Source organism: Pseudonocardia sp. 73-21 (genome assembly GCF_001899645.1).
Taxonomy (GTDB): Bacteria; Actinomycetota; Actinomycetes; order Mycobacteriales; family Pseudonocardiaceae; genus Pseudonocardia.
Window position 1 is genome coordinate 32,115 of the sequence record NZ_MKVV01000016.1, and the last position, 56,237, is coordinate 88,351.

The window sequence follows — 56,237 nt, forward strand, 5'->3', positions numbered from 1 at the left end:
GCGGGTGATCATGGTGGGCACGGTAGTCGGCGCGAACCCACCCCGGTACTGCAGGTTTTCTCGACCTCGCAGCGCGCGGTGTCACCTCGCAGCGCGCCGGCGGGCTGCGAGGAGCACGACGGGCTGCGAGGCCGTCGCCCGAGTGGTGTCGACGGCCTCCGGCCTGGTCCCCTCTGTTCGCCGTCGGTTACAGCGCGGACACGCGTTGTTCGCAGAGGGTGAGATGTCGGTCACTCTTCGGGTACGATTCATCTGGGTGCCACGTCGGTGGTTCACGATGGACACCCCACGGGTGGCGTCTCAGCGCTGAGGGTGCACCGGACCGCTCCACACTGCGGAGGTGAGTCGACATGACCCCAGTACCCATGGATCACCACGAGAAGATGCGGCTGCGAGCAGCCGCCTTCCGGGTGACCCGCCTCTATCCCGGCCCCGTCGGGGAGCTGCTCTCGCGCGAGCTCCTCACCTGGGAGGAGTTCGGGTACCGGCTCGGTGGTGGCCAGCTCGTGATGAGGCTGGTGGACCACGTGCTCAAGACCCCGTTGGCCCAGGCCGAGGCGGCCTGAGCCCTGCTCTCAGTGGCCGGCGCTGTCGAACGTGACGGTGACGGTCTCGTGCCCGGTGGGAGCGCCGTCGACGAGTCCGCCGACGGCCCCGGCCAGGACCAGCAGCGCCGAGAGCGTGACGAGGCTGCCCAGCGTGGCCACGGCGTTCACCGTGCGGGAGAGGCCGCTGTTCACCGTGCGTGCACGGCTGCGGTGGGCGGAGGACATGACGGCGTGCGCAGACATGGGGGCACCGGGCTTCGTGAGGGGAACGGGGCTTGTCCGGTTCCGGTGCGCATGCCGGGTGGCCGTACGACCGGGATATCGGTGCCCGGCCGCACGGCGTTAGCCGGCGCTCAGTGGATCACCCGTCCGTGGCCGGCTGCTTGTCGACCAGCCGCTCGCGCAGCTCCCGCTTGAGCACCTTGCCCGCCGCCGACACCGGGATCTCGTCCACCAGGTAGAGCTCGCGGAGCCGCTTGTACGGCGTGACCAGCTCGTTGACGGCGGCGAGCAGCGCCTGCCCGTCGTCCTCGGACAGACCCGGCGCCACCACGAACGCCACCGGCAGCTCGCCGACCATGACGTCGGGCCGCCCCACCACGGCCGCCCCGCGCACCCCGGCCTGGCCGTGGAGCAGCTCCTCCAGCTCGCGGGGGTACACGTTGTAGCCCTTGTAGATCAGCATGTCCTTCTTGCGGTCGACGATGGAGAGGTAGCCGTCGGCGTCGAGCGTGCCGATGTCGCCGGTGTGCAGCCAGCCGTCGACGAGCGCCTCCGCGGTCTCCTCCGGCCGGTCCTTGTAGCCGACCATGACCTGCGGGCCCCGGATGCAGACCTCGCCCGCCTCGCCGGTGGCCGCCTCCTCGTCACCGTCCATGATCCGGACCTCGGTGTCGTAGACCGGGATGCCGACGGTACCGACCTTGCGCACCGCAGAGCGGCCGCCCGGGCCGATGGTGGCGCCCATCGTCACCTCGGTGAGGCCGTAGCCCTCGGCGATGACGACGTCCTCGCCGAACCGCCGCTGCATCGCCTTGATCATCTCGACGGGGAGCGGGGCCGCTCCGGAGGAGATGCTGCGGACGCCGGACAGGTCGCGCGTGGCGAACTCCGGGTGCTGCAGCAGCGCACCGAACAGCGGCGGGGCCCCGCCCATGCTCGTGACGTGGAACCTCTCGGCGTCGGCCAGGTAGGCACCCGGATCGAAGCGCTCGTGCAGGACGGTGGTGGACCCGGTCAACAGGGGCACGTTGAGCGCGCCGATCGTGCCCATCGCGTGGAACCAGGGGGTGAGGTTGATGGCCACGCCGGTGCCCAGGCGCGTCGGGAACTCGTCCTCCGGGCCGGTCTGGTCCAGCACGACGCCGCCCTCGGCGTCGAGCACGGGCACGGAACCGCTGCCCCAGCAGGCGTACTGCAGCGCGTTGACCACCACGTGGCGGTGCGGGAGCTGCACGCCCTTGCTCCGGCCGGTGGTGCCGCCGGTGTAGGCGAGGTGGGCGAGGTCGGTGTGGATGTCGATCGGGACGGCCGGGTCGACGGTGGACGCGTCGGCGTGGAAGGCCTCGAAGTCCACCGCGCCGTCGAGCGCCACCCGGTGGGCCGGATCGGTGGCCTGCTCGCGGTCGGTGGCGATCACCAGCCGGATCGCCGTCTGTGCCTGCACGGCGAGCAACACCTGCGTCGCCGGCACCCAGCTCACCGCGGCCACGGCACCGCAGTCGGCGAGCTGGAACGCGAGGTCGGCGGGCGGCAGCAGCGGGTTGGTGGGGGAGAACGTGGCCCCCGCCAGCAGGATGCCGTAGTAGGCGATGGCGTACTGCGGGCAGTTGGGCAGGTGGATGGCCACCACGTCGCCGCGTCCGATGCCGTGGCTGATCAACGCGTTGGCGAACGCACACGCCCGCTCGTACAGGGCGACCGTGCTGATCTCGCGGCCGTAGTAGTGCAGCGCGGTGTGGTCGCCGAAGCGCCGTGCCGACCCGGCCAGGATCGCGCCGACGGGCACCTCGGGGTAGTTCAGCGTGCCCGTCACCGCTTGCCACCCGGGGTGAACGCCACCGGCAGTTCCTTGATCCCGTTGATGAACATCGACTGCAGGCGGCGCGGCTCGGCCGTGGTGTGGATATCGGGCACGCGCGTGAGCAGCTCCCGGAACATCACCGACATCTCGCGCCGCGCCAGGTGGGCGCCCAGGCAGAAGTGCGGGCCCGGGCCGCCGAAGCCGACGTGCGGGTTGGGCGAGCGCCGGACGTCGAACACGTCGGGCTCGGTGAAGTGCTTCGGGTCGCGGTTGGCGGCCCAGTAGAACAGCAGCACCTTCTCGCCCGCGGTCATCGGCCGGTCGCCGAGCACGGCGTCGACGGCCAGGGTGCGCCGCATGAAGATCACCGGTGACGCCCAGCGGACGATCTCCTCCACCGCGGTGGGGGTGACGCCGTCCAGGTCGGAGAGCCAGATGTCGCGCTGATCGGGGTTCTCGGTGAGCAGGTGCAGGCCCCAGCTGATGGCGTTGCGGGTGGTCTCGTTGCCCGCCACGACCAGCAGGATGAAGAAGCTCGCCAGCTCGTCGGGGGTGAGCCTGCCGCCGTCGATCTCCGCGTTGACCAGCGCGGACGTGAGGTCGTCGGTGGGGTTCTTCTCCCGAATCCGGCCGAGGTCGCGCATGAGCTCGGCCAGCTCGTTGCCGGCCTGCAGCAGCGCCACGATGATGTTCTCGGCGTCCGGGACGTACTCCGGGTCGCTCGCCCCGAGCACGATGTTCGACTTGTCGTAGACGAAGTCGTACTGGCTGTCGGGTACGCCCATCATGTCGCAGACGATCTTCAGGGGCAGCCGGGCGGAGATGGCGCGCACGGCGTCGCACTCACCGGCGTCGATCACGTCGTCGACGATCGCGCGTGCGGTGCTCGCCACCTCGTCGGTGAGGGCGGACAGCCGGCGCGGCGTGAACCCGCGCGAGACGATCTTGCGGAGCCGGACGTGCTTCGGGTCGTCCATGTTGATCATCGAGCCGTAGAACTCGAGGAACTCCGGCGGCATGTCCGCGACGTTCGTGGAGCCCGCGCCCGAGGTGAAGATCGCCGGGTTGCGGCTCGCCTCGACCACGTCGTCGAGCCGGGTGAGGGCGTAGTAACCGGGCCCCTTGGGCAGGATCGAGAACTGGGGTTCCTCGTAGAAGGGCACCGGCTCGCGCTCGCGGAGCGCGGCGAACGCCGCGGCCCGCTCGGCGATCGGGGCGGTCCAGAAGTTCTCGATGTCGGACAGGTCCGGACGGCCCGTCCAGGTTGTAGCGGTCATCGGCGACCTCTCGATGTGCGGCGGATCACCCCACCCTAGTTACCACGGGGTAGCACTCAAGGGGCCGATCGCGCCAACCCGTGGCCCGGAGGGGCCTCAGTTCGCCGGCGGCCGTTCCGCCGCGCAGGACGGATCCTGAGCGGGGGCGACGGCGTCCACCAGGTAGCGGGTGGCGATGGCGTCGGCGCACTTGTTGAGGCCCTGCAGGACCACCGTGTGCTGGTTGTTGTCCACCGTGAGCAGGCGGGACTTCAACTGGGAGGCCAGCGCCTTGCCGTTCTCGTAGGGCGTGGCCGGGTCGCCGAGCGAGGAGACGACCAGCGTTGTCGGCAGCCCCGTGGCGTCGATGGGGGTGGTGCGCCCGGTGGGCGGCACCGGCCAGAACGCGCACGCGTCCAACGCGTCGGACGGGCCGTAGCCGTTGTCGAAGAGCGGCGCCAGCTTCAGCGTCTGGGTGCTGATCTCCAGGGCCACCTTGCGGTCGGTGACCGGCGGCGAGTCGACGCAGCTCACTGCCTGCAGGTCCTCCTGCTCGTTGCTGTAGGACCCGTCGCTGTTGCGGCCCTGCAGGATGTCGGCGATCTGCAGCAGCACCGACCCGTCGCCCGTGGAGAGCTTCTGGAGGCCGTACGCGAGGGGGTCCCACAGCTGCGTCGAGTACATCGACTGGAGCACCGCGGCGGACGCGTCGTTGTAGCCGAGCGTCCGCCCCGCCCCGGCCCCGGCGGCAGGGACGGGGGTGGCGATCAGGGGCCGCAGCGCCTTCTGCAGCACGCCGGTGGCGGCCTGCGGGTCGGCGCCCACCGGGCACTGGCTCTTCAGCGCCGCGGCACACGCCGTGGCGAAGTTGGTGAACGCGAGCTGGAAGCCCTTCGGCTGCTCCAGTGCCGCCCCGACGGGGTCGGTGACGCGGCGGGCCAGGTCGTCGGCGCCGTCGAGTGCCATGACCCGCACGTCGGTGGGGAACTGCGCGGCGTACTCGGCGCCGATCGCCGTGCCGTAGGAGTAGCCCATGTAGTTGAGCCTGTCGTCGCCGAGCACCTTGTGGATGATCCGCAGGTCGCGCACCACGTCACGGGTGCCGATGTTCTCCAGCACCTCCGTCCCGGTGCGCTCCACGCAGCGCTTCGCGAACGCCTTCTCCTCGGCCTCGTCCGCCGCGACGCCCTGCGGGGTGCTGTCGAACGGCTTCTCGACGCGCTGCGCGTCGATCTCGGCGGTGTTCGAGCAGTCGATGGTGGGCGTGCTGCCCCCGACCCCGCGCGGGTCGAACCCGACGAGATCGAACTTCTGGGCCACCTCGCCGGTCTTGACGCCGTCGGACATCTGCGGGGTGAACCCGACGCCGGAGCCGCCGGGACCACCGGGGTTGACCAGCAGCGACCCGATCCGCGCCTTCGGGTCGAGGGCCTTCTGCCGGGACAGGGCGATCTTCGCCGTGGCGCCGGCGGGCTTCGTGTAGTCCAACGGCACGGTGATCGTGGTGCAGTCGAACTTCGGGTCGGCGAGAGCCTTGCGCTCGTCGGCGGACCCGGTGGGATCGGTGCACGGGCCCCACGTCGGCTTCTGGCCGAGGAAGGTCTTCAGCGCCGCGTCGTCAGCGCCCGGGTTCGTCGCCCCCGAGGTGGCCGCGTCCGGGGCGGCGGACGGCGTGCCGGCCACGGTGCTGCACGCCGACAGCGCCACGAGCGCCGCGACGCCGGCGCCGAGCACGGCTCCTCGACGGCGGGGAGATGATCGCTGGATCGCCATGCGCACACCATGCCGCGAGCCGGTGTGCTCCGCCTCACGGGGTGAGCAGCCCCCGGGCGTAGGCGATGCTGACGGCTTCCGTGCGGCTGCTCGCGCCGAGCTTCGCCATCACCCGTGACAGGTGCACGCTGACGGTCTTCTCGCTGATGAACAGCTCCGCCCCGACCTGGCGGTTGGTGCGCCCGCCCGCGACCAGCCCGAGCACCGAGCGCTCGCGCGGGGTGAGGACATCCGGTGCGGCGGCCCGCGGCGGGACGGCCTCGTCGAGCCGGACCCCGGCCCGTCGGGCCATAGCCCGCACGGCCGCCTCCAGGGGAGCGGCGCCGAGGTGCTGCGCGGTGGCGAGCGCGGGGCGCAGGTCCTCGGTGACCGCGGCTGTGAGCTCGGCGTGCGAGGCGGTGGTGTGCGGTGCCGGCGCCGTGGCCAGCCGGGCCTCCGCCCGCCGCACCCGGCCGTAGGCCTGGCGGTACCCGTTGGGGCAACAGCCCTCGCCCGTCTCGTACGCGAACGCGTCGACCACCTCGGTCCACGCGCCGGGATCGGGGCCGGTGAGCCGGGTGAGCTCCGCGCGCGCCCGTACCAGCCACGACCGGCCCTCGGGCCCGAGGGTGCCGGCCCGCGGCATGCCCTTCGCGGCCGTCTCCTCGGCCACGGCCAGCAGGGCCCGGGCCGCGTCGACGGAGCCCTCGGCGGCCTGCTGCGCGTGCGCCGCGATGCCCAGCGCGGCCAGCATGATGCCGCCGAGCTGGTGGGCGTAGATGGCGTCCAGCCCGTCGAGCGCCTCCTGCACCCACAGGCCGGCCTCGGCCGCGTCGCCCCGCCACAGCGCCGCCTCCGCGCCCGCCACCCCGAGCAGCAGCACGACCTGCTCGTCGGCCGGTTGGGAGTCGTAGAGCTCGGCCGCGCGCCGGGCCGCGTACTCGAGCCGGCCGCGGGCGACCGCGGTGAGCAGGCCCGCCGCGGTGAGCCGGCTGGCCACCGAGACCGACACCGCCTCGCCGGCGAGCTCCGCGGCGGCCTCGGCCTCGTCCCAGTCGCCGTGCAGGAACAGCGCGACGACGTGGGCGACGCGGATGTCGAGCCCGTACCCGCTCCACGTGATGCCGGTCTCGGCCGCGCGCGCCTCACCGGTGGCGAACTCGGCGCTCGCCGCGGCGAGCTTCCCGTCGTCGAGCAGCGACATGCCGATGTTGAAGTGGGCGCGCAGCTCCACGCCGAGGTTGCCCGAGCGGCGGGCCAGCGGCTGTGCCTCGGCCCAGCGCTGCCGGGCCAGCTCGGGACGCTGCTCCCACTCGTCGATGCGGGCGACGGTGACGAGCGCGTCGGCCGTGGCCCCGACGGCGGCCAGGTCCTCGTCGGGCAGCGCCTTCGTGACGAGCAGGGCGGCCTCGGCGGCCTCGCGGGCGTCGTCCCAGCGGTCGACCCGGATCAGCGCACGCGCGATGACGGCGTGGCACCAGGCGACGTCGCTGGTGGGCGGCCCGTCGACCACCAACGACAGGGCGTGGCGGGCCACGTCGACGGTCTCCTGCTCGTGGCCGCTGAGCTCCATCAGCCGCATCGCGTAGCGCCGGCCGATGGCCGAGGCCAGCACCGGGTCGCGATGCTCGTCGGTGAGCTCGAGCGCGCGCCGGCCCAGGGCCATGCCGCGGTCGGGATCGCCGGTGGCGCTGGCGCCCCACGCCGCCCAGCGGGTGAGCGTGGCCTGGTCGACCCCCGCCACCGCCTCGGCGTCGGGCACGACGTTCCACAGATCCAGCGCCCGCTCGGCCTGCAGCAGCATCTCGGCCGGGGCCTCCCGGTCGTTGGCCTCCTGCGCGGCCCGCACCGACGCCGCCAGGGCCCGCGGCAGGTCGTGGCCCGCCATCGCGTGGTGGGCGAGCTTGGCCGCCGCCCCGGGCTCGTCGGCGTGCGCGGCCAGGTGCTCGGCGTAGCCCGCGTGCAGCCGGCTGCGCTCGCCGGGCAGCAGCTCGTGGTAGACGGCCTCCCGCAGCAGCGCGTGGCGGAAGGAGTAGACGTCGCCGTCGCCGGCCTCGGGCACGAGGACGTGGTGGGTGACGGCATCGCGCAGGGCCTGCTCCAGCTCGGCGTCGGGCAGGCCGGACACCGCGGCGAGCCGGTCGTGGCGCACCCGCCTGCCCGAGACCGACGCGATGCGCAGCACCTGCTGGGTGGCCGGCTCCAGCGCCTCGACCCGGGCCATCAGCACCTCGGCCAGCCCGTGCGGCAGCCCGTCGGACGAGGCGGAGACCAGCTCCTCGGCGAAGAACGCGTTGCCCTCGCTCCGCTGCGCCACCCGGCGCAACAGCGGCTCCGGGAGCGTGCCGTCGGCGAGCCTGCGCACCAGGTCGAGCGCATCGTCGGGGCCCAGCGCCGCGAGATCGACGCGTTCGACGGCCGGCAGCCGCACCAGCTCCGACAGCACCGGCCGCAGCGGGTGGCGGCGGTGCAGGTCGTCGGTGCGGTAGGTGGCGAGCACGACGAGCCGCTGCGTGGTGAGCCGGGAGAGCAGGAAGACGAGCAGGTCACGGCTGGAGCGATCGGCCCAGTGCAGGTCCTCGATCACCAGCAGCGCCGGCGACGACGCGGTGAGCTCGTCGAGGACGGACAGCACGGCGTCGAAGACGCGGAGCTGGCCCAGCTCGCGATCCTCGGGGACGGGATCAGGGGCGGCGCGGTGGCTCGGGAGCAGCCGGCGCAGCTCCGGATGGGCGGCCACCAGCTCCGGCCGGGTGGCCGCCAGCCGTCCGACGATCTCGGTGAACGGCAGGTAGGGCAACGTGGCCGCGGAGTCGAGGCAGCGCCCGACGAGAACGGTGAAACCCGACCCGGAGGCACGCGCGCTGGTCTCGGTGACGAGCCGGGACTTGCCGACCCCGGCGTCCCCCGAGAGCAGCACGCCGGTGGGGCGGCCGGCCCGGGCACGGTCGAGCGCCGAGCCGAGCGCCGACACCTCGTGTCGGCGTCCGACCAGCCCGATCCCGATGCCCAGCCGCGCCACGCCGGTCATCGTGACACGGCGTACCGACGGTTTTCGTCGTGATTGTGCGGAAGCTGCTCCGGGAGGACCGTCGGCGGGGGTGGCGGCGTCGTCACCCTCGTCCCGGCGCGGGCGGCCCGCCGGGCGAGCTTCACGAGCCGGTGGTGCGCGGCCTGGTCGAGCAGGGCCTGTCGGTGGGCGTCGGCTTCGATGCCGGAGAACGTGCTGTTGAGGAACATGGGACGAGATTCGCCCTGAGGCCCGCCCCCTCACATCGGTCGATCACGTCGTCCGGTCCGGATCACCCCCTTACCCCGTCGCCCCCGGTGTGCCCGACCGGCTGGTCGGCGCGGGGATCGGTGGGCCACCGGCCGAACGGGTCCGGCAGCGCCCGCCACGCCGCCTCGCCCGCCACTGCGCCGACGCCCGCCCCCACCGTTATCGAGGCCGCCGTGACCCGCATCCGGGCACGAGGGGGGAAGGTCTGCCGGCCGGGCCTGCGCAGGTCCGGGGTGTCCCGGCTGCGGTGGTCACGACGTCGAGCTGGTGACGGGTACCCGTTTCCTGGCGGCCCCGGGTGTTGTGTAGAGTTGCCCAGGCCGCCAGGGATGGCGGCCGGCCGCCCCTTTAGCTCAGTCGGCAGAGCGTCTCCATGGTAAGGAGAAGGTCTACGGTTCGATTCCGTAAAGGGGCTCTGCGAGGAGGCATGTACGGCCTCGCGCTCTGCTAATTCAACAAAGCGGTGTAGCTCAGCTGGTAGAGCAAGCGGCTCATAATCGCTGTGTCGCCGGTTCAAGTCCGGCCACCGCTACCAGACTGACCAGCTCAGACAAGCAAGCAGGAGGCACCCATCATGGGTAAGGCCACGGACGTCCGGCCGAAGATCACGTTGGCGTGCGAGCAGTGCAAGCACCGCAACTACATCACCAAGAAGAACCGCCGCAACGATCCTGACCGCCTCGCGGTCAAGAAGTTCTGCTCGAACTGCGGCACGCACCGCGAGCACCGCGAGACCCGCTGAGGGTGGTCGACACCTCCTTCGTCGGACGTGCGCTCGACCCGGTCACGTACCGGGTGGGACGCGAGAAGATCCGTGAGTTCGCCCTCGCCATCGGCGAGGGCGCACTTGTGTGTACGGACATCGACGCCGCCCGCGCCGCCGGCCACGCCGATCTCGTCGCGCCGCCCACCTTCACGGTGACGTTCACGCTCCCGCTGATCACGGAGTTCCTCAAGGACCCCGCGTTCGGCTGGGACTACGCGCGCATGGTGCACGCCGACCAGTCGATCACCCTGCACCGTCCGGTGGTCGGCGGCGACGAGCTCACCACGGTCATCCACGTCGAGGACCTCAAGGCCCGCGCCGGCAGCCTCATGCTGACGTTGCGGTGCGAGGTCACCGACGCCGACGGCGCCGCGGTGGCCACCACCACCGCCATGCTGGTCACCCAGGGGGAGCTGTGAGCGCGATCGAGAAGGGCACGGAGCTCCCCCCGCTGTCCCTGCGCGTCACCCGCGCCGACCTCGTCCGCTACGCGGGCGCGTCGGGCGACTTCAACCCGATCCACTGGAGCGACCGTGTCGCCGGCTCCGTCGGGCTGCCCGGCGTCATCGCCCACGGGATGCTGACGATGGCGCTCGCCGGCAGGCTCGTCACGCAGTGGGTGGGCGATCCCGCGCTCGTGCGCAGCTACGGCGTGCGCTTCACCCGGCCCGTCGTCGTCCCGGACGACGACGACGGCGCGCTCGTCGAGTTCTCCGGCAAGGTCACCGACGTCACCGACGTCACCGACGTGGCCGACGCCGAGGACGGCGCCCGCGTCGCCCGCGTGGCCATCACCGCCGTGTTCGACGGGAAGACGGTGCTGGGCCGGGCCACCGCCGAGGTCGTCCTACCGGGTTGACCCGCGCGTCGCGGTTGCCGCGGTCCGGTGATGGGTCGATGCTGCGCGCGTCCGGCAATCGATCTGTGGAGGAACGCATGAAGTTCGCGAAGCTGGTGGACAAGGCGTGGGAGGACAAGACGGCCGCCGAGATCCTGGCCGCCCCGCCGTCGGCGCTCGAAGGACTCACCGAGAAGCACGACGAGGTCCTCAAGGGTCTGGGCATCAAGACCGTCGCCGACCTCGGGAAGTGGAAGTACGCCACCCGGGCCGCCGCGCTCGTCGCGCTGGGCGATCTCGACAAGTAGCTCCGGTGCGGATCGGGTGTGCGGTTTCCGGGGTGATCCCGGGGTGCCGTACACTCGATTCGCTGGACGCACCCGATGGTGCGTTGCTGGTCTAGGGGTGTAGCTCAACTGGCAGAGCAGCGGTCTCCAAAACCGCAGGTTGCAGGTTCAAGTCCTGTCACCCCTGCCACTGTGTGGGAGAAGTGCACGGCAATCGGCTGGAGGATCAGGGCGTGACTGAGGAACGCGAGGCGGACGGTACCGGGCAGGAGCGCCCGCGCACCGCTGCCGACCGTCGGGGTCGACGCTCCGGTCCTGCCCCGAGCGAGGGCGGGAAGGGGCGGGCCACTGCGGTCCGCGACACCCGACCGCCCAAGGTCTCGCTGCCGGACAGGCTCGTCCGCTTCCTCCGCGAGGTGGTCGCCGAGCTGCGGAAGGTCATCTGGCCGTCCCGCAAGCAGCAGGTCACCTACACGATCGTCGTGCTGGTCTTCGTATCGTTCATGATCGCGCTGGTGGCACTGCTGGACTTCGTGTTCGCGCAGGGTGTGCTGTTCCTGTTCGGTACCTGAGTCACGCACAACCCGGCACGACACGGACGAAGAGGAATCGAGTACATCGTGAGTTCCCAGTACGGCGACCCGTCGATCGACGCCAACGAGGCCGCGATCAGGGCGGTCGACGAGGCATCCCCTGACGCCGACCTGCCCGAGCAGGCGGTGCAGGAGGCCGACGTCGAGGCCGTGCACGGGGCCGAGGTGGCGTCGAGCGACTACACCGACGAGGACGACACCGACACCGCCGGTGCGGCCGCCGAGACGGTCGAGGCCGAGGAGGCCGGGGACGCCGAGGCCCCCGAGGTCGCCACCGCCGACGAGTCGGGCGACGACCCCGACGCCGATCCGGTCGAGGAGATGCGCGCGGCCCTGCGTCGCGCCCCCGGCGACTGGTACGTCGTGCACTCCTACGCCGGCTACGAGAACAAGGTCAAGACCAACCTCGAGACCCGCGTGCAGACGCTCGACGTGGAGGACTTCATCTTCCAGGTCGAGGTGCCCACCGAGGAGGTCACCGAGATCAAGAACGGCCAGCGCAAGCAGGTGCAGCGCAAGGTGCTGCCCGGCTACATCCTGGTCCGGATGGATCTCAACGACCAGTCGTGGGGCGCCGTGCGCAACACGCCGGGCGTCACCGGTTTCGTGGGGGCCACGTCCAAGCCGTCGCCGCTCACCCACGACGAGGTCATCAAGTTCCTCCTCCCGAAGGTCGAGCCCAAGAAGGACGAGGCCACCGGCGGCAAGTCGTCCGGCGGATCGTCGCAGGGCAAGTCCTCGGTCGAGGTCGACTTCGAGGTCGGCGAGTCGGTCACCGTCATGGACGGCCCCTTCGCCACGCTCCCGGCCACCATCAACGAGGTCAACGTGGACGCCCAGAAGCTCAAGGTGCTGGTGTCCATCTTCGGCCGCGAAACCCCCGTCGAGCTGGCCTTCAGCCAGGTCTCGAAGATCTGAACCTCGCTGCGTCGGCAGGTCGCAGCGCGCTCAACCGGAAACAGGGAACCAAAGACATGCCTCCCAAGAAGCGGAAGCTCTCCGCGATCATCAAGCTCCAGATCAAGGCCGGTGCGGCCACGCCCGCGCCGCCCGTCGGCCCCGCGCTCGGTCAGCACGGCGTCAACATCATGGAGTTCTGCAAGGCCTACAACGCGGCCACCGAGTCCCAGCGGGGCGACGTGGTGCCGGTCGAGATCTCCGTGTTCGAGGACCGTTCGTTCTCGTTCGAGCTCAAGACCCCGCCCGCCGCGCGCCTGCTGCTCAAGGCGGCCGGTGTCGAGAAGGGCAGCGGCGAGCCGCACATCAAGAAGGTCGCCACGGTCACCATGGACCAGGTGAAGTCGATCGCGCAGACCAAGATGCGTGACCTCAACGCCAAGGACATCGACCAGGCCGCCAAGATCATCGCCGGCACCGCCCGGTCGATGGGCATCACGATCAAGGGCTGACCAGCCCCACACGCACGCGTGGGAGAGCCGGGCGCGGCTCGCGACCACGAACTGACCAGCTAGCAGAGGACAGAAGATGGCACAGCGCAGCAAGGTCTACCGCCAGGCGGCGGAGAAGATCGAGGCCGACCGCCTCTACACCCCGCTCGAGGCCGCCGCACTGGCGAAGGAGACGGGCAGCACCAAGATGGACGCCACCGTCGAGGTCGCCATGCGACTCGGCGTGGACCCCCGCAAGGCCGACCAGATGGTCCGCGGAACCGTGAACCTGCCGCACGGAACCGGTAAGACCGCCACGGTCATCGTGTTCGCCACCGGCGACAAGGCCGCCGAGGCCGAGGCCGCCGGCGCCGACGTCGTGGGCGCCGAGGACCTGATCGAGCGCATCCAGGGCGGATGGCTGGACTTCGACGCCGCCATCGCCACCCCGGACCAGATGGCCAAGGTCGGGCGCATCGCCCGCATCCTCGGTCCGCGCGGCCTGATGCCCAACCCCAAGACGGGCACCGTCACCCCGGACGTCACCAAGGCCGTCCAGGACATCAAGGGCGGAAAGATCAACTTCCGCGTCGACAAGCAGGCCAACCTGCACCTGGTCATCGGCAAGGCCTCGTTCGACACCGAGAAGCTGGTGGAGAACTACGGCGCCGCGCTGGACGAGATCCTGCGGGCCAAGCCGTCGGCCGCCAAGGGCCGCTACATCAAGAAGATCACGGTGAGCACCACCACGGGCCCCGGCATCCCGGTCGACCCGCTGCGCACCCGCAACCTCCTGGTGGACGAGACCCCGTCCGCCTGAGGGCACCTGCACAGCCAGCACCCCCTGTCGCCGCGGCGACAGGGGGTGCTGTGCTGTCAGAGCCCACCGATCGCCCCAACCGGCACGTGGTGGCGGGTGGGTGGGCGGCGGGGCTACTTCCAGTCCGACAGGACCTCGTCCACCGACTCCGGCGTCTTCGCGCGGCCGGGGACCTCCGTCCCTGTGCGGGAGAAGCGGGGGGCCGGGGCGGCCTGGGGCACGCCGTCGTTCTCGACGATGGTGGCGCGGGCGGCCAGGTGCGGGTGGGCCGACGCCTCGCCGAACGCCAGCACCGGTGTCACGCACGCGTCGGTGTCGGCGAACACCGCCGCCCACTCGTCGCGGCTCCTCGACGCGAAGGCCTCCACGAGGCGGGCGCGCAGCTCGGGCCAGCGCTCGCGGTCCATCTGGGCCGGCAGGTCGGCGCCGGTGAGGCCGAGGCCCTCCAGCATCGCCGCGTAGAACTGGGGCTCGATCGCCCCGACGGCGACGTGCCGCCCGTCCGAGCAGGTGTAGGTGTCGTAGAACGGCGCGTGACCGTCGAGCAGGTTGGAGTCGGGCTCGTCGATCCAGAACTTCTGGCCGAGGAAGCCCCAGAACATCTGGTTGAGCACGGACACGCCGTCGACCATCGCGGCGTCGACCACCTGCCCCTGCCCGGAGCGCTGGGCCTCCCAGAGCGCCGACATCACGCCGATGACCAGCAGCATCGAGCCGCCGCCGAAGTCGCCGACGAGGTTCAGCGGGGGCACCGGCCGCTCGCCCCTGCGGCCGATCGCGTGCAGGGAACCCGTCAGCGAGATGTAGTTGATGTCGTGGCCGGCGCGCTGGGCCATCGGGCCGTCCTGGCCCCAGCCCGTCATCCGGGCGTAGACGAGCTTCGGGTTCCGGGCGTGGCAGTCCTCCGGACCCACCCCGAGACGTTCGGTGACGCCGGGCCGGAAACCCTCCAGCAGCACGTCGGCGTGTTCGACGAGACGCAGCACCGTCTCCCGGCCCTCGGCGTCCTTCAGGTTGGCGGCCACGCGGCGCCGACCGCGCAGGGTCGGGTCCGGGAAGGCGGCGTCGCCGAGCTGCAGCGCGCCCGTCGGGCGGTCGACCCGCACCACGTCGGCCCCGAGATCGGCCAGGATCATCGCCGCGTGGGGCCCCGGTCCGATACCGGCGAGCTCCACGACCTTGAGTCCGGCGAGCGGTCCGCTCCGGGCCACGTGACACCTCCGTTTGGTTCGAGTGTCCTGCACTATACGGTCAGCCCTGACCGTTCTCAGGCCACCGCGATCGGCTCGGTGTCGGCGGCCGCGGCGGCGCCGTCGATCTCCCGCCACGCGAGGGTCAGCCGGGCCAGCGCCTCGTCGATCTGGTCGCGGCGCAGCGTGAAGGGCAGGCGCAGGAACCGCTCGAACGCGCCGTCGAGCCCGAACCGCGGACCGGCGGCCAGCAGCACGTCGTGCCGCCGGGCGGCACCGACCAGCCGGCTCGAGACGGGCTCACCGAGATCCACCCACAGGCTCAGTCCGCCCGACGGTCGCGACGGGCGCCACTGCGGGAAGGTGTCGGCCAGCCGGGCGACCAGGTGGTCGCGGGCCAGGGCGAGCTCCGCACGCCGGGTGACGGCCACCGGCTCGATGCCGGCGACCAGCCGCGCCGCGACGAGCTGCTCGAGCACCGGGCCGCCGAGGTCGGTGGCGGACCGGGTGGCCGCGAGCCTGCGCACCATCGGCGCGGACGTGCGGACCCAGCCGATGCGCAGGCCGCCCCAGAAGATCTTGCTGGCCGACCCGACGGTGATCACGAGCGGCGAGTCGGCCCCGCCGTGCGCGGCCACGGGGGGCGGCGCCGGCCGTTCCAGCGGCAGCTCGGCGAGCGTCTCGTCGACGACGAGCGTGGTGCCGGTGCGGCGGGCCAGCTCCACGATCCGCCTCCGCCCGTCCTCGTCGAGGACCGAGCCGGTGGGGTTCTGGAAGTCCGGGATCAGGTAAGCGAGCCGGGGTGCGGCGTCCCGGACGGCGGCGGTGAGCAGGTCGAGGTCCCAGCTCCCGGTGCCGTGGGGGCCGGGCCCCATCGGCACGGGTACCGGCCGCCCACCGCGGACCCGGATCGCGTCGAGCGCGTTGGGGTAGGTCGGGTGCTCCACGAGCACCCGGTCGCCCGGGCCGGCGAGCGCCTGCAGGACCAGCCCGATCGCGTTCTGCGCGCCCGCCGTCACGAGCACCTGGTCGGCCGTGGTGGGCAGGCCCCGGGCGGTGAAGCGGTCGGCGATCGCGGCGCGCAGGGCCGTCAGCCCGAGCAGGTCGTAGCCGTGGCCGCCGAGGTGGGCGTCCAGGTCCTGGACGGCCGCGGCCGACGCGGCGCGGATCGCCTCGGCCGGAGCGGGCGGGGAGGCGTGGGCGAGGTCGAACAGGGCCCGGTCGCCGTGCGGGGAGAACGGGGCCGTGGCCCCGGGCCGGCCGTCGGGCAGGGTGGTCCAGCTGCCGGAGCCGCGCCTGCTGCGCAGCACCCCGGCGTCGCGCAGCGCGTCGTAGGTGCTGGCGACGGTGGTGCGGCTGACCTCCAGCGCGCCGGCCAGCTCGCGCTCGGCGGGCACCCGCGTCTGGAGCGGCAGCCGCCCGTCGAGGACGAGGAGCCGGATGCGGTCGGTCAGCGCCCCGGCGAGGCCGCGGCCGTCGGGCGGCCGCCAGTCGCCCAGCAGGCGGGCGAAGCTGCGGGCGCCGATGCGCCGTTCCAGGTCTGAGGAGTCCACTCGTCCACCTTCCCGGAACCGGCCCTGCTGTACAGGGCCAATTCAGGTCACGGTGGACCGCTCCAGTCCCACACCCCGTGGGCGAAGACCTCCACCGCGCGCCCACCGTCGTCGCGTCGCTCGGCGGTGTAGCTGTAGCGGCCGGACTGCCACTGCTCGTGCGCCGCCACCGACCCGAGGTTCAGCGTGGCCCAGCGCTGCCAGTCGCCCTCGACCTGCGGCACCGGCTCCGGCGGGTCGCAGGCCACGTCGAGGAAGGGGTGGAAGTGGCCCCGCAGACCGGTCCACATCTGCACGTCGAGCCAGACGACATCCATTGACGGAGTATCGGCTACCGCTGTTCGGTCGGCAGTACCGACGACCGAACGGGGGATCAGGCCGTGAGCAGGTCCTGGCGGCCGGCGGCCTCGAGGCTCGCGCGGTAGGGCCCGAAGAGGCCCTTGGCCAGCGGTAGGACCTTCAGCAGCTTCGCCACGGGACCCTTCGCGCGGACCTGTCCCTTCGCGAGCGCGACCGGGAGCACCACCTTGCCGAGCCAGAACTTGTTGCCGGTGTCGGCGCTCATGTGCAGCTCGACGTTGGGCTGGGGGCCCTGGCCCGCACCCTCGAAGATCTCCGCGTTCGGCATGTCGACCGTGATGACGGCCGCCGGGTCCGAGTAGGTGATCCGCAGCACCACGCCGGAGGGCTTCAGCTTCGCCACGAGCTCGGCATCCTCCATGCCCGTCCGGAACACCCCGCCCAGGAACTCGTAGACCTCGGCCTCGTCGGTGAACGCCGCCACGGCGCAGCCCCTCTCGCTGTCGGATGATCGATCGACAGAGTCTGGCGGGTCGCACAGGCCCGCGCGAGCCCACGAAAGGGCCACGTCCGGCCCGCGCGGGCCAGCGGCCGGCCGCCGTCGTTCAGCCGATGTCGTTCAGTCGGTGCCGGAGTCCAGCAGGCCGTAGCGCCCGGCCAGTGCGGCGGCCTCGATCCGGTTGGCCGCGCCCACCTTGTGCAGCAGGGAGGCGATCATCCGTTTCGCCGTGCGCTCGCTCACCAGCATGGGCTTGGCGATCTCGCTGGTCTCCAGGCCGCGGGCCAGCAGGGCCCAGAGCTGCAGCTCCCGGCTGCCGAGGCGGTCCACGATCCCGTTCCCGGTGCGGTCGCCCGCCGAGAGCAGCGCATCGAGCAGGTCGCCTCGCACCACGCGCACCCCGGCGGCGATGGTGAGCAGGGGCGCGACGAGCACCTCGGGATCGGCCGACTTGCCCAGGAACCCCGACGCGCCGGCGCGCAGCGCGGCCGCGGCGAGGTCGAGGTCCTCGGTGCCCGACAGGGCCAGGATCGCGGTGTCCGGGTAGGCCGCGCTCACCCGGCGGATCGTCTCGACCCCCCCGAGCGGGGGCAGGGCGAGGTCGATGATGGCGATGTCGGCTCCCTCACGCCCGACGAGCGCCACGGCCTCCTCGCCCGCGGTGACGGACCCGGCCACGACGAACCGGTCGCCGGCCCGCGACTCCAGCAGCAGGGTCAGGCCCTGCGCGAAGAGCGCGTGATCGTCGACGATGACCACCACGTACCGGCCGTCGCGCACGATCAGCGACTCTAGTGGGGTGGCGGAGGAGCAGCGATGACCGCGTTCACCGAGGTCGACAGCGCAGCACGGACGCTGGAGCAGCGGACGGCGTCGGCGATCCGGCTGCTGGTGGTGCTCTCGATCGGTCTGGCCGTTCTCATCGGACCCCAGCTGGCCCGGGGTCGCCTGGGGACGGTGGTCGTGCTGATCGTCCTGACGCTCGGCTACGCCGTGGCGATCGCCGTGGCGGAGCGGGTCGGCCGGCAGATCCTGCCGCCCCGCCTGGCCACGACGTTCGACGGCGTCCTGGTCCTGGTGATCTGCGGCCTCACCGGCGGCGCCGACAGCATCATGGTCGCGCTGCTCCCGCTCGTCGTCATCGCGGCATCGGTCCGCGGTGGGGCGGTGATCGGCCGGCTCGCGGCCCTGCTGGCCGGCCTCGGCTTCACGGTCGCCGCGGTGCTCGGCACCGACGCCGACCAGCCGACGTCGCACGCCTGGCTCGCGGGGGCCTGGTGGACGGGCTACCTGGTGGCCACCGCGGTGCTGGTCGGGGTGCTCGTGCGGATGCTGGAACGGCAGCTCGTCGCCGCGGCCGAGTCCCGGGCGCGGGCGGCGGCCGAGCACGAGGCGTTCCTGGAGGAGCGCGATCTGCGGGCCCGCCTGCTCGCCGCCCAGGAGGCCCGGATGGACGGCGTCCGGGTGGTCCTGCACGAGTTCCGCACGCCCGTCGCGTCGTTGACGGCGCTGACGCGTGACCTCGACCGGCTCTCCGACGCGTCGCGGACGGTCGCCATCGGGCTGCTCGCCGAGCACGCCGTGCACCTGCGCGACATGCTCGACGGCCTCGCCGACGTCGCGGTCCAGGACGGCAGCCCGCTCGGCCGGGTGCGGGACCGGCCGGTGCGGCTGGCCGAGCTCGCCGACGCGGTCCTCGACGCCGCCGGGGTGGCTCCGCTCCGGCGGGTGCCGCGCGTCGAGCCGTCCGACGCGGTGGTGCGCTGCGACCCGCAACGGCTGCGCCGCGTGCTCACCAACCTCGTGGAGAACGCCGCCCGCCACAGCGGCGACGCCGCCGTCGAGCTGGATCTCACCTACGCCGACGGGCGTCTCGTCGCCGAGGTGCGCGACCGCGGGCCCGGGCTGCCCCCCGGTCAGGAGGGGCTGGTGACGGCCAAGGGCGTGGCACTGGGGGAGCGGCGCGGCACAGCCGGGCTGGGCCTGTGGATCGTCGAGACGATCGTGGCCGCCATGGACGGCGAGCTGTCCCTGCAGCCCCGCGACGGCGGCGGCCTGGTGGCGCACCTGGAACTGCCCCTGCCGGCGTCACCCTGACGGGTGGTCTGGCACCTGCGGGCCAGCGGGGGAACGGCCGGGCCGGTGCGCGTTACCGGCGGTCCACGTCATCATGCCCCCATGAAGACGACGGCAGCGGTGCTGTGGGAGCAGGGTGGCAAGTGGGAGATCGAGGAGGTCGAGCTCGACCCGCCGAACGCCGGTGAGGTGATGGTCGAGCTCGCGGCCAGCGGGCTGTGCCACTCGGACGAGCACATGATCACCGGTGACCTGCCCGTCTCGTACCCGATGGTCGGCGGCCACGAGGGCGCCGGGCGCGTGATCGAGATCGGCCCGGGCGTCACCGACGTCGAGGTCGGCGACCCCGTCGTCATGACGTTCCTGCCGTCCTGCGGCCGCTGCAGCTACTGCGTGCGCGGCTACACCAGCCTCTGCGACGACGGCGCCGGCGCCACCCTGGGCCCGCAGCTCGACGGCACGTACCGCTTCCACGCGCGCGGCGAGGACATCGGCCAGATGTGCCTGCTCGGCACGTTCGCGAAGCACACCGTCGTCCCGGTCAAGTCCGTCGTGAAGATCGACGAGGGCTTTCCGCTGCACCTGGCGGCGCTCGTCGGCTGCGGCGTCACCACCGGGTTCGGCTCGTCGGTGCGCACCGCCGAGCTGCGCGCGGGCGACACCGCCGTCGTCATCGGCATCGGCGGCATCGGCGCCAACGCCGTGCAGGGCGCGAAGATCGCGGGCTGCCGCTACGTCGTGGCCGTCGACCCGGTGGCGTTCAAGCGCGAGAAGGCCCTCGAGCTCGGGGCCACCCACGTGGCCGCCAGCATCGACGAGGCCTGGAACACCGTCTCCGAGATCACCCGCGGCCAGCTCGCCGAGGCCGCGATCATCACCACCGGCGTGGCCGAGGGCTCCGATCTCCAGTCGGCGCTCCAGCTCGTCGGGAAGAAGGGGCGCGTGGTCGTCACGGCGCTGGGGCACGCCACCGAGGAGACGGCGTCGCTGTCGCTGCTGGAGCTCACGCTCTACGAGAAGCAGGTCCGCGGAGCCCTGTTCGGCTCGTCCAACGGGCAGCACGACGTGCCGCGCCTGCTGGAGATGTACAACCTCGGGCAGCTCAAGCTGGACGAGCTGATCACCCGCGAGTACTCCCTCGACGAGGTCAACCAGGGCTACGAGGACATGCGTCAGGGCCGCAACATCCGAGGACTCATCCGTTACTGACGAAGGGCTGATCGCAATGGAGCGACGCGTCATCGAGCACGGCAAGCGCACGGGGTTCGCCAGCCTGAGCCGTGGCGGGCTGAACTTCGACTCCTTCCCGATGCGCCTGTTCACCAAGGGCAACGGGCGGCAGTGGAACCCGGCCGACATCGATTTCGGCCAGGACGCGCGGGACTTCGCGGCCATGACCGACGACGAGCGGTGGTGGACCCTCTCGCTCGCTGCCCAGTTCATGGCGGGCGAGGAGTCGGTGACGCAGGATCTGCAGCCTTTCGTCGCCGCGATGGCCGCCGAGGGGCGGCTGGCCGACGAGATGTACCTGACGCAGTTCGTGTTCGAGGAGGCCAAGCACACCGAGGGCTTCCGCCGCTGGTTCGACGCGATCGGGATGACGGACGACCTGCACTCCTACATCGAGCAGAACGACGCCTACATGGAGATCTTCACCAAGCAGTTGCCCGACAGCCTGTACGCGCTGGCGGGCGACCCGTCGCCGCGCAACCAGATCCGGGCGTCGATCACCTACAACCACATCGTGGAGGGCACGCTCGCGCTCACGGGCTACTTCGCGTGGGCCAAGGTCTGCACGAGCCGCGGGATCCTGCCCGGCATGCAGCAGCTGATCAAGCACATCGGCGACGACGAGCGCCGGCACATGGCGTGGGGCACGTTCACCTGCCGTCGGCACGTGGCCGCCGATGACGCGATGTGGGAGGTCGTCGACGAGCGCATGCAGGAGCTGCTCGTGCCGGCGATGGGCGTGGTCACCGGCACGTTCGAGCAGTACGACGGCGACAACCCGCCGTTCGACGTCGACATGAACGAGATGGCCGAGTACGCGATGGACAAGGTCGGGCGCAGGCTCGGTGCCATCGAGTCGGCCCGGGGCGCCGACCTCCGCACCATCGACGCCGACGCCTCCCCGGAGACGCTGGAGGAGCGGTTCCACGCCGAGGACCAGGCCGAGCTCGCTATGGCCGGCTGACGACCCGGTCGATCAGCCCGTACTCCGCCGCCTCGGTGGGGGAGAACCAGCGGTCGCGGTCGAAGTCGGCCTCGATCTGCTCGACGCTCTGGCCCGAGTGGCCGGCGGTGATCTCCGCGATCTGCCGCTTGAGCCGGTGCAGCATGTCGGCGCGGATCACGATGTCGGACTCCGTGCCCCCGATCCCCGACGACGGCTGGTGCATCAGGATCTCGGCGTGCGGCAGGGCCAGCCGCTTGCCGGGCGCGCCTCCGGTGAGCAGGAACTGGCCCATCGACGCGGCCAGGCCGGTGGCGACGGTGGAGACGCATGGGCGCACCTTCCTGCTCGGGAGGATCCGGTCCGCGACGCCGTCCTCGACGGCCTGCTGCGCGGTGAGGAACAGGTCGCGCTCGATGTCGGCGCGCACCGTCTCCTCGGACCGTCCGGTGTGGACGGCCAGGGTGGACTCGAGGAACCGCCGCATCCGGCTCACCTCGGCGGCCTGGATCTCCAGATCCGAGGCCTGGCCCTGGATCCCCCCGACCGGGCCATGACGTCGTTGGCGCACGCGTCGTCGATCGGGGTGCCGAGGAAGATGATGCGGCCCTCGAACAGCTTGTTGTAGGGGCTGGGCTCCTGCACTCCGTAGCTCGTGCGCTCCACGAACGACGACAGGACGTGGCGGGTCCGCGGGGGCGATCCGGTGACCGGCATGTCGCTGACGGTAGGACCGCCGGTGCGCTGCGTGGAGCCCGTTTCGCCGACGGTGAGAAGTTCGCCCGCAGCGAAAGGCGTACCGGCGGTAACCCGATCGGAGCAACTTCGGTCACACACGCAACTGGTGAGTAACCAGCCCCCGACGGCGTCGTTCTCCGGTTGTGGGCACTCGGCCGCCTGCTCCCCGCTACCGCGCCGACGAGTCCCGGTCCAATGAGGGAGTGGCTCTATGATCTCGACGGCCAACATCACGGCTGCGGTCTCCGCCGCGGCCCCGGCTCGTGAGCACTCGGCATGACCGGCGTCGAGGTGACCGTCGAGGGACTGTCGAAGTCCTTCGGACGGGCGAACATCTGGTCCGACGTGACGTTGACCCTGCCGCCCGGTGAGGTCAGCGTCCTGCTGGGCCCGTCGGGCACGGGCAAGTCGGTGTTCCTGAAGACCCTGATCGGGCTGCTGAAGCCGGAGAAGGGCTCCATCGTCATCCACGACACCGACCTGGTGAAGTGCAGCGAGTCGCGCCTCTACGAGCTCCGGAAGCTGTTCGGGGTGCTGTTCCAGGACGGCGCGCTGTTCGGGTCGATGAACCTGTTCGACAACATCGCGTTCCCGTTGCGGGAGCACACGAAGAAGTCCGAGCAGCAGATCAAGGACATCGTCGCCGAGAAGATGGAGATGGTCGGCCTCACCGGCGACGAGCGGAAGCTCCCCGGTGAGATCTCCGGCGGTATGCGCAAGCGCGCCGGCCTGGCCCGCGCGCTGGTGCTGGACCCCGAGATCATCCTGTTCGACGAGCCGGACTCCGGTCTGGACCCGGTGCGCACGGCGTACCTGAACCAACTGATCATCGACCTGAACGCGCTGACGGACTCGACGTTCCTCATCGTCACCCACGACATCAACACCGCGCAGACGGTGCCCGACAACATCGGGATGCTCTACCGCAAGCACCTGGCGATGTTCGGCCCCCGCGAGGTGTTGCTCACCAGCGACGACCCGGTGGTCAGCCAGTTCCTCAACGGACGGCGCCAGGGCCCGATCGGCATGTCGGAGGAGAAGGACACCGCCCAGGCCGCCCGTGAGATGGCCGAGGTGGAGGAGCTCTCGGGCCTCCCGCCGCTCAAGCCGCAGCTCGAGGCGACCAAGGGCCTCCCGGAGCGCGCGGCCGTGCGCCGCCGCCAGGAGCGCGTGGAGCGCCTGATGCCCACGCTGCCCTACGCCGCCCAGCAGGCCATCCGCGAGAGCCAGGCCGGCCAGCCCGCCATGGCCGGCGCGGGCGCCCGCCCCCAGGCCGTCGGCGCCTCGCCCTACGGCCGCCCGGCCCCGTCGCAGGCGCAGACGCAGACGCAGCAGTTCACGCGGCCGGTCGCGCCGCCCGCCCCGCCCGCACCTCCCGTCGCCCCGCCGCAGCCGGGCGTCTTCGACGAGTACGACCAGGGCTACGGCGGCGGGGGCCCGAGCTCGGGCCCCGGCAACCAGCCGCCGCCGTCGGGCCCCGGCCGTCACCGGCCGTCGCGGTAGGCGGGCGAGATGACCGCACCCACTCCCATCAGCCGGGCGCTCACCCCGGTCGGACGGCTCTTCGGCCTCGCCGCCGACGTCATCCGCAACACGTTCAAGCCGCCGTTCCAGCTCGCCGAGTACATCGAGCAGACCTGGTTCGTCACGAAGGTCTCGGCCCTGCCGACGGCGCTGTTCACCATCCCGTTCGGGGCCACCATCGCGCTCCTGCTCGCCGACCTCACCCGCCAGTTCGGCGCGCAGAGCCAGACCGGTGCGGGCAGCGTGCTCGCGATCGTGCAGCAGGCCGCGCCGATCGTCACGGCGCTGCTGATCTCCGGTGCGGGCGGCAGCGCCGTCTGCGCCGACCTCGGCGCGCGGACGATCCGCGAGGAGATCGCCGCCATGGAGGTGCTCGGCATCTCCCCGATCCAGCGCCTGGTGGTGCCCCGGGTGCTGGCCATGGCCACCACCGCGGTCGTCCTGAACGGGCTGGCCACCGTGGTCGGCGTCGGCGGCGGCTACTTCTTCAACGTCATCGTCCAGGGCGGTACCCCCGGCGCCTACATCGCGAGCTTCTCGGCGATCGCGCAGGTGTCCGACATCGTCGTCAGCGAGATCAAGGCGGCGCTGTTCGGCTTCACCGCCGGCATCATCGCCGCCTACCGCGGCCTGAACCCGCCCCCCGGTGCCAAGGGCGTCGGCGACGCCGTGAACCAGGCCGTCGTCATCTCGTTCGTGGTGGTCTTCATGATCAACCTGGTCCTCACGGCGCTCTACCTCGAGCTCGTTCCCCCGAAGGGGTCCTGACATGGCCACACTCGGAAGCCGCGCCCGCCGCGCGGCCGCGCTCCCGCTCGAGACGCTCGAGGACCTCGGCGACCAGCTCTCGCTCTACGGCCGGGCGATCGCCTGGATCCCCCGCACGCTGCGGCGCTACCGCGGCGAGATCGCCCGCCTGCTCGCCGAGGTCAGCTTCGGCTCCGGTGCCCTCGTGGTCATCCTGGGCACCGCGGGCGTGATGCTGTCGCTGTCGCTGTTCGTCGGCTCGCTGGTGGGTCTGCAGGGCTTCCGCGCGCTCGACTCGCTCGGCGTCGAGGCCCTCACCGGCTTCATCACCGCCTACTTCAACACCCGTGACATCGCACCGCTGGTGGCCTCGGCCGCCCTGACCGCCACGCTCGGGGCCGGCTTCACCGCCCAGCTCGGCGCCATGCGGATCTCCGAGGAGATCGACGCGCTCGAGGTGATGGCGGTGCCCAGCGTGCCGTTCCTCATCACCACGCGCGTGCTCGCCGGCGTCATCGCGATCATCCCGATGTACACGATCGGCCTGCTGGCGAGCTTCGCCTCCGCCCGGCTGAACGTCACGCTGCTCAACGGGCTGCCCGGCGGCACCTACGACCACTACTTCGACCTGTTCCTGCCGCCCAGCGACATCCTCTACTCCTACCTCAAGGTGATCACGTTCTCCGTCGTGGTCATCCTGATCCACTGCCACTACGGCTACCGGGCCAAGGGCGGTCCCGCGGGCGTGGGGATCGCGGTCGGCCGCGCGGTGCGGCTGTCGATCGTCAGCACCGCGATCCTCGACTTCTTCCTCACGCTGGTCATCTACGGGACCTCGACGTCGGTGCGGGTGGCGGGATGACGTCGAAAGCGATCGCGACTGCACCGGTGATCGACATGATCTCGGCTACGGGGCAGGTGGCCCGATGACGTCCACGAGAAAGACGGTGCAGGGCCTCGTGTTCGTCGCGGTGCTCCTGCTGCTGGTGGGTCTCGCCATCGGCAAGTACGTCGGCGTGTTCCAGAGCGGCATCCCGGTCACGCTGAAGGTCGACCGGATCGGCAACCAGCTCGCCGACGGCGGCGACGTCAAGGTGCGCGGGCTGATCGTCGGCAGCATCAAGCAGGTCAGCACGACCGGCGACGGCGCCACGGTGCAGCTGAGCATCGACCCGAAGATGGCCGACCAGATCCCGGCCGACGTCACGGCGCGGCTGCTGCCCAAGACGCTGTTCGGCGAGAAGTACGTGTCGCTCGTGCCGCCGGCCGATGCCGGCCGCGCGCGGATCGCCGCCGGCGACGTGATCGGCGAGGACCGCAGCCAGTCCGCCCGCGAGGTGGACCAGGTGCTCAACGACCTGCTGCCCCTGCTCCAGGCGGTCAAGCCGGACAAGCTCGCCACCACGCTCGGCTCGCTCTCGCAGGCGCTGCAGGGCCGGGGTACCGAGCTGGGGCAGACGCTCGTGGGCCTCAACACCCTGCTCAACGGCGTCAATCCGTCGATCCCGGACCTGCAGGCCGACGTCACGCAGCTGGCCGACTTCGCCGACAACCTGTCGCAGGCGAGCCCCGACCTGCTCAACGCGCTCAACGACTTCACGGTCACCAGCAAGACGATCGTGGAGAAGAAGGACGGCATCAGCGACCTGCTCTCCACGCTGACCGGCGCGTCCGACGACCTGAACGCCTTCCTCGACGCCAACGGCGAGAACCTCATCGGCCTGACGGCCACCAGCCGCCCGACCCTGGCCACCCTGGCGCGCTACGCCCCCGAGTTCCCGTGCCTGTTCGGGCAGCTCTCGGACATCATCCCGCGCGTCGACGCCGTGTTCGGCAAGGGAACCAACGAGCCGGGGGTCCACATCACGGCCGAGATCGTGAACAACCGGGGCAAGTACGTGCCGGGCGAGGAGCCCAGGTACCTCGACGACCGCGGCCCCCGCTGCTACCCGATCGTCGTGCCGGGCCCGCAGTTCCCGCCGGACGGCCCGTTCCGGGACGGCTCGAAGACACCGACCCCGCCGGTCGGCACACCCGGGCCCGGGTACACCGGCATCGGTCGGATCCCGCCCGACTACAGCGCACTGCCGAACGGAACGGGGGCGAACGGGTCCGGGGCCAAGCCCGCCCGCTACGACATGGGCGTGCCCAACTCGCCCGGCGAGCGCCAGGTCGTCAACGAACTGGTGGCGGCCCAGCAGGGCACGTCACCGCAGGCCGTCCCGAACTGGAGCACGATGCTCGTCGGTCCGCTCTACCGCGGCTCGGAGGTGACGCTGACATGAGCAGGGTCCCTCTCGCACCACTGATCAAGTTCCTGGTGTTCGCCGTGGTCACGGCCCTGGCCACCACGGTGCTCGCCCTCACGATCGCCAACGCCCAGGGCACGACGCGCGCCAACTACAGCGCGATGTTCACCGACGCCTCGGGCCTGCTGACCGGCGACGACGTCCGCATCGCGGGGGTCGTGGTCGGCAGCGTCGACAAGGTCGAGATCGCGGACCGCACGATGGCGAAGGTCGACTTCAGCGTCGACTCGACGCAGGCGCTGCCCTCCACGGTCACCGCGTCGATCCTGTACAAGAACCTCATCGGCCAGCGGTTCCTCTCGCTGGCGCAGGGCACCACGCGCGTCCGGAACGCGGCGATGCAGACCGGGCCGAACGCGCCCGCGCCCGCCGCGCCCTCCGGCCGGCTGGCCGAGGGCGCCACGATCCCGGTCGACCGCACCACCCCGCCGCTGAACCTGACGACGCTGTTCAACGGTTTCCAGCCGTTGTTCACCGCGCTGGACCCCCAGCAGGTGAACACGCTGTCGATGGAGATCGTCCAGGTCCTGCAGGGCCAGGGCGGCACGGTGGAGAACCTGCTGGCCAGCACGTCCTCGCTGACCAACACGATCGCCGACCGCGACCAGGTCGTCGGGCAGGTGATCGACAACCTCAACTCGGTCCTCGGCACCATCAACTCCCGCGACGACCAGCTGTCGGACCTGATCACCTCGCTGCAGCGGCTCGTGTCCGGGTTGGCGCAGGACCGGAAGCCGATCGGCCAGGCCATCGCCTCGGTCGGGGACCTGACCCAGGTCACCGCGGGCTTCCTCGACGACGCCCGCGCACCGCTCAAGCAGGACATCGCGGCGCTCGGCAGGCTGTCCACCCAGCTCGACATCGCCAAGCCCACGCTGCAGACGTTCCTCACCACCGCGCCGGGCAAGCTCAACACCATCTCCCGCGCCGCCAGCTACGGCAGCTGGTTCCAGTTCTACGTCTGCGGGCTGTCGGGGTCGGTCGGGATCGGTGGTCTCGTCCCGGCGCAGAACATCCCGCTGTTCAAGTCCGACGCGCCGCGTTGCGGGGCGGACCCCAGCGGGTCCGGCGGGCAGTCGCCGCCCCTGCTGCCGGGCCTGCCCTCCCTGCCGGCGCCGCCCACCTCACTTCCCCAGCCCTCGGTGGCTCCCGTCCTGCCCCTGCTGGGAGGTGGATGACATGGCTCTCCCCGGAGCCGGGCGACCGGTCCCCCTGGCGGTCGCCGGTATCGCCCTGATCCTCGTGATCACGTTCGTCGCCTTCAACATCACGACCCTGTTCGGCGGCGGCACCACCTACAAGGCGGAGTTCTCGGAGGCCGCCGGCCTGCAGGCCGGCGACAAGGTGACCATCGCCGGCGTCGAGGCGGGTCGGGTCGACTCCGTGAAGCTCGACGGCAACAAGGTGCTGGTCGCGTTCGACGTGCAGAACGCCTGGATCGGTGACGCCACCACCGCGTCGATCGAGATCCGCACGCTGCTCGGGGCCAAGTACCTGTCCCTGGACCCGCGAGGTCGCGACGATCAAGCCCCGGACCAGCCGATCCCGCTGGCCCGCACCGCCTCGCCGCTCGACGTCGTCGCCGCGTTCAACGGGCTGTCCGGGACGATCGACCAGATCGACACGAAGCAGCTCGCCACGAGTCTGAGCACGCTGGCCGACACGTTCCGGGACACCCCCGATGACGTCCGCGGCGCCCTGGACGGCCTCTCGCGGCTGTCCACGACGATCGCGAGCCGCGACGACCAGATCAAGCAGCTGCTCGCCGGCACCCGCAACCTCTCCACCGTGCTCGCGGACCGCAGCGGCGACGTCCAGAAGCTCCTCTCGGACGGCAACCTGCTGCTCGGTGAGCTCCAGCAGCGCGAGGACGCGATCGCGAACCTGCTCGACGGCACCCGGAAGCTCTCCGAGCAGCTGTCCGGGCTCGTCGCCGACAACCAGGAGCAGCTGCGGCCGACCCTGGAGACGCTCTCGCGGGTGGTCGACGTCCTGCAGCGCAACCAGGACAACCTGGCCAACACGATCAAGAACGAGGCCACCTTCGTGCGTCTGTTCTCCAACGCGGTCGGCAACGGTCGCTGGTTCGACAGCTACCTCTGCGGTCTGCTGCCGACGCCCAGCATCGGTCCGCTGAACCCGGGTGGGTGCTGACCATGGGACTCTCCGTCACCGACCGCCGCCAGATGCAGTTCGTCGGGCTCGCCGCCGTGCTCGCCGTGCTGATCGCCGCCGGCGTCTGGGTGGTCGCCGCCGGCACCGGCGGCAGGCACGTCACCGCCTACTTCAGCAACGCCTCCGCACTGTTCGAGGACAACCAGGTCGAGATCCTCGGCGTGCCCGTCGGCAAGATCGACAAGATCACCCCCGAGGGTAAGCAGGTGCGCGTCGACATGACGATCACCGACAAGAACGTCAAGCTCCCGGCGAACGTGAACGCCGTGGTGATCTCGCCCAGCCTGGTCACCGGCCGCTACGTGCAGTTCACGCCGGCCTACGACGGCGGACCGGAGCTCGCCGACGGGGCGACGATCCCGATCGCGCGCACCGCCGTCCCGCTCGGCGTCGACGACCTGGCCCGCACGGCCACCCAGCTCTCGCAGGCCCTCGGCCCGAACGGGGCCAACAAGACCGGGGCCCTCAACGACCTGCTCGACGTCGGGGCGAAGAACCTCGACGGCAACGGGCAGGCCCTCAACACCACGATCACGAAGCTGGGCGACCTGTCGGGCACCCTCGCCGGATCCAGCGACGACCTGTTCGGCACGGTCACCCAGTTGGAGAAGTTCACCTCCGTCCTGGCCCAGAACGACGGTCAGGTCCGTGAGTTCAACGGCCGGCTCGCCGACGTCTCGGGCTTCCTCGCCGGACAGCGCACCGAGCTCGGGTCGGCCCTGAGCCAGCTCGGCCCGGCGCTCGCCGACGTGTCCCGCTTCGTGAAGGACAACCGGTCGGCGCTGAAGAGCAACGTCGACGGGCTGAGCGACGTGACGGCCACCCTGGTGGACCAGCAGAAGGCGCTCACCGAGGTGCTCGACGTGGCCCCCGCCGCCGTCAACAACCTGGTCAACACCTACAACGGCAGCTCGGGCACGCTCGACACCCGGCCCGACATCAACGAGCTGACCCAGCCACCGCTGATCGCGGTCTGCCAGCTGCTCACGAAGGCCACGTCGCCGGGGGACATCCCGTCCACCGTCAAGACGCTCTGCGACGCGGCCGGGCCGATCATCTCGGGCGCGGTGCCGCTGCCCAGCGCCGCGCAGGTGCTCACCGCGCTCTACGCGGGCCAGGCTCCGCCGGTGCCCGGGCTGGCACTGCCGACCGTCCCCGCGCCGGCCGCGGGTTCGGCCCCGGCCTCCAGCGGGGTCGCGCAGGCCCCGGCGGCCAAGACCCCGGCCGCGGGCACCACGGCCCCGTCGTCCGGCCTGCCGTTGCTCGGCTCGCTCCTGGGAGGGGGCAACTGATGAGTCGCCTCACGAACGTCCGTACGGCGCGCGCCGTCGCCGCCCTCACCGTCGTCACGCTCGCGACGAGCGGCTGCTCGGTGCTGGGCGGGGGACTGCGCGGGGTCGACCTGCCCGGTGGCGCCGCCCTCGGCGACAACCCGTACACGGTGTCGATCGAGTTCCCGGACGTGGTCGACCTCGTCCCCGAGTCGCTGGTGAAGGTCGCCGACGTCTCGGTCGGATCGGTCTCCGACATCTCCGTGGATCCCGCGACCTGGAACGCGATCGTCACGGTGAAGGTCAACCGGGACGTGAAGCTGCCGGCCAACGCCGACGCCGAGGTCCGCACCACCAGCCTGCTGGGCGAGAAGTTCGTCGAGCTCTCGCCGCCCACGCAGGGGGCCACCGGCTCGCTCGCCGACGGCGCGCGGATCCCGGTGCAGCGCGCCGGGCGCTCGGCCGAGGTCGAGGAGGTCCTCGGGGCCCTGTCGATGCTCCTCAACGGCGGCGGCGTCGCCCAGATCAAGACGATCTCCACCGAGCTGAACAAGGCGCTGGTCGGCAACGAGCCGCAGATCCGGTCGCTGCTCGCGAACCTGGACACGCTCGTCGGCGCGCTCGACGACAAGAAGTCCGAGATCACCCGGGCGCTGGACAGCCTCAACCGGCTCTCGGCCACGCTCGACGCCCGCCGCGACCAGATCACCAACGCGCTGAACAACCTCTCGCCCGGGCTCAAGGAGCTCGAGAACCAGCGCACCCAGCTCGTGGACCTGCTGCAGTCGCTCGACCGCCTGTCCGGTGTCGCGACCGACGTGGTGAACCGCAGCCGGGACGACACGCTCGCCGATCTGCGGTCGCTCCAGCCCACCCTGTCCAAGCTGGCGGAGTCGGGTCAGGACCTGCCGAACTCCCTGCAGATCCTCGGGAGCTTCCCGTTCACCGATGCCGCGCAGCAGGCCATCGCCGGTGACTACGCGAACCTCTACGTCAAGGCGGACCTCGACCTCAAGGACCTCCTCGACAACCTGGCCCGTTCCAACCAGCCGTTCCCGGGGCCGGACACACCGCTGTTCGGGCAGCTGCCGCCCACCGCGCAGGTGCTCGGGCCGCTGCTGGGCAGCAGCAGCGGCACCCCGAACTTCCCCCTGCTCGGGCCGGCCCCGACGCCGCTGACGGGTGCGGACGCCAACAACCCGCCGCCCACCCGGCTGCCGGCGACCCCGACCCCCACTCCGACCAGGGCCCCCAGCTCGGGCGGCCTGCTCGGCGGACTCCTCGGAGGTGGCTCGTGATGTCCCGTCGGGTTCGGCTGCAGCTGCTGGGACTGGCCCTCATCGCGGTGGTCGGCGTCGGCTACGTCGGGGTGCGGTACGCCAACCTCGGCTCGCTGCTGGGCGCCACCACCTACCCGGTCACGATGAAGCTCGCCGACTCCGGCGGCATCTTCACCGGAGCCGACGTCACCTACCGGGGCGTCAGCGTCGGCCGGGTCGGCCCCCTGACCCTCACCGCCGACGGGGTGGACGTCCAGCTCGACATCAACAAGAGCGCACCCGAGATCCCGGCCGACGCGAGCGCCGCGGTGCGCAACCTGTCCGCCATCGGTGAGCAGTACGTCGACCTGCAGCCCGCCAGCGACGGCGGGAAGATGCTGGCCGACGGTTCGGTCATCCCGGTGGCCCGCACGACGGTGCCGGTCTCGGTCGAGGACCTCGTCGTGAGCCTCGACGACTTCGTGAAGACGGTGCCGCTGGACTCCCTGCGCACCGTGGTCGACCAGCTGGGCACGGCGTTCGCCAACACGGCACAGCCGCTGCAGCGGCTGCTCGACACGTCCAACGAGTTCACGAAGGCGGCGCAGGACGCACTGCCGCAGACCACGGCCCTGCTCCGCGACGGCCGCACGGTGCTCACCACGCAGAACGACACGTCCGGCCAGTTCAAGGACTTCAGCCGGAGCCTGGCGCAGCTGGCCGCACAGCTGAAGACCTCGGACCCGGACCTGCGCACGGTCATCGACAACGGTCCGGAGGCGGGCCGCCAGATCACCGGCCTGCTCGACGAGAGCGGGTCCGGCCTCGGCGACGTGATCTCCAACCTGCTCGTCGTGTCCACGATCGCGCAACCGCGTCAGGCCAACCTCAGCCAGATCCTCACCGCCTACCCCGGGATCGCGGCCGACGCCGCGACGGTCGTGCCCGGTGACGGCACCGCCCACCTGGGCCTGGCGCTCAACATCTTCGACCCCTATCCGTGCGCGCAGGGGTACGAGGGCACCACACGGCGCTCGGGCGCGGACGTCGCGGACACCCCCGTGAACGCCGGCGCCTACTGCGCCGAGCCCCCCGGAAGCCCGAGCGACGTCCGCGGGGCGCAGAATGTTCCCGACGCCGCCACCCCCAAGCCGGCGCCGGGTACCCGGAGCCGTGGCGCGGCCCCTGTTCCGTTCGGTAGTGAGAGCGCGACCGTGGACTCGGCTCCCCCGTTGAGTTCACTCGCGCAGATCCTGTTGCCCTGACCTTCCCCAGAGGTCGGGCGGCTGTTTGGAGCCCCCCATGACGGTTCTCGACGACGACCTTCGTCCCAATGGTCTCGACGCCCCGGAGGCCGCTGAGAAGCGGCCGCCCCGGATCACGCCGCGACGGGCCCTCACGGTGCTCGTGGCCCTCGCGGCCGTGGCCGCGGTCGTGCTCGGGCTTCTCTGGGTGCTGGCGCTGAACAGCAGCTCCCTGGCCCTAGCGCGGGACCGGGACGCGGCGCTGGTCGCAGCCCAGCAGGCCGCGGTGGCGCTGAACACGCTCAACTACAAGGACGTCGACAACGGGCTCAACCAGTGGGAGCAGGTCTCCACGGGATCGGTCCTCGACGAGTTCAAGCAGAACCGCGCCGAGTACGCCAAGGCCGTCGGTGACTCCAAGCGGGCCACCGTGGCCACGGTGCCGTCCGCCGCGGTCAGCGAGCTCGACGAGCGGGCCGGTATCGCCCGGGTTCTGGTCGGGGTGGACGTGACCGTCACCCCCGAGGGCCAGCAGCCCACCCTCACCCGGCAGCGCCTCCAGATGGAGATGACGCGCACCGACGCCGGTTGGAAGGTCAGCAAGCTCAGCCCCGTCCGGTCGCCCACCACCGGCAGCTGATCCACGTCATCAGTTCTGCCAGGTCGCCGAGACCAGGAGGTCCCGCAATGCCGTCCACCCCCAGCACGCCCGCCACGCCCCACCGCCGTCGCGCCGCGGGGATCCGCAGGCCCCGCGTCGCCGGCCGCGCCCCCGTCGCCGCCCGCCCCGTCTCGGACGAGGAGGACGTCCGGCTCGACGACGCGGGCGGGGACCCCGGTCACGACGCGGGGGGGCACGCCACCGCCTCCGGCCGGGTCGGGCTGCTGAAGCGCACGGTCGTGGATCCGGAGACCACCGAGGACGGGACCGCCGAGCACGCGGTCGACGCCGACGCCGACGCCGACGCCTCCCGGCCCACCGGGAAGCGGGGGCTGGGCAACCGGCTGCGGCGTCCCCGCACCGGGGAGCGCCGCCGCCGCACCGTTCCCACCCTCGTCCTGGCCGGGCTGCTGGTGGTGCTGACCGCGGCCGCCGTCTTCTTCGGCATCGCGGGCGCCGCGCTGCGGAGCACTCCGGCCGCGCAGAACACCGCGCTCGTGGACGTCGGCGCCACCGCGCAGGTCACGCAGCAGCTCGGGGACGCGGTGAAGACCGTGTACTCCTACGACTTCGCGCGCCTGGACCAGAACGAGGCGGCCGCCCGCGCGGTGATCCTCCCGAGCTTCGAGGCCCAGTACAACCAGCTGTTCGGGCAGGTCCGCAAGCTCGCTCCCCAGCAGCAGGCCGTGGTCACGGCCACGATCGCCACCTCGGCGGTGCGGGAGATCGACGGGGACAAGGCCGTCGTCGTGATCTTCCTGGACCAGCAGGTCACCCGCGCGCAGGCGGGCAACCAGCCCCAGCAGCTGGCCGCCGCCGGCCGGCTCACCGTCACGGGCCAGCTCGTCGACGGCACCTGGAAGATCTCCGACGTCCAGGCCGACTAGGGGAGCGGGGGCCGCGCGCCGGCCCCCTCCCCGGGTCCCGTAGCATCGGGACCGGTTCCACCGAAGACCGCAGGTCTGTGCCCGGCTCGCCGGGCGCACGAAGGCTCCGCAACAGCGGACGACCCGCGCAGGAGGACGAGGTCATCGACGCGTCTGCGCGTCGCCACGCCCCGTGCGCTCCTGCGCCGGGGCGTTTCTGCTTCCCGGGTTCGTCGCGGTGGATCAGCTGTCACGACAACTGTCTGGCACGACAACCGAGAGGAGGCACAGGATGGCCCGATCCGACAAGGTCACGGCGGTCGCGGAGATCGCCGACAAGTTCCGGGGCGCGTCCGCCTCGGTGGTCACCGAGTACCGCGGCCTCACGATGACCCAGCTGACCGCCCTGCGCGGTTCGCTGGGTGACGACGCCACCTACCGCGTCGCCAAGAACACGCTGATCAAGCGTGCGGCGGAGGACGCCGGCGTCGAGGGTCTCGAGCAGCTGCTCGTCGGCCCCACGGCGATCGCGTTCGTCACCGGCGAGCCCGTCAACGCCGCCAAGGCGCTGCGGGACTTCGCGAAGGCCAACCAGGGCCTGGTGATCAAGGGTGGCTTCATGGACGGTCGCGCGCTGACCGTCGCCGAGGTCAACTCGCTCGCCGACCTCGAGTCGCGCGAGGTGCTGCTGGCCAAGCTGGCCGGCGCGATGAAGGCGAACCTGTCCAAGGCCGCCGGTCTCTTCGCCGCTCCGGCGTCGCAGGTCGCCCGCCTCGCCCAGGCTCTGGCCGACAAGCGTGCGGAGGAGGGTGGTCCGGCTGCTGTCGACACGGCCGCCCCCGAGGCTGCTGACACCACCGAGGCTCCGGCCGACGCCGAGAGCTGACCTTCACCCCCACCGCCGTTAGAACACTGAGAGAAGAGGACGCCACCATGGCGAAGCTGTCCACCGACGACCTGCTCGAGGCCTTCAAGGACCTCACCCTGATCGAGCTGTCGGAGTTCGTGAAGAAGTTCGAGGAGACCTTCGACGTCACCGCGGCCGCCCCGGTCGCCGTCGCCGCCGGTCCCGCCGCGGGCGGCGCCGCCGCTCCCGCCGAGGAGGAGAAGGACGAGTTCAACGTCGTCCTCGACGCCGCGGGTGACAAGAAGATCCAGGTCATCAAGGTCGTCCGCGAGCTCGTCTCGGGCCTGGGCCTCAAGGAGGCCAAGGACCTCGTCGAGGCGGCCCCCAAGCCGATCCTCGAGGGCGTCGACAAGGCGGCCGCCGACGCGGCCAAGGCCAAGCTCGAGGAGGCCGGCGCGAAGGTCAGCCTGAGCTGACGTCTCGCCCGCTCCACCCCGAACGGCACGTTCGTCGCGCACCCTGCGGCGGGCGTGCCGTTCGTCGTTGCCGGATCGTTGCCGAGCCCACCCGGCCGGGTGCGGTCCGGCCGGCCGCGAACCCGGTTGCTCACCGTGACATGCCACCGGTGGCACCACCGGCCGGCGACGAGGGGACCACGGCCCGGCGGTGATCCCGTGACCGGAGCGGCCCGGCAGGCGGTCGACCTGCGGAGTCGAGGTCGGGGCCGGCCACGGGGATCCACCTGCCGTTCACCGAAAAGTGCCGGTCGTCCTGCCCGGAGGACCACTTACCGACGCGTAGAGGCTTGACTCGGTGCGCCTGTCACGTCACTCTTAGGTCTCGATGGTTGCCTTGGTGACCCGTCTCGACAGCCGCTGCGTTTGCAGCTAGACTGCCTCTTTGCGCTGCCTCCGTCCAGCTTTGCGCGCGCACAGATGGCTCCCCGGGATTCCGGACCGCTCTCTGGCTCGCGCCGGGCTGGTCGGAGGCCGCGTCCTGACAACAGACGGTGTGCACCGGAACGATCCGCATCCGCCTCGCAGTCGGCCCGGACCTCCCGCCCGGGTCGATCACGGGAACGGTAGCGCGCTGGGCCCGGTGCCCGCCAGACGAGAGCGCAGTTCCGGAAGGACGCATCTTGGCATCGCCGCACGCCACCAAGACCCTCGCGACCACCTCGGACCACCTGAACCTCCCCGGTGCACCCACCCGCGTTTCGTTCGCGAAGATCCGCGAGCCGCTCCGGGTGCCCGATCTGCTCGACCTGCAGACGCAGTCGTTCGAGTGGCTCGTGGGCGACGAGGCGTGGTTCCAGCGGAGGATCGACGCAGGCGACGAGAACCCGATGGGCGGTCTCGAGGACATCCTCACCGAGATCTCGCCCATCGAGGACTTCTCGGGCTCCATGTCCCTCTCCTTCTCCGATCCTCGTTTCGACGAGGTCAAGGCGTCGGAGGAGGAGTGCAAGGACAAGGACATGACCTACGCGGCTCCGCTGTTCGTCACCGCGGAGTTCACCAACAACACCACCGGTGAGATCAAGAGCCAGACCGTCTTCATGGGTGACTTCCCCGTGATGACGAGCAAGGGCACCTTCATCATCAACGGCACCGAGCGTGTCGTCGTGTCGCAGCTCGTCCGGTCCCCGGGCGTCTACTTCGACCACGCCATCGACAAGACCACCGAGAAGGACGTCTACTCGGTCAAGGTCATCCCGAGCCGCGGTGCCTGGCTCGAGTTCGACGTCGACAAGCGCGACACCGTCGGTGTCCGCATCGACCGCAAGCGTCGCCAGCCGGTCACGGTGCTGCTGAAGGCACTGGGGTGGACCACCGAGCAGATCGCCGCGCGTTTCGGGTTCTCCGAGACGATGCTCGCCACGCTCGAGAAGGACCACACCGCCGGGCAGGACGAGGCCCTGCTCGACATCTACCGCAAGCTGCGCCCGGGCGAGCCGCCCACCCGCGAGAGCGCGCAGACGCTCCTGGAGAACCTGTTCTTCAAGGACAAGCGCTACGACCTCGCGAAGGTGGGCCGCTACAAGGTCAACAAGAAGCTGGGTCTCACCACGCCCAACCCGGTCGGCACGCTGACCGAGGACGACATCGCCACCACCATCGAGTACCTCGTCCGGCTGCACGCCGGCGAGACCGAGATGACGGTCGGCGCGGTCGAGGGCGAGGAGGGGTCGGGCATCACGATCCCCGTCGAGACCGACGACATCGACCACTTCGGCAACCGTCGCCTGCGCACCGTGGGCGAGCTGATCCAGAACCAGATCCGGGTCGGCCTCTCGCGCATGGAGCGTGTCGTCCGCGAGCGGATGACCACGCAGGACGTCGAGGCGATCACGCCGCAGACCCTGATCAACATCCGGCCCGTCGTGGCGGCGATCAAGGAGTTCTTCGGCACGTCGCAGCTGTCGCAGTTCATGGACCAGACCAACCCCCTCGCGGGCCTGACGCACAAGCGTCGCCTGTCCGCGCTGGGCCCGGGTGGCCTGTCCCGTGAGCGCGCCGGCTTCGAGGTCCGCGACGTGCACCCCAGCCACTACGGCCGGATGTGCCCGATCGAGACCCCTGAGGGCCCGAACATCGGCCTGATCGGTTCGCTCGCGAGCTTCGCGCAGGTCAACCCGTTCGGTTTCATCCAGTCGCCGTACCGCAAGGTCGTCGACGGCCGGGCCACCGACCAGATCGACTACCTCACGGCCGACGAGGAGGACCGCTTCATCATCGCGCAGGCCAACGAGCCCCTCGATGACGACGGCAACTTCATCGGCGAGCGCGTGCTGGTGCGCCGCAAGGGCGGGGACGTCGACTACATCCCGCCGACGCAGGTCGACTACATCGACGTCTCGCCGCGCCAGATGGTGTCGGTCGCCACGGCGATGATCCCGTTCCTCGAGCACGACGACGCGAACCGCGCCCTCATGGGCGCCAACATGCAGCGTCAGTCCGTCCCGCTGCTGCGCAGCGAGTCGCCGCTGGTCGGCACGGGCATGGAGCTGCGTGCGGCCGTCGACGCGGGCGACGTGGTCGTCAACGAGAAGGCCGGCATCGTCGAGGAGCTGTGCGCCGACTTCATCACGGTCATGGCCGACGACGGCGCGCGCCGCACCTACCGGCTGCACAAGTTCCGCCGCAGCAACCAGGGCACGTGCACCAACCAGAAGCCCATCGTGGAGGAGGGTGCGCGCGTCGAGGTCGGCCAGGTGCTGGCCGACGGCCCGTGCACCGAGCTCGGCGAGATGGCCCTGGGCAAGAACCTGCTCGTGGCGATCATGCCGTGGGAGGGCCACAACTACGAGGACGCGATCATCCTCTCCCAGCGCCTGGTGCAGGACGACGTGCTCACGTCGATCCACATCGAGGAGCACGAGATCGACGCCCGCGACACCAAGCTGGGCGCCGAGGAGATCACCCGGGACATCCCGAACGTCTCCGAGGAGGTGCTCGCCGACCTCGACGAGCGCGGCATCATCCGGATCGGTGCCGAGGTCCAGCCCGGCGACATCCTGGTCGGCAAGGTCACGCCCAAGGGCGAGACGGAGCTGACCCCGGAGGAGCGCCTGCTCCGCGCGATCTTCGGTGAGAAGGCGCGCGAGGTGCGCGACACCTCGCTCAAGGTGCCCCACGGCGAGACCGGCAAGGTCATCGGCATCCGGGTCTTCTCCCGCGACGACGAGGACGAGCTGGCGCCCGGCGTCAACGAGCTGGTCCGCGTCTACGTGGCCCAGAAGCGCAAGATCCAGGACGGTGACAAGCTCGCCGGCCGCCACGGCAACAAGGGCGTCATCGGCAAGATCCTCCCCGCCGAGGACATGCCGTTCCTCCCGGACGGCACCCCGGTCGACATCATCCTGAACACGCACGGTGTGCCGCGACGGATGAACATCGGCCAGGTCCTGGAGACCCACCTCGGGTGGATCGCCAAGACGGGCTGGGAGATCGACGGCAAGCCCGAGTGGGCGTCCAAGCTGCCCGAGGAGCTCTACTCCGTGCCCGCCGGTACGAAGACCGCCACCCCGGTCTTCGATGGCGCCAAGGAGCACGAGATCACGGGTCTGCTCGGGTCCACTCTGCCCAACCGCGACGGCGAGCGGATGGTCAAGGGCGACGGCAAGGCGGTCCTGATGGACGGCCGTTCCGGGGAGCCCTACCCGTTCCCGGTGGCCGTCGGCTACATGTACATCCTGAAGCTGCTCCACCTGGTGGACGACAAGATCCACGCTCGGTCCACGGGCCCCTACTCGATGATCACGCAGCAGCCCCTGGGCGGTAAGGCCCAGTTCGGTGGCCAGCGGTTCGGCGAGATGGAGTGCTGGGCGATGCAGGCCTACGGCGCGGCGTACACGCTGCAGGAACTGCTGACGATCAAGTCCGACGACGTCGTGGGCCGGGTCAAGGTCTACGAGGCGATCGTCAAGGGCGAGAACATCCCGGAGCCGGGCATCCCGGAGTCCTTCAAGGTTCTCCTGAAGGAGCTCCAGTCGCTCTGCCTGAACGTCGAGGTGCTCTCCAGCGACGGCGCGGCGATCGAAATGCACGACAGCGACGACGAGGACCTCGAGCGGGCCGCGGCGAACCTGGGCATCAACCTGTCCAGCCGCCCCGGTTCCGAGTCGATGACCGTCGACGACGTTGTCAATTGATGCCAACTGATCCCGCGCCCGAGCCGATTTACGAAGGAACTGAGGACACATAGTGCTCGACGTCAACTTCTTCGACGAACTGCGCATCGGCCTTGCCACCGCGGAGGACATCCGCCAGTGGTCGCACGGTGAGGTCAAGAAGCCCGAGACCATCAACTACCGCACGCTCAAGCCCGAGAAGGACGGACTCTTCTGCGAGAAGATCTTCGGCCCCACCCGGGACTGGGAGTGCTACTGCGGCAAGTACAAGCGCGTCCGCTTCAAGGGCATCATCTGCGAGCGCTGCGGTGTGGAGGTCACGCGCGCCAAGGTGCGTCGTGAGCGGATGGGTCACATCGAGCTGGCCGCACCGGTCACGCACATCTGGTACTTCAAGGGTGTGCCCAGCCGGCTGGGTTACCTGCTCGACCTGGCGCCCAAGGACCTCGAGAAGATCATCTACTTCGCGGCCTACGTGATCACGTCGGTCAACAAGGAGCTGCGGCACAACGACCTGTCCACGCTCGAGACCGAGATGAGCGTGGAGCGCAAGCGGGTCGAGAACCGCCGCGACGGTGACCTGGAGGCCCGGGCCCAGAAGCTCGAGGCCGACATCGCCGAGCTCGAGGCGGAGGGCGCCAAGAGCGACGTCCGGCGCAAGGTCAAGGAGGGTGGCGAGCGCGAGATGCGCCAGCTCCGTGACCGGGCCCAGCGCGAGCTGGACCGGCTCGACGAGATCTGGACCGCGTTCACCAAGCTCGACGTGCAGCAGCTCATCGCCGACGAGTCGATCTACCGGGAGCTCTACGACCGGTACGGCGACTACTTCACCGGCGCCATGGGCGCCGAGGCGATCCAGACGCTGCTGCAGAACTTCGACATCCCGGCCGAGGCCGAGAACCTGCGGGAGACCATCCGCAGCGGCAAGGGGCAGAAGAAGCTCCGTGCCCTCAAGCGCCTCAAGGTCGTCGCGGCGTTCCAGATGACGGGCAACAGCCCCATGGGCATGGTGCTCGACTGCGTCCCGGTCATCCCGCCGGACCTGCGCCCCATGGTGCAGCTCGACGGTGGCCGGTTCGCCACGTCCGACCTCAACGACCTGTACCGCCGCGTGATCAACCGCAACAACCGCCTCAAGCGACTGATCGACCTCGGCGCGCCCGAGATCATCGTCAACAACGAGAAGCGGATGCTGCAGGAGGCCGTCGACGCGCTGTTCGACAACGGCCGCCGCGGCCGGCCGGTGACGGGCCCGGGCAACCGGCCGCTCAAGTCGCTGTCCGACCTGCTCAAGGGCAAGCAGGGCCGGTTCCGCCAGAACCTGCTCGGCAAGCGCGTCGACTACTCCGGCCGTTCGGTCATCGTCGTCGGCCCGCAGCTCAAGCTGCACCAGTGCGGTCTGCCCAAGCAGATGGCGCTGGAGCTGTTCAAGCCGTTCGTCATGAAGCGGCTGGTCGACCTCAACCACGCGCAGAACATCAAGTCCGCGAAGCGCATGGTCGAGCGCGGCCGCTCGCAGGTGTGGGACGTGCTCGAAGAGGTCATCTCCGAGCACCCGGTGCTGCTCAACCGCGCACCGACCCTGCACCGCCTCGGCATCCAGGCCTTCGAGCCGCAGCTGGTGGAGGGCAAGGCCATCCAGCTGCACCCGCTGGTCTGCGAGGCGTTCAACGCCGACTTCGACGGTGACCAGATGGCGGTGCACCTGCCGCTGTCGGCCGAGGCGCAGTCCGAGGCACGTGTGCTGATGCTGTCGTCGAACAACATCCTGTCGCCGGCGTCGGGTCGTCCGCTGGCCATGCCGCGTCTGGACATGGTCACGGGCATCTACCACCTGTCGAAGCTGCGCGAGGGCACGCCCGGCGAGGGTGGCGTCTACGGCACCGTGGCCGAGGCGATCATGGCCTACGACCGCAAGGCGCTCCACCTGCAGGCCCCCATCAAGATCCGCCTGCGCGGTGTGGTCCCCCCGGCCGACGTCGTGCCGGCGCTGGTCGAGAAGGGCTGGCAGCCCGGCGAGCAGTACCTGGCCGAGACCACTCTCGGGCGCGTGCTGTTCAACGAGCTGCTCCCGGTGGACTACCCGTTCGTCAACGAGATCCTGCCGAAGAAGCGTCAGGCCGCGATCATCAACGATCTGGCCGAGCGCTACTCGATGACCGAGGTCGCGCAGTGCCTCGACCGCCTCAAGGACGCCGGCTTCTACTGGGCCACCCGCTCCGGGGTCACGATCGCCATCTCCGATGTCGTCGTGCCGCCGAACAAGCAGGAGATCCTCGACGGCTACGAGGCCAAGGCGCTCCAGGTCGACAAGCGCTACCTGCGCGGGGCCCTGTCCCACCAGGAGCGCAACGACGAGATGGTCAAGATCTGGACCCAGGCGTCCGAAGAGGTCGCCCGGGCCATGGAGGAGAACTTCCCCGAGGACAACCCGATCCCCACGATCGTGGCGTCCGGCGCGGCGGGCAACATGACCCAGGTCCGGCAGCTCGCCGGTATGCGTGGTCTGGTGGCCAACCCGAAGGGTGAGTACATCCCCCGTCCGATCAAGGCCAACTTCCGTGAGGGCCTGTCGGTGCTGGAGTACTTCATCTCCACGCACGGCACGCGCAAGGGCCTCGCCGACACCGCGCTGCGCACCGCCGACTCGGGTTACCTGACCCGTCGTCTGGTGGACGTGTCGCAGGACGTCATCGTCCGCGAGGTCGACTGCGGCACCGAGCGCAGCGTCTCGATGGCGGTCACCGAGGAGGGCGCGGGCGGCAAGCGCATCGCGCACCGCTACATCCGCACGAGCATCTACGCACGGTGCTCCGCGGAGGAGGTCCGCGACGCGGCCGGCAACGTCATCGTCGAGAAGGGTGGCGACCTGGGCGACCCGGCGCTGGCCGCTCTCGTCGAGGCCGGCGTCAAGACCATCAAGGTCCGCAGCCCGCTGACCTGCATGTCCGCCAGCGGCATCTGCGGCATGTGCTACGGCCGCTCGATGGCCACCGGCAAGCTGGTGGACGTCGGCGAGGCCGTCGGCATCGTCGCGGCGCAGTCGATCGGTGAGCCGGGAACCCAGCTCACGATGCGCACCTTCCACACCGGTGGTGTGGCGGGCGACGACATCACCACCGGTCTGCCGCGTGTCCAGGAGCTGTTCGAGGCCCGGGTCCCGAAGGGCATGGCGCCCATCGCCGACGTCGACGGCCGCATCTCCATCGAGGACGGTGACCGCTTCTGGAAGATCACCCTCACCCCGGACGACGGGGGCGAGGAGATCGTCTACGAGAAGCTGTCCAAGCGGCAGTGGCTGGCCATGACGGTGGTCGACGGCCAGGAGCGTCCGCTGGCCGACGGCGACCACGTGCACGTCGGGCAGCTGCTGCTCGAGGGCACGGCCAACCCGCACGAGGTGCTGCGGGTCATGGGTCCGCGCGAGGTGCAGCTGCACCTCACGCGTGAGGTGCAGAAGGTGTACCGCACGCAGAGCGTGGACATCCACGACAAGCACATCGAGGTGATCATCCGGCAGATGCTGCGCCGGGTCACGATCATCGACTCGGGCGCCACGGAGTTCCTGCCCGGCTCGCTCGCCGAGCGCACCGACTTCGAGGCGCAGAACCGGCGTGTCGTGGCCGAGGGCGGCGAGCCCGCCTCCGGTCGTCCGGTGCTCATGGGGATCACGAAGGCCTCGCTGGCCACCGAGTCGTGGCTGTCCGCCGCCTCGTTCCAGGAGACCACCCGGATCCTCACCGATGCCGCGATCAACGGAAAGCGCGACAAGCTCGTCGGGCTCAAGGAGAACGTGATCATCGGAAAGCTGATCCCCGCCGGTACGGGGATCGGCCGGTACCGCAACATCCAGGTGCAGCCCACGGAGGAGGCCCGCGCGGCCGCCTACGCGCTGCCGAGCTACGACGACGGCTACTACAGCCCCGACGTGTTCGGTACGGGCACCGGTGCCGCGGTGCCGCTGGACGACTACGACTTCGGCCGCGACTACCGCTAGGTAGCCCGAGCTCGAAGACGGTCCTGGACGGGGCCGGTCACCTCTCTCCCGTGGAGGTGGCCGGCCCCGTTCGTCGTTCGTCAGGTGGGGGTGCAGTCTGAGCGGAATGCGGCTCCCAGTTCGGCCACCGCCACGTCGGCCTCGGCCAGCAGGCCGGCGAAGACCAGGTAGGCGTGCCACATGCCCGGTTCGCGGCGGTAGGTCACCTCGACGCCGGCAGCCTTCGCCCGGTCGACGAACGCGTCGGCGTCGCCGACCAGGACCTCGTCGGCGCCGGCCACGACGTGCACCGGCGGCAGGCCCGCGAGGTCCGCCTCCAGGGGGCGGAGCTCGGGGGCGTCGGAGCCGGCCCGGTAGTCCTCGGCGGCCAGCGGGAGCCAGTCCGGGTCGAGCATCGCGTCGGTGTCCCTGTTGGCCTGTACGGCGGGGGAGCGCAGGTCGAGGTCGAGCCAGGGGGAGATGAGCCCGATCGATCCGGGGAGCTCCTCGCCGAGCGCGCGCAGGCGCAGCAGCAGGCTCATCGTGAGCCCGCCACCCGCGGAATCCCCGGCCACCGCGATGCGTCGTGCCGGGTGACCCGCGGCGCGCAGTGCGCGGTAGGCCGCCACTGCGTCGTCCAGGGCGGCCGGGAACGGGTGTTCCGGGGCCAGCCGGTAGTCCGGTGCGTGCACCGGGGCGCCCGCGCTCCGGCTGAGACCGGCGAGCAGCGCGAGGTGCGACGCCGGGGAGCCGCTGATGTACCCGCCGCCGTGCAGGTACAGCACCTGCTGCGGCCCGATGGCGTCGGCGGCGGTCACGCGCAGGGTGGGCACCCCGCCCAGCGAGGTGCGGCTGCGGCGGGTCCCGCGGGGCAGGGGCAGCCCGAGGCCCGTGGCCGACAGCAGTCGGCGCCGGACGGGCAGCGGCAGCCGGGGACCGAGCAGGGGGGCGACGACGCCACGCGTCATCAGCCGGACGGCGGATGTGGGCAGATGCACTACCGGAAAGTAGCCACTGGGGCGGAGCGGCAGGAGGGAGGTCAGGTGAACACGACGAACGGGTGGTCAGCCGCGATGAACGGGACCATCTGGCGGTGAAGGGCGGCGAGTCCCTTGCGGCGCGCCCGCTGTTGCGGCACTCTGCCTTCACCGGCAGGTGCTGACCAGTACCCGTTTTGACCCCCATTCCGCGGGGCGGGTACTCTGTGGTCTTGCGCTCGACTTCGGTCGGGCCGATCTGTGTGCCCTGCGGTCGATTCGTCGGGCATGCGGGCCCCTGAGGCTCACCCGTGAGGTCTCCCCGATCCCCGGTCGTGAGTCCCGTGGGGTGCGACACGCCCGACCTCGGGGGAGGGCGGCCGGTGCAACCGGTCTCCCCACAGCACGACCAGCACCACAAGCCACAGCACGCCGACGGGAAGAAGTAGACGGTTCATGCCCACGATCCAGCAGCTGGTCCGCAAGGGCCGTCAGGACAAGGCCACCAAGACCAAGACGGCCGCGCTCAAGGGAAGCCCCCAGCGCCGCGGGGTGTGCACGCGCGTCTACACCACGACGCCGAAGAAGCCGAACTCCGCGCTTCGCAAGGTCGCTCGCGTCAAGCTGAGCAGCCAGATGGAGATCACGGCCTACATCCCGGGTGAGGGCCACAACCTCCAGGAGCACTCCATCGTCCTGGTCCGCGGTGGTCGTGTGAAGGACCTTCCCGGCGTCCGTTACAAGATCGTCCGGGGGTCGCTGGACACCCAGGGCGTCAAGAACCGCAAGCAGGCTCGCAGCCGGTACGGCGCGAAGAAGGAGAAGAGCTGATGCCTCGCAAGGGTCCCGCTCCCAAGCGTCCACTGGTCTCCGACCCGGTCTACGGTGCACCGCTGGTCACCCAGCTGGTGAACAAGGTCCTCAAGGACGGCAAGCGTTCGATCGCCGAGCGCATCGTCTACGCCGCCCTCGAGGGCACCCGCGAGAAGACCGGCGCCGACCCGGTCGTCACGCTCAAACGCGCGCTGGACAACGTCAAGCCGGCCCTGGAGGTGCGCAGCCGCCGCGTCGGTGGCGCCACGTACCAGGTGCCCGTCGAGGTCCGCGCCGTCCGGCAGACCACGCTGGGCCTGCGCTGGCTGGTGTCGTACGCCGGCCAGCGTCGCGAGAAGACCATGGTCGAGCGGCTCATGAACGAGCTCCTCGACGCGAGCAACGGTCTGGGCGCTGCTGTGAAGCGGCGCGAGGACATGCACAAGATGGCGGAGTCCAACAAGGCCTTCGCCCACTACCGCTGGTGACCGGCCGACCGTCGATCGCCAACTCGAGGGAGAGCTGAAGCTGTGGCAGCACAAGAAGTGCTGAAGGACCTGGGCAAGGTCCGCAACATCGGCATCATGGCCCACATCGACGCCGGCAAGACCACCACCACCGAGCGCATCCTGTTCTACACCGGTCTGAACTACAAGATCGGTGAGGTGCACGACGGTGCGGCGACGATGGACTGGATGGAGGAGGAGCAGAAGCGCGGCATCACGATCACGTCCGCCGCGATCACCTGCTTCTGGAAGAACCACCAGATCAACATCATCGACACGCCGGGTCACGTCGACTTCACGGTCGAGGTCGAGCGCTCGCTGCGCGTCCTCGACGGCGCGGTCGCGGTCTTCGACGGCAAGGAAGGTGTCGAGCCCCAGTCCGAGCAGGTCTGGCGCCAGGCCACCAAGTACGACGTCCCGCGCATCTGCTTCGTCAACAAGATGGACAAGCTGGGCGCCGACTTCTACTTCACCGTGCAGACGATCCAGGACCGTCTCGGTGCCAAGCCGCTGCCGCTGCAGCTGCCGATCGGCTCCGAGAACGACTTCATCGGCGTCGTCGACCTGGTCGAGATGCGCGCGCTCACGTGGCGCGGCGAGGTCAAGATCGGTGAGGACTACACCGTCGAGGCGATCCCGGCCGATCTCGCCGAGAAGGCCGCCGAGTACCGGCTGGCCCTCGTCGAGGCCGTCGCCGAGACCGACGACGACCTCATGGAGCTCTACCTCGGTGGCGAGGAGTTCACGGTCGAGCAGATCAAGCACGGCATCCGCAAGATCGTGAACGATCGTGCGGCCTACCCGGTGCTCTGCGGTTCCGCGTACAAGAACAAGGGCGTCCAGCCCATGCTCGACGCGGTCATCGACTACCTGCCGTCGCCGCTGGACGTCCCGCCGGTCGAGGGCACGCTGCAGGACGGCGAGACGGCCGCGAGCCGCAAGCCCGACGTCAGCGAGCCGTTCTCAGCCCTCGCGTTCAAGATCGCCGCACACCCGTTCTTCGGCAAGCTCACCTACATCCGGGTCTACTCGGGCAAGGTCGCCGCGGGCGCCCAGGTCATCAACTCGACCAAGGACCGCAAGGAACGCATCGGGAAGTTCTTCCAGATGCAGTCCAACAAGGAGAACCCGGTCGACGAGGCCCAGGCCGGCCACATCTACGCGGTCACCGGGCTCAAGGACACCACCACCGGCGAGACGCTGTCGGACCCGCAGAACCCCATCGTCCTCGAGTCGATGTCGTTCCCGGACCCGGTGATCCAGGTCGCGGTGGAGCCCAAGACCAAGGCCGACCAGGAGAAGCTGGGCATCGCGATCCAGAAGCTGGCCGAGGAGGACCCCACCTTCCAGGTCTCCCAGGACGACGAGAGTGGCCAGACCATCCTCGCCGGCATGGGCGAGCTGCACCTCGAGGTGCTGGTCAACCGGATGAAGACCGACTACAAGGTCGAGGCCAACATCGGTAAGCCGCAGGTGGCCTACCGCGAGACCATCCGGAACACGGTCGACAAGTACGAGTACACGCACAAGAAGCAGACCGGTGGTTCGGGCCAGTTCGCCCGCGTCATCATCAAGCTCGAGCCGCTCGACACGGCCGACGGTGCGCTGTACGAGTTCGACAACAAGGTCTCCGGTGGCCGCATCCCGCGGGAGTACATCCCGTCCGTGGACGCGGGTGCGCAGGACGCCATGCAGTACGGCGTCATCGCGGGCTACCCGCTGACCGGCATCAAGCTGACGCTGCTCGACGGTCAGTACCACGAGGTCGACTCGTCGGAGATGGCGTTCAAGGTCGCCGGCTCGATGGCTCTCAAGGAGGCTGCGCGCAAGGCCAACCCGGCCCTGCTCGAGCCGATGATGGCCGTCGAGGTCACCACGCCCGAGGACTACATGGGCGATGTGATCGGCGACCTGAACTCCCGCCGTGGTCAGATCCAGGCCATGGAGGAGCGGGCCGGCGCCCGGATCGTCAAGGCGCTCGTCCCGCTGTCGGAAATGTTCGGCTACGTCGGCGACCTCCGGTCGCGGACCCAGGGCCGGGCGAACTACACCATGGTCTTCGACTCCTACGCGGAGGTCCCGACCAACGTGGCCAAGGAGATCATCGCCAAGGCCACGGGCGAGTAAGACCCGCGCCGCCGTGGGCCCCCCTCCCGGGGGCCCGCGGTCGGTGACCGGGACAATCGTCCCGGCACCACCCACAGACCTGCCGTCAGCACGACGGACACGTACCAGTCCAGGAGGATCCCCCAGTGGCGAAGGCGAAGTTCGAGCGGACCAAGCCGCACGTCAACATCGGCACCATCGGTCACATCGACCACGGTAAGACCACGCTGACGGCGGCCATCACCAAGGTTCTGCACGACAAGTTCCCGACGCTGAACGACGCGTCGGCGTTCGACCAGATCGACAAGGCTCCCGAGGAGCGTCAGCGCGGCATCACGATCTCGATCGCGCACGTCGAGTACCAGACCGAGAAGCGCCACTACGCGCACGTCGACTGCCCCGGGCACGCCGACTACATCAAGAACATGATCACCGGTGCGGCCCAGATGGACGGCGCCATCCTCGTGGTCGCCGCCACCGACGGCCCCATGCCCCAGACGCGTGAGCACGTGCTGCTCGCCCGCCAGGTCGGCGTGCCGTACATCGTCGTCGCGCTGAACAAGGCCGACATGGTGGACGACGAGGAGATCCTGGAGCTCGTCGAGCTCGAGGTCCGCGAGCTGCTGTCGTCGCAGGAGTACCCGGGCGACGACCTCCCGATCGTCCGTGTCTCGGCGCTCAAGGCGCTCGAGGGCGACCAGGAGTGGGCCGACAAGCTCATGGAGCTCATGGACGCGGTCGACGAGTCGATCCCGGAGCCGGAGCGCGACGTCGAGAAGCCGTTCCTCATGCCCGTCGAGGACGTCTTCACGATCTCGGGTCGTGGCACCGTCGTCACCGGCCGCATCGAGCGCGGCATCGTCAAGGTGAACGAGGAGGTGGAGGTCGTCGGCATCCGCGAGAAGTCGTTCAAGACCACCACCACGTCCATCGAGATGTTCAAGAAGTTCCTCGACGAGGGTCGTGCCGGCGACAACGCGGCGCTGCTGCTCCGCGGCGTCAAGCGCGAGCAGGTCGAGCGCGGCATGGTCATCGTCAAGCCCGGCACCACCACGCCGCACACCGAGTTCGAAGGCCAGGTCTACATCCTGTCCAAGGACGAGGGTGGCCGGCACACGCCGTTCTTCAACAACTACCGTCCCCAGTTCTACTTCCGGACGACGGACGTCACCGGCGTCGTGACGCTGCCCAGCGGCACCGAGATGGTCATGCCCGGCGACAACACCACCATGGACGTGAAGCTGATCCAGCCGATCGCCATGGAGGAGGGCCTGCAGTTCGCCATCCGTGAGGGTGGACGGACCGTCGGCGCCGGCCAGGTCATCAAGATCAACAAGTAACACCCCCCGGTCGGGGGTGCCGTATCGCGATATGGCATCCTTGACGGGTTGCGCGTCGAGGCCGGTGCGTTCTATGGACGCACCGGCCTTGGCGTGAGCCCCTGAGCTAGAGCGGCCCCTCCGGGGGGCGCGGAGGTTCCGGGGGACCGGTCTGACGGCAGTAGGGCGACACGCCCGACCTCGTGGACCGGAGCCACCACGGCAGGGCTGCCAAAGCCCCCGTGTGCCTCCCCCAGGAGCACGCGTACACGAGCGGCAGGAAGAAGAGGACGACCGACGACCATGGCGGGACAAAAGATCCGCATCAGGCTGAAGGCCTATGACCACGAGGCCATCGACGCCTCCGCGCGCAAGATCGTTGAGACGGTCACGCGTACGGGCGCTCGGGTCGTCGGGCCGGTGCCGCTGCCGACGGAGAAGAACATCTACTGCGTCATTCGTTCGCCGCACAAGTACAAGGACTCGCGTGAGCACTTCGAGATGCGCACGCACAAGCGGCTGATCGACATCCTCGACCCGACGCCCAAGACGGTCGACGCGCTCATGCGCATCGACCTTCCGGCCAGCGTCGACGTGAACATCCAGTAGGGCTGACGGAACTCATGAGCGAAAGGCAGATCACCGGGATCCTGGGCACCAAGCTCGGGATGACCCAGGTCTTCGACGAGAACAACCGGGTGGTCCCGGTCACCGTGGTCCAGGCGGGCCCGAACGTGGTGACCCAGATCCGTAGCGAGGAGAAGGACGGCTACGTCGCCGTCCAGTTCGCCTACGGGGCCATCGACCCGCGCAGGGTCAACAAGCCGCGCAGCGGCCACTTCGCCAAGGCGGGCACCACGCCGCGCCGGCACCTGGTCGAGCTGCGCACCACCGACGCCGGTGAGTACACCGTCGGCCAGGAGATCACCGCCGAGGTGTTCGAGGCCGGTGCCGTTGTCGACGTCGTCGGCACCAGCAAGGGCAAGGGCACCGCGGGCGTCATGAAGCGCCACGGCTTCCACGGCCTCGGCGCCAGCCACGGTGTGCAGCGCAAGCACCGCTCGCCGGGCTCCATCGGCGGCTGCGCCACCCCGGGCCGGGTCTTCAAGGGCCTCCGGATGGCCGGCCGCATGGGCGTCGCCCGCGTCACCACGCAGAACCTCACGGTGCACCGCGTGGACGCCGAGCGCGGCCTGCTGCTGATCAAGGGCGCCGTTCCCGGTGTCCGCGGTGGCCTCCTGTTCGTCAAGTCGGCCGCGAAGGCGGGTGTCAAGGCATGAGCACCACGAAGGTCGAACTTCCCGCGCACGTCTTCGACGTGACCGCGAACATCGCGCTGATGCACCAGGTGGTCACGGCCCAGCTCGCGGCCGCCCGCCAGGGCACGCACGACACCAAGACCCGTTCCGAGGTCAGCGGTGGCGGCAAGAAGCCGTACCGGCAGAAGGGCACCGGTCGCGCCCGTCAGGGCTCCACCCGCGCGCCGCAGTTCGCCGGTGGTGGCATCTCGCACGGCCCCACGCCCCGGGACTACACGCAGAAGACGCCCAAGAAGATGAAGGCCGCCGCCCTGCGCGGTGCCCTCTCCGACCGGGCGCGTGCCGGCCTCGTGCACGTCGTGCCGTCGATCGTCACGGGTGACACCCCCTCCACCAAGGCCGCGCGCACCGCGCTCGCCGAGGTGGCCGGTGACGCCGCCACCCGCGCGCTCGTGGTCCTCGACCGCGACGACGTGACCGGCTGGCTGAGCCTGCGCAACCTCCCCACCGCGCACCTGATCGAGCCCGGTCAGCTCAACACCTACGACGTGCTCGTCAACGACGTCGTCGTGTTCACGCAGGCCGCGTTCGACGAGTTCCTGGCCGGCCCTATCGCGGCCCCCAAGGGCTCCGTGAAGGCCACCGCGCGGGAGAGCGAGACCGTGGGTCTGGCCAAGGCTCCGGCCGCGGCCGAGCCCGTCGCCGACTTCGGCGCCGACAGCCACGCCCCGCTCGCCGACGGATCGCAGCCCGAGGGCTTCCCCGTCAAGGGCAACGCCGACTCGATGCTCTACCACGTTCCGGGCAGCTCGTTCTACGCCCGCACCGTGGCGGAGGTCTGGTTCACCACCGCCGAGGCCGCGGAAGCCGCCGGCTTCCAGCTGCCGCCGTCGCAGCGTAAGGAGGACACCAAGTGATCCCCGATCCGCGCGACATCCTGCTGGCGCCGGTGGTCTCGGAGAAGAGCTACGGGCTGCTCGAGGAGCGCCAGTACACCTTCGTCGTCCGCCCCGACGCCAACAAGACGCAGATCAAGATCGCTGTCGAGAAGGTGTTCGGGGTCAAGGTGCTCAGCGTCAACACCCTGAACCGCAACGGGAAGCGCAAGCGCTCCCGTGCCGGATTCGGCAAGCGCAAGGACACGAAGCGCGCGATCGTCACGCTCTCCGAGGAGAGCAACACGATCGACGTCTTCGGCGGCCGGGCGAGCTGAAGGGACGTAAGTAGACATGGGCATTCGTAAGTACAAGCCGACGACCCCGGGCCGCCGCGGCTCCAGCGTCTCCGACTTCGCCGAGATCACTCGGTCCACGCCGGAGAAGTCGCTGATCCGTCCCCTGCACAGCAAGGGCGGTCGCAACGCACACGGGCGCATCACCACCCGCCACCAGGGCGGTGGCCACAAGCGCGCGTACCGGCTGATCGACTTCCGCCGGAACGACAAGGACGGCGTGCCGGCCAAGGTCGCCGAGATCGAGTACGACCCGAACCGCACCTCGCGGATCGCGCTCCTGCACTACGCGGACGGCGAGAAGCGCTACATCATCGCGCCGGACAAGCTGAAGCAGGGCGACAGCGTCGAGGCCGGCCCCAAGGCCGACATCAAGGTGGGCAACAACCTGCCGCTGCGCAACATCCCCACCGGTACCGTGATCCACGCGATCGAGCTCCGGCCCGGTGGCGGCGCCAAGATGGCCCGGTCCGCCGGTGCCAAGGTGCAGCTGGTGGCCAAGGACGGCCCGTACGCGCAGCTCCGCCTGCCGTCCGGCGAGATCCGCAACGTCGACGTGCGCTGCCGCGCCACGATCGGTGAGGTCGGCAACTCCGACCACTCGAACATCAACTGGGGCAAGGCAGGCCGCATGCGGTGGAAGGGCAAGCGCCCGACCGTCCGTGGTGTCGCCATGAACCCGGTCGACCACCCGCACGGTGGTGGTGAGGGCAAGACCTCCGGTGGTCGCCACCCGGTCAACCCCGCAGGTAAGCCCGAGGGCCGTACCCGCCGCACCAAGCCGTCCGACAAGTTGATCGTCCGCCGCCGGCGTACCGGCAAGAAGCGCTGAGCAGGGAGGTAAAGATGCCACGCAGCCTGAAGAAGGGCCCGTTCGTTGACGACCACCTGCTCAAGAAGGTGGACGTCCTCAACGCGGCCGACAAGAAGACCGTCATCCGGACCTGGTCCCGTCGGTCCACCATCATCCCGGACATGATCGGCCACACGATCGCGGTGCACGACGGCCGCAAGCACGTGCCGGTGTTCATCTCGGACTCGATGGTCGGCCACAAGCTGGGGGAGTTCGCACCCACGCGGACCTTCCGGGGCCACATCAAGGATGACCGCAAAGCGCGCAGGCGCTGACCGGACCGAGTAGCGACAAGAAAGGGGTAGTAGGAAATGGCTGAAACAACCACCACCGAGAGCCCCGCCGCGCTCGAGCCGATTCGAGCGCGCGCGGTGGCGCGGTACGTCCACATGTCGCCGACCAAGGTGCGACGTGTCGTCGCCCTGATCAAGGGTCGGCCCGTCCAGGAGGCTCTGGACATCCTGCGGTTCTCGCCGCAGGCCGCGGCGGAGCCGCTGTTCAAGGTCGTCGCGAGTGCCGCGGCGAACGCCGAGAACAACCTCCAGCTGGATCGCGACACGCTCGTGGTGGCTCTGGCCACCGCCGACGAGGGGCCCACGCTCAAGCGCATCCGTCCGCGGGCCCAGGGCCGCGCGTACCGGATCCGCAAGCGCACGAGCCACATCACCGTCGAGGTCGAGTCGCAGCCCGCCAAGGTTGGACGCGGCGCACGCGGTGCGAAGGGGAGGGCCCGGTAATGGGTCAGAAGATCAACCCGCACGGTTTCCGGCTCGGTATCACCACCGACTGGAAGTCGCGCTGGTACGCCGACAAGCAGTACGCCGAGTACGTGAAGGAAGACGTCGAGATCCGCAAGATGCTCTCCAAGGGCATGGAGCGGGCCGGCATCTCCAAGGTCGAGATCGAGCGCACCCGGGATCGCGTGCGGGTGGACATCCACACCGCGCGTCCGGGCATCGTGATCGGCCGGCGCGGCGCCGAGGCCGACCGCATCCGCGGCAACCTCGAGAAGCTGACCAAGAAGCAGGTCCAGCTCAACATCCTCGAGGTCAAGAACTCCGAGTCGGACGCGCAGCTCGTGGCACAGGGTGTCGCCGAGCAGCTGTCCAACCGCGTGGCGTTCCGCCGCGCGATGCGCAAGGCCATCCAGTCGGCCATGCGTTCGCCGCAGGTCAAGGGCATCCGGGTGCAGTGCTCCGGGCGTCTTGGCGGCGCGGAGATGTCGCGGTCGGAGTTCTATCGTGAGGGTCGCGTCCCGCTGCACACGCTGCGGGCCGACATCGACTACGGCCTGTTCGAGGCCCGCACCACGTTCGGTCGGATCGGCGTCAAGGTGTGGATCTACAAGGGTGATGTCGTCGGTGGCCGGCGTGAGGGCGCAGCAGCTGCCGCTGCGGCTCCCGGTGCCGACCGCGGCCCCCGCCGCGAGCGTCCGGCGCGTCGTCGCTCGGGTGCCTCGGGCACCACGGGCACGAGCACCGAGGCCGGCCGCGCCGCCGCCGAGCAGGCGTCCGGTGGCGGTACCGCCACGGCCACGGCGGAGGCTCCGGCCCCCGCCGAGAGTGCTCCCGTCGAGACCACCGGTGGGGAGGCGTAGGTCATGCTGATCCCCCGCAGGGTCAAGCACCGCAAGCAGCACCGTCCGCACCGCACCGGTGCGGCCTCGGGCGGCACGCGCGTCACGTTCGGCGACTACGGCATCCAGGCCCTCGAGCCCGCCTACGTCACGAACCGGCAGATCGAGTCGTCGCGTATCGCCATCAACCGGCACATCAAGCGTGGCGGCAAGGTCTGGATCAACATCTTCCCGGACCGCCCGCTCACCAAGAAGCCGGCGGAGACGCGCATGGGTTCCGGTAAGGGATCCGTCGAGTTCTGGGCGGCCAACGTCAAGCCCGGTCGGGTGCTGTTCGAGATGAGCTACCCCGACGAGAAGATCGCTCGTGAGGCCCTGCGCCGCGCGATGCACAAGCTGCCCATGAAGTGCCGGATCGTGACCCGTGAGGGTGGTGACATCTGATGGCCGCGTCGACGACCACCGCCGCTGAGCTCCGTGAGCTCACCGACGAGGAACTGACGCTCCGCGTGCGGGAGGCCAAGGAGGAGCTGTTCAACCTCCGCTTCCAGATGGCCACCGGGCAGCTGGACAACAACCGGCGGCTGCGTGTCGTCCGGCACGACATCGCGCGGATCTACACGATCATGCGCGAGCGCGAGCTGGGCCTTTCTGCCGCCCCGATCGACAACGATGAAGGTGCGGCATGAGCAACACGAGCAAGACGCCGCCCACCGAGGTGGCGCGCGGGGAGCGCAAGGTCCGCGAGGGCCTGGTCGTCTCCGACAAGATGGAGAAGACGATCGTCGTGGTCGTCGAGGACCGGGTCAAGCACCCGATGTACGGCAAGGTCATCCGCCGGACGACGAAGATCAAGGCGCACGATGAGGCCAGCGCGGCCGGCATCGGTGACCGCGTCCGGCTGATGGAGACCCGCCCGCTGTCGGCCACCAAGCGCTGGCGGCTCGTGGAGATCCTGGAGAAGGCGAAGTGATCCAGCAGGAGTCGCGACTGCGTGTCGCCGACAACACCGGTGCCAAGGAGATCCTGTGCATCCGGGTGCTGGGCGGTTCGGGTCGGCGCTACGCCGGTATCGGTGACGTCATCGTCGCCACCGTCAAGGACGCCATCCCCGCCGCCGGGGTGAAGCGCGGTGACGTCGTCAAGGCCGTCATCGTGCGCACCGTCAAGGAGCGGCGCCGCCCGGATGGCTCGTACATCCGGTTCGACGAGAACGCCGCCGTGCTGATCAAGCCGGATGGCGAGCCGCGAGGGACCCGCATCTTCGGACCGGTCGGTCGCGAGCTCCGCGACAAGAAGTTCATGAAGATCATCTCCCTCGCGCCGGAGGTGTTGTGAGCATGAAGGTCAAGAAGGGTGACACCGTCCAGGTGATCGCCGGCAAGGACAAGGGCGCCAAGGGCAAGGTCATCGAGGCCTACCCGACGCGGGACCGGGTCCTGGTCGAGGGCGTGAACCGGATCAAGAAGCACACCCGCATCAGCCAGAACCAGCGCGGCGCGCAGTCCGGCGGCATCGTCACGCAGGAGGCGGCCATCCACGTCTCGAACGTGATGGTCGTCGACTCCGACGGCAAGCCCACCCGCGTCGGCAAGAACACCACCGACGAGGGCAAGCGCGTCCGCGTCTCCAAGCGCAACGGGAAGGAGATCTGATCATGACCACCACTGAGAAGATCACCCCCCGGCTCAAGCAGCGCTACCAGGACGAGATCAGGACCGCGCTGCAGGAGCAGTTCTCCTACGGCAACGTCATGCAGATCCCCGGCGTCGTGAAGGTCGTCGTGAACATGGGTGTCGGCGACGCCGCCCGTGACGCGAAGCTGATCGACGGCGCGGTCCGCGATCTGGCCACGATCACCGGCCAGAAGCCGCAGGTCCGCCGGGCCACCAAGTCCATCGCGCAGTTCAAGCTGCGTGAGGGCATGCCGATCGGCGCGAAGGTCACCCTCCGCAACGACCGGATGTGGGAGTTCCTGGACCGGCTGCTGACCATCGCCCTGCCG

General features: G+C 70.3%; 58 protein-coding genes, 3 tRNA genes and 1 pseudogene (1 of these 62 only partly in view). 48 read left to right on the top strand and 14 right to left on the bottom strand.

Annotated features, from left to right (window positions below):
• Positions 1-350: 350 nt before the first annotated feature.
• Entirely contained in the window at positions 351-566 is a 216-nt protein-coding gene (locus BGP03_RS03225; RefSeq protein ID WP_296369497.1) for a hypothetical protein, read from the top strand.
• A gap of 9 nt (positions 567-575) precedes the next feature.
• Here BGP03_RS03225 and BGP03_RS03230 read toward each other — a convergent pair whose 3' ends face one another.
• The 6 genes from BGP03_RS03230 to BGP03_RS03255 form a co-directional block, all read right to left on the bottom strand.
• Positions 576-791, bottom strand: coding sequence for a hypothetical protein (locus BGP03_RS03230; RefSeq protein WP_298800286.1), 216 nt, complete (start codon positions 789-791; stop codon positions 576-578).
• Positions 792-909: 118 nt separating this feature from the next.
• On the bottom strand, positions 910-2,583 hold the full coding sequence (locus BGP03_RS03235) for an AMP-binding protein (RefSeq protein ID WP_298800287.1): 1,674 nt from the start codon (positions 2,581-2,583) through the stop codon (positions 910-912).
• Positions 2,580-3,848, bottom strand: a complete 1,269-nt coding sequence (locus BGP03_RS03240; protein WP_298800288.1) for a cytochrome P450 — start codon at positions 3,846-3,848, stop codon at positions 2,580-2,582. Before BGP03_RS03240 ends, BGP03_RS03235 begins: the two co-directional genes overlap by 4 nt.
• Positions 3,849-3,944: 96 nt before the next feature.
• Positions 3,945-5,600: an alpha/beta hydrolase gene (locus BGP03_RS03245; protein WP_296369504.1), complete on the bottom strand. Its 1,656-nt coding sequence runs from the start codon at positions 5,598-5,600 to the stop codon at positions 3,945-3,947.
• Between the two features lie 34 nt (positions 5,601-5,634).
• A complete protein-coding gene (locus BGP03_RS03250) occupies positions 5,635-8,610 on the bottom strand; it encodes a LuxR family transcriptional regulator (protein WP_298800289.1) in 2,976 nt (991 codons plus the stop codon).
• Positions 8,607-8,819 (bottom strand): hypothetical protein, encoded by a 213-nt coding sequence (locus tag BGP03_RS03255; protein WP_296369508.1) that lies wholly within the window; start codon positions 8,817-8,819, stop codon positions 8,607-8,609. Before BGP03_RS03255 ends, BGP03_RS03250 begins: the two co-directional genes overlap by 4 nt.
• A gap of 382 nt (positions 8,820-9,201) precedes the next feature.
• Here BGP03_RS03255 and BGP03_RS03260 point away from each other — a divergent pair.
• From BGP03_RS03260 to rplA, 11 genes are all read left to right on the top strand, one after another.
• Positions 9,202-9,274 (top strand) — tRNA-Thr (locus BGP03_RS03260).
• Positions 9,275-9,318: 44 nt separating this feature from the next.
• A tRNA-Met gene (locus BGP03_RS03265) sits at positions 9,319-9,394 on the top strand.
• 39 nt (positions 9,395-9,433) lie between these two features.
• Positions 9,434-9,601 carry a 50S ribosomal protein L33 gene (gene rpmG, locus BGP03_RS03270; protein WP_172157673.1) on the top strand — a complete coding sequence of 56 codons (168 nt, stop codon included), beginning with the start codon at positions 9,434-9,436 and terminating at the stop codon, positions 9,599-9,601.
• A gap of 2 nt (positions 9,602-9,603) precedes the next feature.
• The gene (locus BGP03_RS03275) at positions 9,604-10,044 is read left to right on the top strand and encodes a MaoC family dehydratase N-terminal domain-containing protein (protein WP_296369513.1); all 441 of its coding nucleotides are present in this window, start codon (positions 9,604-9,606) and stop codon (positions 10,042-10,044) included.
• A 5-nt stretch (positions 10,045-10,049) separates the two neighbouring features.
• Positions 10,050-10,484 (top strand): MaoC family dehydratase, encoded by a 435-nt coding sequence (locus BGP03_RS03280; protein WP_298800302.1) that lies wholly within the window; start codon positions 10,050-10,052, stop codon positions 10,482-10,484.
• A gap of 77 nt (positions 10,485-10,561) precedes the next feature.
• Positions 10,562-10,771: a hypothetical protein gene (locus tag BGP03_RS03285; protein WP_296369515.1), complete on the top strand. Its 210-nt coding sequence runs from the start codon at positions 10,562-10,564 to the stop codon at positions 10,769-10,771.
• A 93-nt stretch (positions 10,772-10,864) separates the two neighbouring features.
• Positions 10,865-10,940 (top strand) — tRNA-Trp (locus BGP03_RS03290).
• 43 nt (positions 10,941-10,983) lie between these two features.
• The gene (gene secE / locus BGP03_RS03295; protein WP_296369517.1) at positions 10,984-11,322 is read left to right on the top strand and encodes a preprotein translocase subunit SecE; all 339 of its coding nucleotides are present in this window, start codon (positions 10,984-10,986) and stop codon (positions 11,320-11,322) included.
• A gap of 48 nt (positions 11,323-11,370) precedes the next feature.
• Positions 11,371-12,261, top strand: a complete 891-nt coding sequence (gene nusG / locus BGP03_RS03300; protein ID WP_298800290.1) for a transcription termination/antitermination protein NusG — start codon at positions 11,371-11,373, stop codon at positions 12,259-12,261.
• Positions 12,262-12,317: 56 nt separating this feature from the next.
• Entirely contained in the window at positions 12,318-12,752 is a 435-nt protein-coding gene (gene rplK, locus BGP03_RS03305; protein ID WP_296369521.1) for a 50S ribosomal protein L11, read from the top strand.
• A gap of 76 nt (positions 12,753-12,828) precedes the next feature.
• Positions 12,829-13,551, top strand: a complete 723-nt coding sequence (gene rplA, locus BGP03_RS03310; RefSeq protein ID WP_296369523.1) for a 50S ribosomal protein L1 — start codon at positions 12,829-12,831, stop codon at positions 13,549-13,551.
• A 113-nt stretch (positions 13,552-13,664) separates the two neighbouring features.
• On the opposite strand, the gene BGP03_RS03315 is transcribed toward rplA, so the two are convergent.
• The 5 genes from BGP03_RS03315 to BGP03_RS03335 all read right to left on the bottom strand — a co-directional run bounded on the left by BGP03_RS03315 (position 13,665) and on the right by BGP03_RS03335 (position 17,873).
• A complete protein-coding gene (locus tag BGP03_RS03315) occupies positions 13,665-14,762 on the bottom strand; it encodes a CaiB/BaiF CoA-transferase family protein (protein ID WP_296369525.1) in 1,098 nt (365 codons plus the stop codon).
• A 56-nt stretch (positions 14,763-14,818) separates the two neighbouring features.
• Positions 14,819-16,294 (bottom strand): PLP-dependent aminotransferase family protein, encoded by a 1,476-nt coding sequence (locus BGP03_RS03320; protein ID WP_298800291.1) that lies wholly within the window; start codon positions 16,292-16,294, stop codon positions 14,819-14,821.
• 47 nt (positions 16,295-16,341) lie between these two features.
• Positions 16,342-16,611, bottom strand: a complete 270-nt coding sequence (locus BGP03_RS03325; RefSeq protein WP_296369528.1) for a hypothetical protein — start codon at positions 16,609-16,611, stop codon at positions 16,342-16,344.
• A 56-nt stretch (positions 16,612-16,667) separates the two neighbouring features.
• Positions 16,668-17,078, bottom strand: coding sequence for a sterol carrier protein (locus BGP03_RS03330; RefSeq protein ID WP_296369530.1), 411 nt, complete (start codon positions 17,076-17,078; stop codon positions 16,668-16,670).
• A 135-nt stretch (positions 17,079-17,213) separates the two neighbouring features.
• Positions 17,214-17,873: a response regulator transcription factor gene (locus tag BGP03_RS03335; protein ID WP_296369532.1), complete on the bottom strand. Its 660-nt coding sequence runs from the start codon at positions 17,871-17,873 to the stop codon at positions 17,214-17,216.
• Positions 17,874-17,909: 36 nt separating this feature from the next.
• Here BGP03_RS03335 and BGP03_RS03340 point away from each other — a divergent pair, with 36 nt between their 5' ends.
• The 3 genes from BGP03_RS03340 (at position 17,910) to BGP03_RS03350 (ending at position 21,363) form a co-directional block, all read left to right on the top strand.
• Positions 17,910-19,190 carry a HAMP domain-containing sensor histidine kinase gene (locus tag BGP03_RS03340; protein ID WP_298800292.1) on the top strand — a complete coding sequence of 427 codons (1,281 nt, stop codon included), beginning with the start codon at positions 17,910-17,912 and terminating at the stop codon, positions 19,188-19,190.
• A gap of 81 nt (positions 19,191-19,271) precedes the next feature.
• Positions 19,272-20,378 carry an NDMA-dependent alcohol dehydrogenase gene (locus tag BGP03_RS03345; RefSeq protein WP_296369536.1) on the top strand — a complete coding sequence of 369 codons (1,107 nt, stop codon included), beginning with the start codon at positions 19,272-19,274 and terminating at the stop codon, positions 20,376-20,378.
• 16 nt (positions 20,379-20,394) lie between these two features.
• Positions 20,395-21,363 (top strand): R2-like ligand-binding oxidase, encoded by a 969-nt coding sequence (locus tag BGP03_RS03350; protein WP_298800293.1) that lies wholly within the window; start codon positions 20,395-20,397, stop codon positions 21,361-21,363.
• On the opposite strand, the gene BGP03_RS03355 is transcribed toward BGP03_RS03350, so the two are convergent.
• Both BGP03_RS03355 and BGP03_RS03360 read right to left on the bottom strand, forming a co-directional pair.
• Positions 21,350-21,913: an ATP-dependent Clp protease proteolytic subunit gene (locus BGP03_RS03355; protein WP_296369539.1), complete on the bottom strand. Its 564-nt coding sequence runs from the start codon at positions 21,911-21,913 to the stop codon at positions 21,350-21,352. The genes BGP03_RS03350 and BGP03_RS03355 overlap by 14 nt on opposite strands.
• Positions 21,835-22,059 carry a hypothetical protein gene (locus tag BGP03_RS03360; RefSeq protein ID WP_296369819.1) on the bottom strand — a complete coding sequence of 75 codons (225 nt, stop codon included), beginning with the start codon at positions 22,057-22,059 and terminating at the stop codon, positions 21,835-21,837. The genes BGP03_RS03355 and BGP03_RS03360 overlap by 79 nt, the downstream gene beginning before the upstream one ends.
• A 297-nt stretch (positions 22,060-22,356) precedes the next feature.
• On the opposite strand from BGP03_RS03360, the gene BGP03_RS03365 reads away from it, so the two are divergent.
• The 15 genes from BGP03_RS03365 (at position 22,357) to BGP03_RS03435 (ending at position 43,613) form a co-directional block, all read left to right on the top strand.
• A complete protein-coding gene (locus tag BGP03_RS03365; RefSeq protein WP_298800294.1) occupies positions 22,357-23,583 on the top strand; it encodes an ABC transporter ATP-binding protein in 1,227 nt (408 codons plus the stop codon).
• Positions 23,584-23,592: 9 nt separating this feature from the next.
• Entirely contained in the window at positions 23,593-24,372 is a 780-nt protein-coding gene (locus BGP03_RS03370) for an ABC transporter permease (protein ID WP_296369543.1), read from the top strand.
• Between the two features lies 1 nt (position 24,373).
• Complete coding sequence (locus BGP03_RS03375; RefSeq protein WP_296369545.1) at positions 24,374-25,213, top strand: ABC transporter permease; 840 nt, start codon at positions 24,374-24,376, stop codon at positions 25,211-25,213.
• A 64-nt stretch (positions 25,214-25,277) separates the two neighbouring features.
• A complete protein-coding gene (locus BGP03_RS03380) occupies positions 25,278-26,636 on the top strand; it encodes an MCE family protein (protein WP_296369547.1) in 1,359 nt (452 codons plus the stop codon).
• The gene (locus tag BGP03_RS03385; protein WP_298800295.1) at positions 26,633-27,838 is read left to right on the top strand and encodes an MCE family protein; all 1,206 of its coding nucleotides are present in this window, start codon (positions 26,633-26,635) and stop codon (positions 27,836-27,838) included. The genes BGP03_RS03380 and BGP03_RS03385 overlap by 4 nt, the downstream gene beginning before the upstream one ends.
• A 1-nt stretch (position 27,839) precedes the next feature.
• Positions 27,840-28,814: an MCE family protein gene (locus tag BGP03_RS03390; protein ID WP_298800296.1), complete on the top strand. Its 975-nt coding sequence runs from the start codon at positions 27,840-27,842 to the stop codon at positions 28,812-28,814.
• A gap of 2 nt (positions 28,815-28,816) precedes the next feature.
• A complete protein-coding gene (locus BGP03_RS03395) occupies positions 28,817-30,127 on the top strand; it encodes an MCE family protein (RefSeq protein ID WP_298800297.1) in 1,311 nt (436 codons plus the stop codon).
• Positions 30,127-31,404: an MCE family protein gene (locus tag BGP03_RS03400; RefSeq protein ID WP_298800298.1), complete on the top strand. Its 1,278-nt coding sequence runs from the start codon at positions 30,127-30,129 to the stop codon at positions 31,402-31,404. Before BGP03_RS03395 ends, BGP03_RS03400 begins: the two co-directional genes overlap by 1 nt.
• A complete protein-coding gene (locus tag BGP03_RS03405; RefSeq protein WP_298800299.1) occupies positions 31,404-32,630 on the top strand; it encodes an MlaD family protein in 1,227 nt (408 codons plus the stop codon). The genes BGP03_RS03400 and BGP03_RS03405 overlap by 1 nt, the downstream gene beginning before the upstream one ends.
• A gap of 37 nt (positions 32,631-32,667) precedes the next feature.
• Positions 32,668-33,249 carry a hypothetical protein gene (locus BGP03_RS03410; protein ID WP_298800300.1) on the top strand — a complete coding sequence of 194 codons (582 nt, stop codon included), beginning with the start codon at positions 32,668-32,670 and terminating at the stop codon, positions 33,247-33,249.
• 47 nt (positions 33,250-33,296) lie between these two features.
• On the top strand, positions 33,297-34,157 hold the full coding sequence (locus BGP03_RS03415; protein WP_296369560.1) for a hypothetical protein: 861 nt from the start codon (positions 33,297-33,299) through the stop codon (positions 34,155-34,157).
• 271 nt (positions 34,158-34,428) lie between these two features.
• Positions 34,429-35,022: a 50S ribosomal protein L10 gene (gene rplJ / locus BGP03_RS03420; RefSeq protein ID WP_296369562.1), complete on the top strand. Its 594-nt coding sequence runs from the start codon at positions 34,429-34,431 to the stop codon at positions 35,020-35,022.
• 47 nt (positions 35,023-35,069) lie between these two features.
• Positions 35,070-35,459 carry a 50S ribosomal protein L7/L12 gene (gene rplL, locus BGP03_RS03425; protein ID WP_296369564.1) on the top strand — a complete coding sequence of 130 codons (390 nt, stop codon included), beginning with the start codon at positions 35,070-35,072 and terminating at the stop codon, positions 35,457-35,459.
• Between the two features lie 662 nt (positions 35,460-36,121).
• A complete protein-coding gene (rpoB, locus tag BGP03_RS03430) occupies positions 36,122-39,637 on the top strand; it encodes a DNA-directed RNA polymerase subunit beta (protein ID WP_298800301.1) in 3,516 nt (1,171 codons plus the stop codon).
• 52 nt (positions 39,638-39,689) lie between these two features.
• Complete coding sequence (locus BGP03_RS03435) at positions 39,690-43,613, top strand: DNA-directed RNA polymerase subunit beta' (RefSeq protein ID WP_296369567.1); 3,924 nt, start codon at positions 39,690-39,692, stop codon at positions 43,611-43,613.
• 80 nt (positions 43,614-43,693) lie between these two features.
• Here BGP03_RS03435 and BGP03_RS03440 read toward each other — a convergent pair whose 3' ends face one another.
• Entirely contained in the window at positions 43,694-44,590 is an 897-nt protein-coding gene (locus BGP03_RS03440) for an alpha/beta hydrolase (RefSeq protein ID WP_298799139.1), read from the bottom strand.
• Between the two features lie 435 nt (positions 44,591-45,025).
• Here BGP03_RS03440 and rpsL point away from each other — a divergent pair, with 435 nt between their 5' ends.
• The 18 genes and pseudogenes from rpsL to rplE form a co-directional block, all read left to right on the top strand.
• On the top strand, positions 45,026-45,400 hold the full coding sequence (rpsL, locus tag BGP03_RS03445) for a 30S ribosomal protein S12 (RefSeq protein WP_296369571.1): 375 nt from the start codon (positions 45,026-45,028) through the stop codon (positions 45,398-45,400).
• Positions 45,400-45,870, top strand: coding sequence for a 30S ribosomal protein S7 (gene rpsG, locus BGP03_RS03450; RefSeq protein ID WP_296369573.1), 471 nt, complete (start codon positions 45,400-45,402; stop codon positions 45,868-45,870). The genes rpsL and rpsG overlap by 1 nt, the downstream gene beginning before the upstream one ends.
• 42 nt (positions 45,871-45,912) lie before the next feature.
• Positions 45,913-48,015 (top strand): elongation factor G, encoded by a 2,103-nt coding sequence (gene fusA / locus BGP03_RS03455; protein WP_296369575.1) that lies wholly within the window; start codon positions 45,913-45,915, stop codon positions 48,013-48,015.
• Between the two features lie 125 nt (positions 48,016-48,140).
• Positions 48,141-49,334, top strand: a complete 1,194-nt coding sequence (gene tuf / locus BGP03_RS03460) for an elongation factor Tu (RefSeq protein WP_296369577.1) — start codon at positions 48,141-48,143, stop codon at positions 49,332-49,334.
• A 282-nt stretch (positions 49,335-49,616) separates the two neighbouring features.
• A complete protein-coding gene (gene rpsJ, locus BGP03_RS03465) occupies positions 49,617-49,922 on the top strand; it encodes a 30S ribosomal protein S10 (RefSeq protein WP_040804197.1) in 306 nt (101 codons plus the stop codon).
• Positions 49,923-49,936: 14 nt separating this feature from the next.
• Positions 49,937-50,593, top strand: a complete 657-nt coding sequence (gene rplC / locus BGP03_RS03470) for a 50S ribosomal protein L3 (RefSeq protein ID WP_296369585.1) — start codon at positions 49,937-49,939, stop codon at positions 50,591-50,593.
• Positions 50,590-51,222 (top strand): annotated as a pseudogene (rplD, locus tag BGP03_RS03475) (50S ribosomal protein L4); the annotation flags it as partial. The gene rplC and the pseudogene rplD, both read left to right, overlap by 4 nt.
• A 263-nt stretch (positions 51,223-51,485) precedes the next feature.
• Entirely contained in the window at positions 51,486-51,785 is a 300-nt protein-coding gene (gene rplW, locus BGP03_RS03480; protein ID WP_296369587.1) for a 50S ribosomal protein L23, read from the top strand.
• Between the two features lie 16 nt (positions 51,786-51,801).
• Positions 51,802-52,635 (top strand): 50S ribosomal protein L2, encoded by an 834-nt coding sequence (gene rplB, locus BGP03_RS03485; RefSeq protein ID WP_296369588.1) that lies wholly within the window; start codon positions 51,802-51,804, stop codon positions 52,633-52,635.
• A 14-nt stretch (positions 52,636-52,649) separates the two neighbouring features.
• Positions 52,650-52,931: a 30S ribosomal protein S19 gene (gene rpsS / locus BGP03_RS03490; RefSeq protein ID WP_296369590.1), complete on the top strand. Its 282-nt coding sequence runs from the start codon at positions 52,650-52,652 to the stop codon at positions 52,929-52,931.
• Positions 52,932-52,967: 36 nt separating this feature from the next.
• Positions 52,968-53,393 (top strand): 50S ribosomal protein L22, encoded by a 426-nt coding sequence (gene rplV, locus BGP03_RS03495; RefSeq protein WP_296369592.1) that lies wholly within the window; start codon positions 52,968-52,970, stop codon positions 53,391-53,393.
• A complete protein-coding gene (rpsC, locus tag BGP03_RS03500) occupies positions 53,393-54,253 on the top strand; it encodes a 30S ribosomal protein S3 (RefSeq protein ID WP_296369593.1) in 861 nt (286 codons plus the stop codon). The genes rplV and rpsC overlap by 1 nt, the downstream gene beginning before the upstream one ends.
• Positions 54,254-54,256: 3 nt before the next feature.
• Complete coding sequence (rplP, locus tag BGP03_RS03505) at positions 54,257-54,676, top strand: 50S ribosomal protein L16 (RefSeq protein WP_296369594.1); 420 nt, start codon at positions 54,257-54,259, stop codon at positions 54,674-54,676.
• The gene (gene rpmC, locus BGP03_RS03510) at positions 54,676-54,921 is read left to right on the top strand and encodes a 50S ribosomal protein L29 (protein ID WP_296369595.1); all 246 of its coding nucleotides are present in this window, start codon (positions 54,676-54,678) and stop codon (positions 54,919-54,921) included. Before rplP ends, rpmC begins: the two co-directional genes overlap by 1 nt.
• Positions 54,918-55,205, top strand: coding sequence for a 30S ribosomal protein S17 (gene rpsQ / locus BGP03_RS03515; protein ID WP_296369597.1), 288 nt, complete (start codon positions 54,918-54,920; stop codon positions 55,203-55,205). Before rpmC ends, rpsQ begins: the two co-directional genes overlap by 4 nt.
• Positions 55,202-55,570, top strand: coding sequence for a 50S ribosomal protein L14 (gene rplN, locus BGP03_RS03520; RefSeq protein WP_296369599.1), 369 nt, complete (start codon positions 55,202-55,204; stop codon positions 55,568-55,570). Before rpsQ ends, rplN begins: the two co-directional genes overlap by 4 nt.
• Positions 55,571-55,572: 2 nt before the next feature.
• Positions 55,573-55,887: a 50S ribosomal protein L24 gene (gene rplX / locus BGP03_RS03525; RefSeq protein WP_296369601.1), complete on the top strand. Its 315-nt coding sequence runs from the start codon at positions 55,573-55,575 to the stop codon at positions 55,885-55,887.
• 2 nt (positions 55,888-55,889) lie between these two features.
• A protein-coding gene (gene rplE, locus BGP03_RS03530; protein ID WP_298800027.1) for a 50S ribosomal protein L5 crosses the window boundary here: on the top strand, positions 55,890-56,237 show its 5' portion. The gene runs 222 nt beyond the window's last position; 348 of the gene's 570 nt are visible here — the first part of the coding sequence; the start codon lies at positions 55,890-55,892; the stop codon falls past the right edge of the window.

Coding starts and splice junctions, on each gene's coding strand:
- BGP03_RS03245 (WP_296369504.1), bottom strand. CDS start 5,600: ATGGCGATCCAGCGATCATCTCCCCGCCGTCGAGGAGCCGTGCTCGGC.
- rplB (WP_296369588.1), top strand. CDS start 51,802: ATGGGCATTCGTAAGTACAAGCCGACGACCCCGGGCCGCCGCGGCTCC.
- BGP03_RS03405 (WP_298800299.1), top strand. CDS start 31,404: ATGTCCCGTCGGGTTCGGCTGCAGCTGCTGGGACTGGCCCTCATCGCG.
- BGP03_RS03225 (WP_296369497.1), top strand. CDS start 351: ATGACCCCAGTACCCATGGATCACCACGAGAAGATGCGGCTGCGAGCA.
- rplL (WP_296369564.1), top strand. CDS start 35,070: ATGGCGAAGCTGTCCACCGACGACCTGCTCGAGGCCTTCAAGGACCTC.
- BGP03_RS03410 (WP_298800300.1), top strand. CDS start 32,668: ATGACGGTTCTCGACGACGACCTTCGTCCCAATGGTCTCGACGCCCCG.
- BGP03_RS03325 (WP_296369528.1), bottom strand. CDS start 16,611: ATGGATGTCGTCTGGCTCGACGTGCAGATGTGGACCGGTCTGCGGGGC.
- BGP03_RS03350 (WP_298800293.1), top strand. CDS start 20,395: ATGGAGCGACGCGTCATCGAGCACGGCAAGCGCACGGGGTTCGCCAGC.
- rpsQ (WP_296369597.1), top strand. CDS start 54,918: ATGAGCAACACGAGCAAGACGCCGCCCACCGAGGTGGCGCGCGGGGAG.
- rpmC (WP_296369595.1), top strand. CDS start 54,676: ATGGCCGCGTCGACGACCACCGCCGCTGAGCTCCGTGAGCTCACCGAC.
- rplC (WP_296369585.1), top strand. CDS start 49,937: ATGAGCGAAAGGCAGATCACCGGGATCCTGGGCACCAAGCTCGGGATG.
- rplV (WP_296369592.1), top strand. CDS start 52,968: ATGGCTGAAACAACCACCACCGAGAGCCCCGCCGCGCTCGAGCCGATT.
- rplX (WP_296369601.1), top strand. CDS start 55,573: ATGAAGGTCAAGAAGGGTGACACCGTCCAGGTGATCGCCGGCAAGGAC.
- BGP03_RS03375 (WP_296369545.1), top strand. CDS start 24,374: ATGGCCACACTCGGAAGCCGCGCCCGCCGCGCGGCCGCGCTCCCGCTC.
- BGP03_RS03395 (WP_298800297.1), top strand. CDS start 28,817: ATGGGACTCTCCGTCACCGACCGCCGCCAGATGCAGTTCGTCGGGCTC.
- BGP03_RS03340 (WP_298800292.1), top strand. CDS start 17,910: ATGACCGCGTTCACCGAGGTCGACAGCGCAGCACGGACGCTGGAGCAG.
- BGP03_RS03370 (WP_296369543.1), top strand. CDS start 23,593: ATGACCGCACCCACTCCCATCAGCCGGGCGCTCACCCCGGTCGGACGG.
- BGP03_RS03360 (WP_296369819.1), bottom strand. CDS start 22,059: ATGCCGGTCACCGGATCGCCCCCGCGGACCCGCCACGTCCTGTCGTCG.
- BGP03_RS03415 (WP_296369560.1), top strand. CDS start 33,297: ATGCCGTCCACCCCCAGCACGCCCGCCACGCCCCACCGCCGTCGCGCC.
- BGP03_RS03385 (WP_298800295.1), top strand. CDS start 26,633: ATGAGCAGGGTCCCTCTCGCACCACTGATCAAGTTCCTGGTGTTCGCC.
- rplJ (WP_296369562.1), top strand. CDS start 34,429: ATGGCCCGATCCGACAAGGTCACGGCGGTCGCGGAGATCGCCGACAAG.
- BGP03_RS03285 (WP_296369515.1), top strand. CDS start 10,562: ATGAAGTTCGCGAAGCTGGTGGACAAGGCGTGGGAGGACAAGACGGCC.
- BGP03_RS03255 (WP_296369508.1), bottom strand. CDS start 8,819: ATGTTCCTCAACAGCACGTTCTCCGGCATCGAAGCCGACGCCCACCGA.
- BGP03_RS03365 (WP_298800294.1), top strand. CDS start 22,357: ATGACCGGCGTCGAGGTGACCGTCGAGGGACTGTCGAAGTCCTTCGGA.
- BGP03_RS03400 (WP_298800298.1), top strand. CDS start 30,127: ATGAGTCGCCTCACGAACGTCCGTACGGCGCGCGCCGTCGCCGCCCTC.
- BGP03_RS03380 (WP_296369547.1), top strand. CDS start 25,278: ATGACGTCCACGAGAAAGACGGTGCAGGGCCTCGTGTTCGTCGCGGTG.
- BGP03_RS03250 (WP_298800289.1), bottom strand. CDS start 8,610: ATGACCGGCGTGGCGCGGCTGGGCATCGGGATCGGGCTGGTCGGACGC.
- rpsG (WP_296369573.1), top strand. CDS start 45,400: ATGCCTCGCAAGGGTCCCGCTCCCAAGCGTCCACTGGTCTCCGACCCG.
- rpsC (WP_296369593.1), top strand. CDS start 53,393: ATGGGTCAGAAGATCAACCCGCACGGTTTCCGGCTCGGTATCACCACC.
- BGP03_RS03230 (WP_298800286.1), bottom strand. CDS start 791: ATGTCTGCGCACGCCGTCATGTCCTCCGCCCACCGCAGCCGTGCACGC.
- rpsL (WP_296369571.1), top strand. CDS start 45,026: ATGCCCACGATCCAGCAGCTGGTCCGCAAGGGCCGTCAGGACAAGGCC.
- rplA (WP_296369523.1), top strand. CDS start 12,829: ATGGCACAGCGCAGCAAGGTCTACCGCCAGGCGGCGGAGAAGATCGAG.
- BGP03_RS03240 (WP_298800288.1), bottom strand. CDS start 3,848: ATGACCGCTACAACCTGGACGGGCCGTCCGGACCTGTCCGACATCGAG.
- rpsS (WP_296369590.1), top strand. CDS start 52,650: ATGCCACGCAGCCTGAAGAAGGGCCCGTTCGTTGACGACCACCTGCTC.
- BGP03_RS03390 (WP_298800296.1), top strand. CDS start 27,840: ATGGCTCTCCCCGGAGCCGGGCGACCGGTCCCCCTGGCGGTCGCCGGT.
- BGP03_RS03345 (WP_296369536.1), top strand. CDS start 19,272: ATGAAGACGACGGCAGCGGTGCTGTGGGAGCAGGGTGGCAAGTGGGAG.
- rplK (WP_296369521.1), top strand. CDS start 12,318: ATGCCTCCCAAGAAGCGGAAGCTCTCCGCGATCATCAAGCTCCAGATC.
- rpmG (WP_172157673.1), top strand. CDS start 9,434: ATGGGTAAGGCCACGGACGTCCGGCCGAAGATCACGTTGGCGTGCGAG.
- rpsJ (WP_040804197.1), top strand. CDS start 49,617: ATGGCGGGACAAAAGATCCGCATCAGGCTGAAGGCCTATGACCACGAG.
- rplP (WP_296369594.1), top strand. CDS start 54,257: ATGCTGATCCCCCGCAGGGTCAAGCACCGCAAGCAGCACCGTCCGCAC.